Raw genomic sequence first — 55,527 nt, 5'->3', positions numbered from 1 at the left:
TTACACGGAAAACTTTAAGCTTTTCCAAGAAGAAAGAAAATCATGAAGCTGTCTTGCATCTATTTTTATTAAAATACAATCAAGACATGAAAGATAGGTGGTTAACACGTCACATTTAGACACTACCCATTCTTTTTAGTATTTGACCAAGAATACTGGCTTAGTGTTGAGGTTGACCTGATTTAAGCTTTAAAAGGTATTAAGTGCCACTTTAGTCAACATCTTAAAACCATACTTAAAATCCTTAAAAGGTTTAAGGGGAATTAGATTAAAACCAATATTAACTATATAATACTCAACAATACACATATTAATAGGGTATAAAATGGCAGATCCAAAAGATAAGCTTGTACATGAGAATCATATTTATATATTTACTGTTGTTATGGTTTTAGTGGCTTTTTTGGCTGTATGGTTTGCTTATAAACCTCAAATTGTAGGGTTTTTAGTATACACAAAAGGCATTTTAATTATTCCTCTATGGTGGATACATAGCCTATTCAAAGCTATCGGGCTTAATTACGTACCTTTACTAAGTGAGTTGGTGTATTCAACAGAACACCTATGTAAACCAACAAACAATTGGCTTCCATTATTTTGTCAAAATAAGTTTAGCGAAGTCACTATTTTTCAAATTTCAAAAGCCAGTCAAGCATGGAATTTATTAATATTTTTGCTGGCAACACCTTGGATAAAGAAAGCTTATGACCGCTTCAACAGCGAGCATCCAGCACGGGGCTTTATCAAAAGCATGAACCTAGAAGAGTTCATAGAGGAACAAATTCCAAACCAAAGACACTTACAGGTTTTTGGTCCATTAGACTTGTCAAAATATGATACGAACAATGGTCATTTTAAAGCGCTTGATTCAACTTATGAGTTTGCAAATAGGCATGAGTTAATTACAGGAACAAAAGAGCGCCTTGTGAACATTACAATCAACGGAGTAACGAAAGAATATAATGATAAAAGCGAAACAGTACCTATCATAGATGAAGAGAAGTTTTTAAATGTCTTACGTGCACAACTAGGGGATCTTTGGATAACCCTTGATAGTTCAAAAGAAACAACACCCGATGAATTATCGTATTTATCCGATGTTGATACAATTTTGCTAGCTTTGTATTTACCAGTAGCATGTGCGACTGATGAATCTATGGATGATAAAGAGTTCCGTAAAATCAAAAAAGATTCAACAACATTAATTAATTACTATTGGGATATTTGCACAAAAAATATACCTAGCAACCCATTGTTTACAATTGAAAATCAGTATGTTGAGGGCGATCGTAAGCTTGTAGGGTTTAATTTTGACTTCCTTAGAAAAAGAATTCACAAATACATTAAACATCCCGTTGCTACTAAGATTTTTAATAACCATGCATATGTAAGAACTATTTTGTGTGAGGTTGTATTAACAGCAAGACAGCTAGGTGTAATGCCACCAACAGATATACGCTGGTTAAAACTATACAATCGAACTGCATACGCATTCATACAGAATATTGGTAGACCGTCTTTGTTTAGTGAGGGTTTAGGTCCAATCTCGCATTATCTAATTGAGGTGAAATTAGGGAAGCCATTAGAAGAGCCAGACTTTAACATTGGTCTTGTTGGTTTTGAATACGAATTATTGAGTTTTGCCATGACTGAAGCTAGACAAAAAGCTGCTGAAGATGTAAACAGTATTATTCGAGTAGTAGAGTTTACGGACAAGGAATTAAACAACGGATCTTATAACTCTAAAAACAATTATAAAGATGATTTTAAGTATAGTGATGATCATGTTTTTGATATGGTGAGTGTAGAAATACCACAGGATGAAATACAAAAAAACAAGCAAAAAGGGTTTTAGTCTTATACTTATAAGTTATAATTGACCGGTATTAAAACACCGGTCTTTTTTATTTAACTATTTTTTTAAAACCATATTTTAACTATACTATTAAAACATGGCTTAAAAGGTAATACTCTAAAATGCTTTTAAATAATTTCACTAAAATAGTAGCAAGTTGCGCTATTAGTATTATTACAATCTCTACTTACGCTGCACCATCTCAGGACCTTACTTCTAAGATGCAAAAAATGGGCAAAGTAAAAGAAGTTAAACCCTTTAGTGGAGGTTTAACTTCTTGGATTCTTGAGGCACCTAATGGGAAAAATGCGGTGTTTTTTACAACATCCGATGAAAAAGTCATCTTACATGGTACAGCTTGGGATTCTGCTACTAAAAAAAATATATCTGAGCCTCTTAAATTAACTGCAAAAAAAATGAATGCACCAGCACAACAACCAACAGCTTCCGTTGGGAATTTGGCCAGTGCATACAATCATCCAGTCTTTAAAGCTGTAAAAACGCTTTCAGGGTTTAAAGAGGGAAAAGCGAATGATAACAACACTGTTTACATCATTTACGATCCACGCTGTAAATATTGCCACGAAACATTCAACCTTTCTCGCTCATACGTTAAAAGCGGTGCAACTATTAAATGGATTCCAGCTTTAGTTCTAAACCAAAGTGAAAACGGAAAACAATTAGCTGCTGGAATTCTTCGTAAACCATCTGAAGATACTATTAATAAAACCTTTAATGGAACAGATGAAGAAATTAACTCAATTAAAGTGATTCCTACACCACAGGAACTTGCTGAGTTGGATAAACACTTAGGCGCTCTTCAATCTATCTTCTTCTATCACGAAGATATTGTTGCAATGCCAAAAGAAGATCGTGAACAGCGAGAAGCAATTCGTAGCGCTGGACAAAAGCCACAGCCACTAACTGCTGGTGTACCAGTTGCTATCTTTGTAAATAAAAAGACTGGAAAAGTTGAAGCTCGTAGAGGAACTTCAGAAACAGCCACTCTTGACTATATTTTCAAATAAGAGGGAATTGAGATGAACAAAACTCAATTGAAAGCTTTCCAATCGATTGTCGGTAACTTTTCACCTTATTTCTCTAAGATAAACAATGAGTCTATGTTTTTAGATTCTGACCTTTCTGGAGATACGGATAGAAATCGCCAGGTGAGCATCTTCAATATAGATGCAAAGGCCACAGATCTACTATTAACGATCAAAGGATTTGATCAGGTCGAGAATAATTTGTTTAGAGGACAAGTTTTCTTAAATTCTGACGAAAACACAGAAATTCTTATTAGTGAGCCATGCTATTACTTAAACAAAAGCAAGGTTCGTTTCAGTACAAATGAACTTCAAAGCTACATAAAGGAAGTTTGGCATCAAGCTCTAAATGAATATAAGGCTGATGTTACAGACAGCACTATACGTTCTAATGAAGAAAAATACAGCTTATCTTTAGCAGATAGATTCTCTAGTTTTAAAAAGTCTTGGCCAGCTATGGGCATTGTAGCTGCAGTAGTTGTTTTTGCTGGAGGCGGTTACTTTTTAGGTTCAGGTACTAATGCGAAAAATGCATCTTCAGAAACAAGTTCGCAACAACTAAGCACATCTGATAACCCTGAACTTGACGGTAAAGCCTTGGCTCTTAAAAACATGGGGTTAGATCCTAACTCAATGGCTTTTGATAACTCATGCTTTAAAGAAAAATAAGGTGAATTATCTATGAGAGCTAGACGAATAGAAAACCTTGAAGCATTACAGCTAAAGGCCTCAGAAATAGCACAAATAACCGTTAAAGAGTTGGAAGCACGACACTATTTAGTTTGGTGGTTGAGCTCATATGACCGAAACATGAAACGTGGCTATAACAATGAAACCATTTGTTTAAGCACCTATCAGGTGAATGAGTTTTGTTTTTCATATGCAATCACAAGCGAAGTTGAAAAGTTTTATTTACTAATACAACCCGAAAATTGGTTTTTAAATGATTTAGCTTTCGAGTCTGCTTCTATAGATGAAAAAGGCTTAGTTTTAAATTTAGCTGAAGTAAATGATCAGTTATTCAAGCTGTATATATCGCGAATGCAAATCAGATTTAATCTTGATGAAATTCATGCTGAACGTTTAACACACGCAAAGAAATATGCAAAAGAACTGGTCTTTATTCAATACAACCCACAGAAAAATCAGGTCATGAATGTAGGTGTTTCTATCAATTTAGAAAACAACACAATCAATCGAAAATCATCAAATCAAACGGCAAAAAATAAGCGTTTGAAAGGGGCATTCTAATGAAGAAATCAAACTATTTTAAGGTAATTGGTGCAGTAGCAGTTTCAACAGTTGTTTCACTTGCTTATGCTGGCTTTACTGAAATTAATAGTTCTGGAGACATTGTTTCTAAAGACAGTGCAAATGCTTTACGCACCAGTTTTTCAACACCAAATCAAAATATACCAGCGCCATTACGCACATATTCACTATGGGATAAGATCTCAGAGACAACCAAATATAATGGCACAGTAGAACCGAAGCCAACACCTGTTGCAATTGCGAGTACATCTTCACAAGCACAAAATATTCAAAGCAAAAGCAATATTAATGTGGCTAACATAGAGAGCCAACAGGAAATCAAAAGATTACAGGCAGCACTAAAAGAGAAAGAAACTGAGAATAACAAGCTCAAATATTCAAACCTTGACATGCAAGTGCAAGTAGTTGAACTAAAAAGCGATATAAACGAACTGAAGCAACAAGTTAACTTTTTAGCAAGCCAGATGCAAATTGTTGAAAGCGATGTGCTTGTAATGAAAAACAAAAAACCAAGTTCTTTTCTAGCACGAAATTAAGCAATGGTTGTGAAGAAAATTACTCAAAAACCTACCAGTGAACAGCAACGAGCAATTGATAAAGCAACACGACTAAAAACCAGTTTTAAATTGATTGCTTTTGCTGGTACTGGTAAGACTACGACATTGATCCACTGTAGTAGTGCTTTGCAACAACTAGGTAAGCTTGGACTATATCTATCATTTAATAAAAAGATGGCAGATGAAGCTAATCAAAAATTCGCTGAATATGGATTGAATTCAGTCACATGTTCTACATTCCATTCCCTAGCTTACAGAAATATACCCGGTTGGCTGAAAAATAAGATTAACAAGCCTACGTTACTTCCTAAAGATATTGTTCAAAAGTTTAAACTTGAAAACATTCGATTTCAGTACAACGGGAAAAACCGACAACTCACCGATCTAACATTAGCGCTGATTATCCTGAATACATTACGTTATTTTTGTATGACAGTGGATCAGACTGTTACCAATGATCATGCTTACATAGCATTAAAAGAACAAACATCAATTAAGCGCAATGACGTTCTTGAAGATAAAATCACTTCAATTGCGAAAATGATCTGGAATGATGTAGTTGATCCAAACGGTGATTATGGTATTACACACGATTACTATCTCAAGTGGTGGGTACTGCAAAAACCACAACTTGATTTTGATTACGTGATGGTAGATGAAAGCCAAGATAGTGACCAATTAATACTAGATGTACTCAAACGTCAAAAAGCAAAAGTTATTTTTGTTGGAGATCCATACCAAAGCATTTATGGCTTTAGGGGTGCGAAAGATATTTTACAGAACCTAGATCTTGAAGCATTGTACTTAGAGCAGTCGTTTCGGTTTGGTAATGCAGTTGCAGATATAGCTAATCTACTTCTCAATAAACTTTTTGGTGAAACCCGACAGTTAAAAGGTTTACCAAGTAAAACGTCAAAAGTTACCACTTTCAGTACATCAAGTTATGCACCATCTTCATTGAACGCGATTATTTGTAGAACAAATGCTACGGCTTTTGAATACTTTTTTAAGTTTCATAGCTACCTTAATGGCGAAAAGAAAATACGTCTTGAGGTTGATGGAAAGCGCAGTAAAGATATTTTCAGTGGTATTTTTCAACTGAGAGCAAATAAACGGCCAACGTGTAAAGAGCTTCAAAACTTTTCTTCCTACCAAGAGCTTGTGGACCATATACAAGTGTTTGGAGAAGTGGAGGGGGCAACTACAGAATTAAAAACCTTTCTGGATCTAACAAACCAATACTCATGGCAAGTGATTGAGTGGGCGTTAGAAAATAGTATGGCTGATGATGAAACTGACCCAAAAAATACTTTGGTCATTAGCACATCACACAAGAGTAAAGGTTTAGAGTGGGATAATGTCCTAATCGCAAAAGGGTTTAACTATAAAATTCTCGATAAAAAGCTAATGATTTCTGCAGATGAAAAACGGCTGTTGTATGTGACCGTAACACGAGCCAAAAACATATTATTTACAGATGGCATTAATGATTTATTGGAACACTTAAATTCAAAAAATATGGAGATTTCAAATGCCTAATCAAGTTGAAGTTCTGCAAAATAGAGTGTTTCAGGCATGTCACAATGCTAGTTATATTCGCGGAGAGTTTCATCACGAACCGTATATCATGGAGCTAGTTAAGAAAAAGGGCTCACAGGTCGCAGATATAATCACACCACTTCTTGAAATGTTTCATCTAATTGAAAAGGAAACAAAGTCAAACTTTAGTTTCACGGAAGATTTTAATTTCAAGCAACGCCATTTTGAACCAGGTGTTTATCTCAAAACTAAAGAGATATTAAATGGTGTAGAAACGTTCGATGGCCTGGCTATCGTTGATATTCCTTCAGGATCTTTTAGAAGCATTGTCATAGATTCAGGCGGTGGAATTGCTTCAAGTAAACATACAATTGAGCAGTTTAAGGAATTAAAGGGGAGATATTTAATTCCATTTTATTTTGATGGAATATATGTGCACCCTCACTGTTATACATATTTTTTCATCGAAAATGATATTAAGAGGGTGATGCCCCTTGAGGCTTATGATTCAAGCAAAGTAGGAAATGAGCAAAACATGGGCTTGCATTGGGTAGAAGAAGCAATTGAATACGGTAATCTTCACTTTGGGTTTGAAGTTGAAACACCAGATACCGAAACAATTATAGAAAAAGTCTAAAACCAAACGACAAAAAAGGGCATCTTATAGATGTCCTTTTTATGTTTTGAAATTAATAAGAAAGGTCGATTGCCACTTGTGCTAAAGATGTAAAAGCAGAGGATTCACACATATAAGATTGACGAATAAAAAACGATGGATTGTATGAACTCACCATAGTTTGACTATCACAGTTTTGGCTAAATTTAATATGTTGTATATTGATTGCTTGCCAAGCTGCAGCATTCTTTTGACTTTCCGCACGAACGTCTTTGATGAAACGTGTTAATGATTGGTTGTACGGTGTATTGCACTTAAGTTCTGGTGAACCGTACTCAGAATCACGCGCTTCATTATAATTAAATACGCATTTTTGATACTCGGCTTGTACCTTGTTATAAGCTTGAATAGCTTCAGCTTTGGTCTTATAACCAGCGTTGGCAGATGACGTAATAATGGTAGCAGCACATATCAAAGCTAAACTTAAAAACTTTTTCATAATCTGATCCTTTATTACTTCATTAATGCCGGAATAAACATTGCCCAACCTAATTTGTTGGTCGCTTTACATTGCATGCTTAGTGTTTTGTACTTTGCAGTCTGGCCAGCGTATAACTGATCGCAGTTAGCAATTAACTGAGTAAAGTTTCGATTGTGATCAGCTAGAACACGCGGAGCTTCTTCATTATTAATATATTTAGAAGCAAGGCTACCAAGCTGACTTGCGCGGTTATAAACATTTGTATAGCAATTTAGGTGTTTTGCATCAAATGGATCGTTAGAAACCGCAGCACATTTAACGTTTACTAAGCGCAGTTTTTCAAGTTCAGCACGAATAGAGTCTGAGCTAGTATTAGCACTAGCATTAAAAGATGCACATGCTAAAAGGCTAAAACCCAATAAAGACAAAAATCTGTTTTTCATAATATTTCCTTTAATTGCTCTATTAAGGGTATTCAGAATAGTAAGGACATAAACGCATAACAATACCTTCAAATGTAACGGCTTCAGCTAAAGTCACAACACCATCTCGAGGGTTTCTATCGAGGTTTCTGTTCGCATTATATTCACGACTAGGGCTTTTATATGGTCCACCTAAAACTAGAGCATAAAACCCAGCTATTGTTTTATTATTATAGTCGCTTTTACGTTGTCGTGCTTTTACTGCAAGATATAAATCTAATAATTCGACTTGTTGTTGAGCACTCAGTGTAGTGATTTGCTTAGGGTTTGATTTAATTGAAGCTGGTATTCCTCTCGCTGTTAAATCTGAAGCATTAATATCTGTTATACCAATTTTAGTCCATTGACTTAAACCATATGCACCAGCGTTGTTGTCAATTTTAAGATTAAAACCGGCAGATTCAAAACCAAGAATAGCTGCAACGTCATTAGGGTTATAACCATGTTTTAAAGAAACACGTTTAATACCATCTTTAACCGCACCAAAAGCACCTGGTATACCCCAACCACATTTACGATCTGGAGTACCTTGTCCACCTTTTAAGATTTGTGCATCTGAATAAACTTGCCCGTTTCCACCTTCCTCAAAAAGCTGTTTCATTTCAACTACTGCTACTTCAGGAATAACAGTTGGTTGTTCAGCTTTCGTATAAAGTTCATCTACACGGCCAGAATAGCGTTGAGTTTCTGACGCTGTATAAGCTGCCAAAAGAGCCTCTAAGCGTTCATTTTGTTTATGGATCTCTTTAGTCAAATAGTTTTGTGCATTGATAATGTTTAGCTTTTCAATCAAAAGCCCCATCATCGACATAGTTGCTAATTCATTAAACCATTTAGAGTTGCCATAACGTCCAGTACCAATGTTTTCAATTAATTCTGCTGGCGTAGAATTAAGTGCACCAATATCAAAACCCACATCATCAGCCGTACCACCAAAAATAGTTCTAGGCGGTGCATATTGAGCAACATCATTTGCATAAATGGTACCGCTTGCAGCTGCTTCAGGTGAGATAGTACCGTCAGCAATCATTTGAGCGACTTGCACTTGTGCAGATCCATAAGCATCCATCGAAACATCGCCACTAAATGCAAGTGCTGGAAGCTTTTTGCCTTGTTTTACTGCAATGCCATCTACCGATGAAGAAACGGGGAGGGTGATTCCTGTTGATGATGAATATAAGGCATTCCATTGAGTCCTAATGGTGTTACCCAAGTACGGTGTGTATTTGTTTTCTAATGCTTGTCCTTGTGGCGAGACACTAATCACAACGTCCTGAGGTAAATATGGCGTAGGATCTGTTAACTTATATTCAGAACTACCCACATATGGCGCAGATCCTTTAACGCGTTGCTGAAGTGCAATGGATGGATTTTTAAAAACTTGATCTAAGTTTTTATTCAGCCAAACATCTAGCCCACGTTTTGCCTTTACACCATATTCAATGTGCAAATGCACGGCACATGAACCACAGCCTTTATTTGACATGTGTGCGATGTTTTGACCAGCTTGAATACGTTGACCAGGGTAAGCGTTAAATTTTTTTTGATACGATGGATCAGTATGGCGATACATGATTCGATCGCCAGTATCCATCTGCATAATTAGTGGGTTAGTGGTTGATTGGTTGCTTGAACCAGATGAACGTGTGTCATAAGAGACAATAGAACCTGAACCAATTGCTTTAAGTGTAAGGTCATTAGGATTCGCACGACTAATATCAATACCGTTATGACTACCAGCAGCGCCCCCTCGCAAACGAAATTCACCAAAACGACCAGCACTACGGCGCCCATCATTCGGCATGATCGAATATTTATGGAAAATCATTTTTTGAGCGTTGTTAGGAACTTTTGCCGTATTAGCGTTTGTAGCGGTTACGTTTTCAGAAATAGGATCGGCGTTAGCGGTATAAATAAAAGCCGAGCAAGTCACTAAAATTGCGACTTTAATGCCACAGCTCAAGGGCTTTAATTGAAATGAGGGTCTAAATTTCATAAGTGAATCGCCAGGCTTAAAGGAAGTTCTTAAAATAAATTAACTTCTTATTAAATGTCCCTAATATCTAAGTGGACGGATTAAGTATATACGATTAAATACGTATTTTATACTTTAAAAAAAGTTTTTAGGTTTTGTTTTAAGATAGTATATACATATAGCGTTAATCTTATTGATAGGTTTAAGAATAAGGTTACATGGTTTTAATATTTTAATTTAATAAAAGTAGTGAGGTATCTAAATATGTTAAATCACGCACACGTTTTAAGCGCTACTTTCGACCAAGCGATTGACCGCGCTTCAATGGGATTAGACTTTTTAATCCAAAACAAAGTACACCAGAAGAATGAAAATGCCTTGTTAGCTCACATTGAAATGCTAGAAAACAAAATCAAAGGTATTACAAATCAGTATAACGAATTGGTTGCTGAAGCGAACGCACACATTGATGACGTTACAAGCAAGCACAATGAGCTGGCGAACAAGTACAACAATGTTTGCGCCCAAATGAAAGCAAAAGACATCGAGCTTAATAACAAGCAAATTGAGTTAGAAAAAGAGCGTATAAACAACTTTGACTTACTTGTGCAAAACCGTTCATATAACAATTTGAACCGTGCTTACAGTCATGCAGTTGGTCAGCTAGAGAAAGATCAACAGCAACTTGTTAATATCGGCGTTCGTAGATTTATTTTTAACTCTACAAGCAAAAACAACATTCAGAAAATTAACTTTTAATTATGAATATTTTGATAAAAAAAATGGTGCTTTTTGAGCACCATTTTTTATTGTCTAGATTTTAAGGTTTACCTTTAAACTTAGACAGAGTTGAGCTTAAACCTGAACGCACACGATTAGTCATAGAGCTACGGCCAGAAATATTAGATTTCTTGGTTGCACTAGAACTAGCACCAAAACGTGCATTAGGAGTCGAACCAGTACCATACGTATACCCAGTACTACTTGCAACATTCACACTACCGAAAGTAGAACCAGTCTTAAATGCTGATGCTTTAGCTACACCACGATTAAACGTAGAAGCTGTTTTTCCGTAAGCATTTGCACCATATAGACCACCACCAGTAGTAGGCGTATTATTTGTACCACTTACACTTGTAGCACCCATACCGAATGTAGATTGACCTTGGCTTGGGCTAGGTGATGTTGGTTTAGCACCAAGACCAGTTGTACCACCCGTACCACCACTGACACCACTTGGAGTAATACCACCTGTACCACCAGTTGCAGCGCCAAAAGAAGCGGATCTAGCTGGCATATTTACAGGGCTATATGCAGTCGTACTACCAGTACCGCCTAATGTATTACCACCTGTACCACCATTGCCACCACCACCACCTTTCGGATTGTTTGGACCACCCTTACCACCATCAGGACGTCTACCAGGCGGTAAAGGACGGCGAGATGCTGGAGATGGACCAGACAACGTACTTGCAGCGCCACCAAACTTTTGTATAGCTTCTTTTGAGTTTGTTTCACCCCACTGACCGCCATTCAATCCAGAACCAATCCATTGTTGTACTTGGTCAGCAACACTAAATACCAACCCGTAAATCAGGTAGATCGCTGAAGTCATCAAGAATAGATATAAGAAGAACTTCCAGATAAACGTAATCAGCTCAGTAAAGATAACTGTAAACGTATTAGATGAATAAGCGATGCTCATTGCACCTTGGTAGCTAAAGAACATATCAGTAAGCGTAACGAGAGCTGGCCCGATAATAATTTCAGCCATCCAGAAACCAACAATGATAAATATTGGTCGCATGAACAACGTTAATACCGTGACATAACCTTGTGTTTGGCTACCGACAAAAGTACGCTCAGGGATCATGTGCATTAGCGCCCATAAAGGCAAACCACACACAGCGTATAGGATATGGATGATCCAACCCACACAAGCTAGACCAAAGAAGATCATTGGCATATATGGAATAACAACCGCCATCCACACACCAAGAATCGTCAAATATGTTACTAGCTGACCAAGGATAGGAGCAAAGATATTTTCAACGGCATATTCTAAAGCGTTGGTGCCTTCTTCAGTTACGCCCTTAAGCCCTGGTACCCATTGAACAAGTGCAGAACCAGAACGAGCAGTAAGCACGACTAATTTCATGCCGACAACAGTACCTTGAGCCACAGCTTTATAGACTAAGATTGCTTCACCAGTATCTTGAATATTACGGATAACATTCGTATTGCGGTGCAATGTAGTAGGGCTGATATTTGAGCTAGACGAATTATTATTTAATAATTCCGCATCGCCTTTTTCACCGACCAATATACCCATTACCAATGATTTAGTAATGTTTGTTGCCCAAGCAGAACCATACGCCGAAAACTTTTGATCGATGTTGGATACTTTGTTTGAGTCACCACCATCGGTAGACATTGATATTAAGTTGGTAGAGTCGGCAATATCGCCGTTTGCCACCCAATTATTGTTGGATGTAAGGCTACCAACAGCATTATCCATTGCAACATAAACGGTGTTATAAATTGCTTCACCTTTTGAGTTGCTCATGATTGCTGAATTCAGTGTAGGAGGGGTGAACGTCCACAAAGGTTCAGTAATATACTTCTCAACAATAGCGCGATATTGACCTACTTTAATACGAGCTTCAGGCGTCATCATCCAACCGCGCTGATTTAGCGTATTAACAACAGTTTGAACCGCAGTATAGCCATTTTCAGAAGTCAGAACATTATTCGTTACGGTATGACTCTTATTCACATAATTATCAACTAGCGCATTAAAGGCATCCATTCCAGCTTTACTAATAGGGAATGTGCCTTCTTGCTCAGTAGCATTAGCATTTACTTGATACGCGATATACCATTTTTCCATATCGATAAAAAATTCACGATATAGATTGTACTTTTGTTGCTGTAACTTTGCTTGTACATTTGCCAAAGCAACGTTGATCTTGTTTTGATCTTGCTGGCGTAATTTATAAACAGGGATATCCATCAATTCACTATTAACCGCAGCTGGATTAACAACGTTCATTGATGCACCGCCACAAATTGGCTCTTTTCTACCTCCAACTTCTAAACGGCTGTCTGAATATGCATAGTTATAAGTAATAGATGTCCAGTTTGTAGGTGTTTTAGCTGTTTTATCTATGTAGTTCTGCTTTACCTCCACTGCAGTCCTACTAACACCGGGATCAGCATGACCCACGTATGAACCATCATTGTAGAAGCGTCCGAACGCTGGAGGGAGAGCATAGAACTCTTGGTTTAAAACGTTAATGCAATGCAGCTGTCGAAGCATGACTGGCGCATTTTTTCTGAAGCCAAAAATATCACGTTGATGATCGTGCGTATCTGACAAACTAGCCGAAGCCATTAAGGATTCGCCTAATGTTCTATTATTAATTGTATTAGAAACATTATTTGACCAAAGCACCATACCGAGGACAACCACTTGAATGAAACAGTAGCCAGACGCGGTAGGTAAAAGCAAAATAATCGAATATAATATACGGGAAAACATCGTAGTGACTTTAGAATCTTTCCCGAAAGCTTCACCGTCCTGGGCGCTTTTCAAAAGTGCAGTTAAACCAATACCGATCGCAAAAACCAGAACCAAAGACATTGCCACACTAGCTACACCACCTAATAATATATTAGTGAGTAATCCTGATGATGGTACTGTCGAAGCCGGGCCAGACGCATTGATAAACGCATTGATGAAATCGTGTCCAAAGATAGATGAGAGAAGAGTAACGGCTTGGTCGCCATCACAATTCGGATTTGTCGATTGACAAAATAAACTCATAGCTAACTCACCGTTTTTCTTAATGCTTCTTATACATCGCTTACTTAAGACGACTAAAAGCAAAGTGTTATAAATTACAAGTTAGACGTTTAACTAAAAGGCTTAATACCTTTTAACCAAAGAATCATTAAAACCATTTTATTACAAATAACAATGGTTTTTAAATTAGCAATAATGTACCACAAAACTATTATTGGTATATACAGAAAGTTTAAACATGACTTGCTAATTGTTTTAATGATTTAGTTTAAATACAAGAGACTATTATGGATAAAGCAAAGTTTACATCTCACTTAATTTTACTGTCGGAAATTAAGAAATCTGTATCTAAAGATATGGGGAAAGATATAACTGTTTTAGAGTTATCCTACATACTCAACCAAAGCATAAATCCTTTAATGGCAATAACTTATAAAGAAAAACTAGATAAAATAAATACTTTTGAATTAGATCCTATTGAAGTTCTCAAAAAACGGAAGAACCTAAAAATATTAAAAGTATTAAACCTCATGCTTACGTTAAATCTAGACAAAACCATTAAAAAAGACGATATAGAAAGTTACAACGAGTATAAAGACAAGTTTTTAGAGAACATCGCAACAATAGGTTTAGACAGATTAGAGCAAGAAGCGTTAAAGGTACAAATTGAAAATTTATTGAAGTATAATTGGGTATCTTAATACATCTCTTAATTTTAAGATTCTGACTTTAATAAAGGGTTTAAGCCAAATGGAAAACATACAGAACGAAGAAGATATACTTCAAGACGCGACCAGAGCCGTTTTTAATTGTGGCACTAGTTTTAGTGAAGCTAAAGTAGTTTCCCTTACTGACGAGTTTAACCCACAACCTACACTACAAACACAACGAACCAACCTAAAATATATCTACGACAATAAACTACCGAATGAAATTGGTCGTCAATTAGCGCAAGAACCAGAATACCAAGAAGAAACACGTTCATTACTTGTTGGCCACTTTAAAGAAATGGCTCTAGAAGATTTAATTGAGCAGCAAGATTACCAAAACCGCTACAAACAAACAGATCCAGAATTGGACCAAGACAATGAATATGAAAACAATTCGGATAACGAATACACATCACGCCCACCAGAGCCTAGACCTTGGTAAGCCTAACCATTAAAAAGAAAATGCCCGAATGATGGGCATTTTTTATATCTACGTAATATCTAGCTTCAAAAGTTCAGATGGATCTATGCGCTGACGGAATGAACATGCGAGTTCTTTTACAATTTGATTTTGATATTGTTTGCGGTCGAATGTGTCAAAAGCTGAAACCTCAATTTCAGGATCAGTGATTGCATTTAGAAGATCCTTGGTTGCATTGAGTGATGCGGTAGGACAAACATAGATAAGGTTAAGCACTGAAGTACGAAGCAAAATATCTAATAAGTGATATTTGGGCGGTTCCAGTTCCTTATCTACATTAGAAAAGTAGTTCACAAGATAAATGTCATTTGATAAATGCAGATTGATATTGTCAATGAGATCTTTGGTAACACCGTCAAGAATGCCATTCACCTTCAACAAAAGTTCAGTGTTTTCGATGTCTTTAATTTTTTGCGTATCGACACGTTCATTAAATAAGTTGTTTAGATTTCTCAAAAACTTTGGTTGTGGCGCCGTAGTTTCAAAATACATCTGATTTTTGATACGGTCCTTCATGTAAGTTTGGATCATCTTAGCTTCAGAAGAAAGAAACTCAATCTTAAACGTGTCGTATGACACTAGATCAATAAATACTTGCTGGCCAGCACCCGACTTAATATCAAACCAGTTCATAAAAATACTGGCTTTGAGTGATTTCAATTGTTTAAGAATAGCCGTCTTCTCAAAATCATTCATATTGAAGTAGCTACTTGAAAAAGTATCGAGATAAAACTTCCATTTATCTTGCACTATATTCCACGCTTGATTAATAGAAATGATTGGAGCATCTATAATTTCATCTTTGATGGATTTTGACAGCTCATATAATTCATTTAAACGTGCTTGGTAGTTGAAGTCTTGAGTAATCACATTCTTTTCTTGTGTTGTGGACTCAGAATCCTCAAGATCCGCACCAACCAATAAATAAGCATCGGTTACTTTTGGTGTTTCCTTATTTGACGGTGCTGGTACTGGAGCACTAGAATGTTCAGTGGAAAAAGTTTCATCATCTTCCGCTGGCGTATACGGCGGTGTAGTCTCTTCATTAGGAGAACGTGCGTCTGTACGTTCAGCAAAAAAGTAAAACAATTCTTCTTGCGGTGCAACTTTAAACGGCGTCACATTATTATTGATGATTGCTTTTACAATATGGTTTGCCAGTTTTAGCGTGTAGGATAGGGCATGTATATAAAGCTCTAATGTTGCAAAGTCACTGGTATCAACTTCATTAGCACCAAACCAAGATAGGTTACGCAGTTCAAGCCAGCTCGTGAAAGAATCGTGAGAGCTATTAAAACTTAGATCTACGGTCTTGGACAAATAGATAAAAACGCAAAACAAAAACCTATTTTTGTACTCATACTTAAATACATCAGAATCGGTCCAGATCTTATTCTCAATGAGAGCAAGAATGTAATTTAAAAGCTCATGGTGTTTAGTCGAATCGATTAAGTTGTCTGGTAATACTTTTAGTTGATTAAGGTGTGGTTTTACAGGTGCATCATTGGATGGTTTAAGGAAGTGGTAGAACAAGTTAAATGTTTGCGTATCATCTATATCAATTACAGGTTCATAATCATCTTCATCTACGTTATTTAGATCCTGTTGAATATCGACTATTTGCCCGGTGTGACCTTCTGAACGGTCAATCTGGCAGATACTAAAAAGAACAGGCAAAACCCCGACAATATTACGGTTGTCAATTGTTTGATAGTGGGTATCAAAAAATATCGTATCAGCTAAAAACGTACCTTTATGATAGTTGAGAAAGAAGAATAGTACGTTATTTAAAGAACGGTGATTTTCACCATAAGAGGTGTTAGAAGTAGCGTTAAAGTCATCGAAAAAAACTAAATTTGTATCCATCTAAAAATACTTTAAACCACACCCTTAAACTATTACTAACAAGCATATAAGTTTTAAGAGAGGGTTTAAAGTTAATTTTAAATATATTTAATGGAGTTTAAGACATCGGGCTTTGTAAGCGCTCTACATTTGATGAAAGGTCAGAAACATCTTGCTCTAAAGTCATTGCCTGGTCTATCGCACGTTTCATTAAATATTCTTGATTAATTTCTTTAGGCTCTTTACGAGTAGCATTCTTTTGTTCTTCTTCTAATTTGAAACGTTCAAAAGCGAAAATAGAACGAATAATACATAAGCTATCTTCAAGTAGGTCTGAATGCACTTTAGGAAAAATTAGATCAGGATCTAAATCAGATGCGACTTGGTTAAACAGCATAAATTGATCGCGATGTTCGATAAGAAATTCATCATATGTACCGAACTCAGATTCGATCATATCTGGAAAATTTGCGAGAGTTGAGACTTTCGTATCTTGTGATAACAGAATTGAATCACCTGATGGCGCAACTAAAGCATGAATAGGTTGTTCTGCAATAGGAGCCAACAACACTACAGTAAATGGGCGTGTTTGGTTTTTCATGGTTAGTCCTAATTAGTATAAAAAAAGCTTTGGCCAAAAAGTCTATTTTGAAATTTTGGTAGGTTAATGGAATCGAATGGAAGGTCCGTCTCTTTAGTACACTTCTGATTAATTAGATAAATGATATTTTGAAGAAGTGCAATCAATTTAAATGGACTGTTGTATTCATTGAATATGGGTGCAGCGATGCAAAGAGTCTTTTTTCTATCGGTTGATAATGCCCATGGGTTCACCAGGGTAAAGCTCACCTTGGCATTATTATGTTCAATTGGTCGTGCATAAATATCAAGAACATCGGATAAAGTAGATACCTTTAATTCTTTTGAAATGTCAGTAAGAATCTCACTGACTTGAAGCGCTGTTTTATCATGAATATCGCTTATAGTGATGCAAACACCACTATTACTATTCATTAAATTTGCATAAAGAACTTCAATAACCATGGACTCGTCTTTGGATAAATCCTTTAAATTGGCATTGACTAAATCTATGGTCCGATCTGATTTTTGTTCAAGTTTAATTTGAAGCAAAAGCGGTTCATTCTTTTTTGAAACAGGGAGTACTTTATAATCGCTAAGATTGTACTTTAACCGCTTCATTTCAGTAATCAGCGTTTCTTTGGCATTATCAAAAAGCTTCTGATCTCTCTTGGTTAAACCAATAACAAAATTTGTGGACATGAGTATATTCATGATCCACAAAGCAGTAGATAAGGATAAAACACTATCCTTAACAACTTCTGAATCTGAATCAGAAAACCCAGATATTTGCTTGATTTTGTCGGTTATCGAAATCATGTGAACCCTTGTTTAATTCGGCATTTTCATCTGAAACTTTGTCAAAAAGATTAGTTTGATTAAGTACGTCTTGGATATTTTTTTGTGGATCATCACTGAGTAAACATTGGAATAGGGCACTAATTAAAGTAGCAAGTGATGTGCCATAGTCATTGGTACACTTGATTAACTGGCCAGCATCTAAGCAAATTGGTGTTTCATCATCATAAAGCAAGTGTAATTCTGGTGATTCAGCATAAACCAACTTTACATGAGTATCCGTGATGATTAACTCAACTTCTAAGTACTCATTATTTTCAACAAAATATTTAAAGCGCAACATCAATGCATCATCGCCACGTTCTATATATACAATTTGTCGATCGGTCGTATTGGTATGGGTGACGAATCTATTCTCTTTTGTGATCTGATCAATGTAGTTCAAAAAGATGGTTTTGAGTGACGCACTTAAAATACCTTTGGCAGCGAGTTCACTTTTCAAGTAAGGCAGAAAGTTTTCAAGATTTTCATGCAATGGTTTTTGCATTCGATCATCTCCAATGGGATTAATAAAAGGGCATACACATCAAATGTACAGCGACTCAATTATGACTATTTCATTACAACAGTTACTTAAAGGACTGCAGACTGTTTGACTTATAAAACTGATACTTTCGCCACACTTTTAATTCAGAAATATCTAACTTGTTTCTAAATCAATATGGCTTTATCTGATTATAAAGCCATATTGAAAGTTTAAATATTTAAAAATTATTTTTAGTATATACCTAAATCTAAGATTTAAAATGGATCTAACTTTTAACTGGCAAACTTTGTTGCTTTGGTTAAAAGGGTTAAGTCTTCATGGAATTGATTTTTTAAAAACCCATAGTTAAAAACGTAACTAATAAAGGTGAAAAACTCTAATTGGTTCGGTATTTTGTCTTCAAGAATACTGACCTCTAATTGTAATGTTCCTGTTGCACGTTTCTTAGAATGAAACTTAAGACCATCAAATGTTTGACCGTAATAAGTTGATATTTCCAAGAAAACTAAACGGAAAAAATAAGGGAAGATTTGAGAAACAACACGCTCAGGATCATCAATTTGAGTTAAACGTCTACCGTTGTGATATTTAAACTTAATACCATCAGCCATACTTTTTTCTACCAACAGGCGAATATAGGCATGACTACGAGTAATCATGCTTTTAAGTGGCGTTTTTGCTTCATGAATATTTTCGTATTGCATTTAGTTATCTCACATCTCAAGTCTTAATTGGTCAGCTTCATTTTCTTTTTCAATCGAAACTTCAGCAATAATTTTTTGGGTATTTTCGTTTTGCAGATCTTGATCAAATATTTCATTCACACAAGTTTCGACTAATTGTTCAGTCAAGTTTCTGCAGATCTCAAACTCTAAACCTTTAGGTTGTACGGTAGGGTAGCCGTCAATTAAAAATGAGTTTTTCATTTCATTTTCATTTGAAACTTTAGAGTACAAATAAGTCTCAAAATAACGGGCAAACATTTCGGTACTGGTCGCGTAATACGGCGTTGCACGATTTTCAGCACTGTCGATATTTAAACAATCCTTTTTATAACGCGATAGATTGTCACTAAAACGAATATCACCTACGTTTACTTCAACGTCTTGCGACTTATCAAAGAAGTTTTGCATTTGAGTATGAGGATTTTTAACACCCTCAGGCATGTACTTCTCTACCAGGTTATAGAACTTGTATTTAGATGACTCTATCAAGTATTCAGATAGGTTTTGCGATAGTGTTTTTAAATCCACATTCGCTGCAGTCGCAACACCTGTAATTTTTTCTTCCAAACCGGTTGTAGGTAAATGATGTTCTGGCTGGCGCATATCATTAAGTTTTTGCTGATAGCGCTCAAACGACTTAAAGCTTATAGCATTAATGTCAGTGTTAATTTTAGAGACAATGACATCCACCTTGTCTTGAACCGTACTGAAGAAAGATAGGTTTGTATCAGCTTTATATTCACGCTCATACTTCTTCAAGTACTCTTCAATTTTCTCAAACTGACGGCGAATGAGATCTTCATAGTGCTTTTGGTGCCAGTCAAAGAAGCTGCTTAAAGTTTTGCGCGTAGAATTAGGATAATTCTCTTTATTCTTAATCACTTCATCATGCATTGAATCAGCAACAGTGTGGTACGCCTTGATTGCAGTCTCAGCATTCTCATAAAGTACTTGACCGTAATTTTTCATTGGCTGAACTGGCTCATTCATCATCGCACGATGTAACTTTTCAAAAGCACGACCGGACTCAGTAACAGGGGAGTATCCAGCATCCAACATATTTGATAAGAAGTGTCGTGCACCTGGTATCTCAAAATTAGGGATGTCTTCATAATAGTCCTGAAGTACAGAACGATTCATTTGAGCGTGATTTTTATATACTTCCGCTTTTTCCAACATCCCCAAGTGTGCATCTAGCGCATGGCCATACTCATGAGCCAAACTTCCAGATCCGCTATCACGAGTTAAGTTAACCACGTTCTTAGACAGCTCAAAATGCGCTGCAGATCCTTTAATTCCGCGTGAAGCCAAAGCAACACCCAAGTTCAATAAACCATTGTTTGATTTAAAGCCCATGAGTTGTTTTAAGTCAGCCAATGAGTCATACACGGCATTAACCAACTGTTGAGCCACAGGACTAACTTTATTGCCTACTTCAACACCACGGATAGAAAAGTCATCTTTAAGCTTGAATGAATCCACATCGGCACCTTGGCGATGATCAGGACCAGTACGAGAGTAATTTAACAATCCGTAAATGCTTGATTGGACTTTTTCAGTCACAAAGCCATTTTCAAGTTTTTTCACTTCACTGGTAAATGACGGCAAACGTGGTGCTTTAGGTGTATTCACAGCTTCAGTCGTTGCTTCTATAACTGGTGCAACAGGATCTTTAACATAAATAGGTGCAGATTCAGCTTTAACTAAACCACTTTCAATCGCACTTTTCAGAACGTATGGTTCAAGCACAGTTGAATATAAGCCAGTACGTTGCATGTTGCTGATCGCATCGCTCACATCTTTAGTGACTTTCGACTTACCGTAAAAATCAAAGATCTTACCTGTTGATAGAATCTCACTAAGTTCTTTATCAATCGTTTTTTCGATGATTTTCTCAAGCTGAACACTGATACCGCCTGTATGTTCTGGCATAATGTAGTACTCATTCAAATTGCTAAGCAATTCGAAGTAGTTTTTGTAGTTGTTCTTGGTACCTTTACTATAAAGCCCGATATAGTCTTTACGTTGGCGATCAGTCATACCAAGACTTTCAGCAGATAAGCTTTTATTGTTTCTTACCGCATGAATCAACTCTTCTTGAGTATCTACCATCAAATTTCTGATGTTAGAAACAACAGCCACATACGCACGTAATTCTGTCGCACGTTGGCTATCAAGCATCAACGCATTTTTAGAGAATAACGGTTTAGTTGGGCAGTAGTCATACATTGCCTTTACGAATATTTTGTCATCAATACCGAGTGGCGTATTGGTGTACCAAGCTTGGAATTCTTTATTTGCAACGATTTTTGCTTTTCGATAGTCCGTAGCTGTTTGATCGGCTGATGTCGCTGAAATATATTCCAATGAAATATATTCACCGTAGCGATCTTTATGTGCACCGCCAAACTTGGCACCTACATCACCTAAGTACGTAGCAGGGGAGTCACTTGGCTCTACCTTTACATCAACAGGCACATATTTGTCTTTTGGTACCAATTGATCGATAAACGTGAAGTCAGTAAACACACGGTTTTGAAGTTGTAAGACATCTTCAACTGAGCGCATACTTTTAACAGGAAAAACGCACAGAGACTTGTAATCACCGTGAATATCGGCTTTATCACCAAAAAGTTTAACCGATGCATATTCATTGTCGGTCGATGGCTTGATGGCCAAGAACAATTTGTGATTTTCAGTTTTGATATACGGCTTTATGTGTGCAGTTTGATCGTATAGAGCACCAAGCGTATTCGTAATCAAAGTTTGGAAATGCAAACTTGCTAACTGTTTATTCTCAAAGTCAGTTTTGTGTTTAATCTGAATTTCAGGCAAGTCAGATAGTGCTAATTGCTCTAAAGTGGTACCGAAATTAACCTTAGATTCGATAGCATTTAAGATTTCGTGACTAAACTGGTCTACATCATCAAAACCAGTAATCAATTGATACTGATAGTCATGAGACGGTATACGAAGAAGCACGGCAGTCAATTGAGGCTCATAGTCCGTATCAACCATAAACAATTGAGGTGTTTCATCTTGTTGAGATGATTTGTTTAGCAACTTGTATTGGTGAACTTTAGGGTTGGAACCTACAAAATGCTCAGCATAAGCCTGTTTAACCGTATCTTGTAATGCTTTGACATGCTCAAGCATGACGGCATTGACTTCATTTAAAGCGGTTAAGGTTTTATATTTTTCTGCAAACGCCTCATTCACGGCGATCTGCTCTAACATAAATCTAGGCTGAATATCCTCAAGTTCTGGATTACCTACACGGTTTAATACAACACTAAATTTGAGCTTATTAATAAATGGATCAGGTTCACCATTGATACCATTGCTAAAAAGTTCTTTAAGATCGCTTTTCTGAAGTTTAGAGTTCACCAAATCAAACGGGTGAACTTCTTCAAATGCCTGAACATCAAAAACTTTGGTTAAGTTTTTAGGCATGATTGCTGTCTGGCCATCTACATGAGCGATAACATAGGTGTACGCTGGAGAGATGTTGCTCAGAAGCTCAGTGACTTCACTCGGTTTTTTATCGTAGCTAAGATCCTCAAACTTTTCGTATGTTGCAGAATTAAGATTGCTGATGAAATCTAATTTAGAGTTGAAATTAGATGGATGATCAGAAATGTACTGGAACATCTTGTTTGGTAAAGACGTAAACACTTTATTGATTAAAGTTTGCTGACTGTCTTTAGCTTTGAAGAAGTTGAGATCTGACTCGTAATATTTTTCAAAAGTGAACTTAGCTGGAGGCATAAACGTCATGCTGTTGCGTGAAGTCGATAACTTAAACAAAGCATTCGCAGACGTTTTAACCGCATCTCTATCATTAAAGCCAGTAGCCTTATGCATATTGGCATCTAGGGAAACTGAATGCCCAATAAACGGCGCATTTTTGTCTTTATGATTGTAGAGGCGTATATACTGAAGATCATTCTTTTGAAACACGGTGATAAACAAATCATGATCAGGGATCTTGATTGCGCCGTGGTGATCTTCATAGTGCTTTACAGCATTTTCTAGCTGAGTGTTAAAGTATTCAGATTCACTATTGAACTGTACGTTCTCTTCTTCAGCTGATAGCGAAAAATATTTAACGTTATTCTGAAAAGCTACATTAGGTTTGAGAAGATCCTTAATCACCTCAAATTCTTTTTGTACTTCAACATCAAATTTGCCAAAAACTGTACGCTGATTAATATCAATCAGGTTCAGATAGTTGAATAGCTGAATGTTGTTGTAGTTGTGGTTCGGTAGGGCAGTTTTGTTTAACTGGAGCTTACCATCTTCTAACTGCATGCTTTGGACTTGCTTTAAGTCATCTGCAGTCAGCTCTACACCAAAGACTTTCTTAGTTTCTTGTTTGAGCTCTTTATCTTCACCAGCAATCACTAAGGCAGCTATTTTTTGTGCCTTGTCATAATCGCCATCTTCTAGATATAGGGTTTTCTCAACAAAATACTTGGCAATGTTCGCATACGCTTGATTTGTTGCTTTGTAGCCATCGGTAGACAATGAAAAATGTTTGTTTTCATCAAATTCATTTGATTTAACGGTTTTAACTTTTAAATCGTCAATGTCACCCGTTGGTTTAATCTGAACATAGATTTCATCTGCAGCGAGATCCATATTCGAGACAAATAAGGTCGAATTTTTAGAATAAAACTGACGTTCGATACTCGACAACAGATCCTTTGCATCTTTGCGGTCTTCTTCCATGTCAGACTGCATATCTTCAGCAATCGACTTGATGTTTTCGCCACGTTCATCCTTTGTGATAAATGACCAGTCTTGTTGCGGATATTTGGCTGTTAATGCCTTTTGGAAGCTTTGAACCTCAACAAAGCGATTGAACTGACGGTCCAGACTAAACCCATCTGTATGTGATGAAGTTTTAGCAAAAATATCCTCAGGAACAGAATCAGATTTAGTCTTACGATTGAAGTTTTCACTTGCATTTGGCACCAATAAATTACGGAATAAAATCTCATTTACACCGTTCTTTAAGAATGACGCACTTTTAGTTTGTGATAGAGATTGTTTTAAAAATGCTTCATCAAAGTTTGATTCATCAAGAAGCCGAGTAAACTCTTCAAAATACGCTGAAGCTAATTTATCGTTATTAGCAAGATCAGCCGTGCACAGATCGCTTAACTCTAAACGCTGTGCATCTTGCTCTAGCGATAACGGCGCAGAAAAATCACCAGCAACAAAATCATTGATATTTTGCTCAACATAACTGTTCGTGCGTGACATCAACATATCAACTGCAGTTTCATTATTCACAAATTCCTGAAGCTCAGGCGTGTTAATTGAAACCAATTGATTGTCGAATTGCTTAGACAGTAATTTGAACAGATCCGCTTTGTGTTGATTGCTTTCTACTTCAGATTCAAAACCTACAAATTTGCCGTTTTCATCTTTAGCGTAGTAGAAGCTGTTTTTATTAAACAAAAAGGTATTTGTTGCAGACGTAATGCCAGATACCAAAGTTTCACTTTGCCATAAGACTTTTTTAACTTCATTGTACTGTTTTGAGATCTCAACATTGTGTGTGTCGATTTCGTCAGAGATCGCTTGAATATCATCTACGCTGAATCTTTTTGTTTGTGTAGCTGAGCGCACGACATCTTGAATTTCAGCATATTTCTGATTTAGATAATCACTATATTGCTTCTCAATTTGTTGAGCTTGTTCAGTAGCCTTAGGAATGACATAGACATCCAAAATCTGTCTAATTTCAAGCATAGACGGCGCGAAATCACGCACCTTGTCATTGCCTCTTGCATCCAATAATTCTTCAGGAAACTTTAAGAGCTCTTTAAGTACGGCAACATCATCAATTTCTGGAGTAGGGAGGTCATTTGCAATGTTGAGTAGATCAGACTCAGTAATAGATGCCTTCTCAGTTGCCTCAAAATTAACATCAAGATTATTCAAGATCTCGTTAACATTTGATTCATTGAGTTGTTCTTCTAGTTTACGCTGTTTGATTTCAGCAGATTGGTGATCATAGAACGCATTAAACTTAGGAACGATGTTTACAGAGAATTCAGAGAACTCTTGGCTCAGATCGGCAAAGAAAACTTTACCTGTTGGCATCTGGCGTACCATTTGTTGTAAGACATCATGGCGAAGCATGGCAGCGTCATACACCATCTTATCTACAAGGCGTGTTTCAATACCTTGTTTAGACGCCATCCATGTGCCGTGTTCATCTTTATAAAAAGCTGGAATACCTTGTTTAGCTGATTCTAATAGCTTTGGATACGGCAATTGCTGTTGATTAAACACACGGTCTATCACAACAAGATCAGAAGCTAATTTTTGTACATAAGCATCAACATCTTTAAAGCTCATGTTAAACATTCTGTTGCCACGGCCATGCTCAATCAGCTGATTAAAAGTGGACTCGTATTCATGAGCAAAATGCACCAGGTTAATATTGTCATTTAACCCCAATGCTTCATACGGATCATGAGCAAAGATTTCAGGAATATGGCGCAAGTCATCAATAATCAGTAACGAACCATCTTTTTCGTAATTGACGGGTACTGCAAATGGAGACAACTTAATTTTGGCTAGATTATCTAGACTTTCGCCACTGGCCATCGCCGATTCTTCATCTAGATAGACTTTAGAGAAGATATTTTCATAGCCATAATCTTGAAGACGATTAAAAGGAATTTTTGAAGACTGAAATTGAGCCAAGTAGGATTTGTTCGATTCCTGAAGACTGGTTTTCAGCGTATCAAGGATATTAGATCCATTGTTTAGCTTACTGACATACACTTCAGGGAAAGCAGAAAGGCGTTCGGTCGCTGATGCGAAGTAACTTTTCCAGTTCGGAATGTTCTTCTTAAACGGTAGATTGGTGAGATAAATATCTTCTTGCTTAGTCGGTACTTTCATATCGTTGGTAAACGCTGGAAAGACCTTCTGAAGATCGTTTAGATCGATACCAGACTTTGCCGGGTTCTTATAGTAGTACGCATGAATACCATCATCATTTTGCACTTCATAAAAATGGGCATCCATTAACACTTGTTCAAATTGCTTAGAACTGTTTTGTTCAATAGATTTTTTGAATTGCTCAAATTCATTAACAACAAGCATCGCCGTTTTTGGGCGAAAATTGTTGGCTGGCGATACTACAAGACGCGCACCAAGACCAGTTAAATTAGGCCATTTAACTTCATTCACTTTATAGTCTCCTACTTGGTCACATAGCATGATCCAAGACTTTAAAACGACTCTTACGAGTACTTATATGTGCTTATATTAAACTAAAAAATTAACTTTGAGGGAGGGTTTAGGCGTTATTCTTTAAAATAGTATATACCGAGTAAATAGCACTGTTTAAATACCTATCATTTTTAATAAAACCATCTAAAACCGTGCACTATTCTTTCTTTTTTTATAAATAAAAATGCCACCGTATAGGTGACATCTTGCTTAAAGCTGATGGTTACATTTTAACAAATTCGTTTTTAGCGAGTTCGTCTGGTTGGGTGCCATCTTCTACACCTACAATAATTCCAGTACCACGAATAAAGTAGCCACTATTATTCGGATATTGGACCAAGGTAACATTATGCTCAAGGTTACTTTCTAAAAAGGTAGTGCCGTATCCCCAAAACTTATTTAATCCTTGCCATGGAGCATCCTTAATATAATTGTTTTGGGCATATTGAATGGTGTATTGACCAATTGGAAGAGATATATTGACAGTTTGCTTTTTGGGTACCTGAACAACGGCTCGTAACCTTTTAGTGGCCTTATCTCGAATGATAAACACAGTATCAACATTTTGAGATTCCATTGAAACAGGACCAAAATGTTGTGTGTTTTCCATACTGGAAACATTAATCACTTCTTTTTTAAATGGCATGGCTGCACTATTGGCTACCATTTTTTGATGTTCAGCATAGTCTTTTGCCATTTGTAGACCGTTTTCAGGTTCATTCGGTTGGCCTGGATTGGCTGACTCTACTGATTGAGCTTGTTTCGATATTGCCCGTGTAGCACTTTGAGCAAAGAGATCGACCAATCCGAAATGATTAGCCACAGATATAATTGCAACTGCTAGACCAAAACCAGCAAATTGCTTTGGAATTGCTATTGCCATAGTGCCCCCTGATTCCATTTATAAGATTTAAATAAAAAAAAGATGCCACCCACAGGGGATAGCATCCAAGATCTCAAAATTGCTTATAGTGCCAATTCAGGATCGCTATTCTTTTGTTTGCTTAATTCTGGATCTGCTTGTACTTCAATGTTGGTCATGAGCTTAGTCCAATATTCATCGTATTCAGCTTGTGACATCTCATTAATGACTTCATTCCATTTAACTAGGTTCTCATGTTGATCTGTACCCGGTTGGAAGAAGTGCATTGCATTTCTGACATACTGCTGATGATCAGCAAAACGCAGTTCAGCAATATTTTCCTGAATATAGTCCAGGCCTTTCACCGTAAATTCGCGAATCTCCTTCATGATTGCATCTTTTTCTATACCATGCGGTTGAGTTACAGAAGATGAACCACCTTCAGGACATGGGTAAACAAGCCAATCATTACGCAAGTTCATTTCTGCTAAGGTCACTTGTAAGTACTGCTCACCACTACGGGCAAACATTTCATGTGCGGTCGTCCAATACGGCTTCTTAGCACTTGTTAAGCCCTCTAATACCATCGCATTTTTGTAGAAATCAGTTTTTAGCTGAGATTGATTAGTTGATGTTAAGCGATCGTTCGTCTGTAAGCTTAAAGAAATTAACTTTAAGTGTTCATCTGACAATGGTTTAGGGCTGTTTTCTTTGATGAAGTCGAGTGCACATATCGCAAACTGACTACGCAACATTTGTCGATAATCACGGAATACAACTGATCTAAAGACTGTACTGTTCGCTGCACCAAGTACTTGCGCTGCAAAGACACGATCATGATCAATTTCAGAACGAGATTGCGAGATATATTTGTTGAGCTCAGTCCGTGGGATTGGATACTCATTTTCAGACAAGAACTTATGCAAGCCTTGGGCAACGTGCATATAACGTCTATGTTGTATGGCGTCCTTTTGGAAAAGTTCAGGATCTTCATGACGATTAGCGAAGTTAATCAATGAAGATAGTTCAGTATGCAACTTGCCACGTTCCGCAATAAACGTATTAATTTTCTCTTTTATGCTGTCTCTATCTGGCGTAAACAAATCAACAATGTCAGGTTGATCTACCAATGTTTTATCCAAAATCGTTTTGATGCTGGTTTCATAAAACTTGACTTGATTCTCAAGATTCGTGCGAAGTACTTCTATCGAGTCATCCTTTTTCATTGGCAAGTAATACATCGCTTGATTTACTTTGGCTGCAGCTTGCAACAAATCTTGGTTAATGTTGGCATACTTCTCAGACTTAATGTTATTCAATTCTGCAAAACGAGTTAGATAAGGCTGTACGTTTTCCATCATCATTTTTGGTTGATTGCGTGTCATCGCACTAAAAATGAGATGGTCATAGGCATGGAAAAATTCATGACCAAACGAGCCAAAACCTGAATTCTTGGTTAAGTTAATCACACGGTTAGATGGCTCATAATGTGCCATCGCAGCGGAACGTCCACGCGAACCAAAAGCAACACCCAACATACCGTTAAAGCCAACAAATTTCGGATCTATATCAAGTGCCTTAGCAAGAGCGAAACAACCGTCATATGCGTTATTTAACGCGATTTGACGATCGCTCTGGTTCAAGTACTCGCCAAACTCTACGGCTTTAAATCCAAAGGTCGCTTGCAAGGTATGTGCTGTAACATCTTGGCCATTACGTGAAGCAATGTTTTCCGTCACAACCACATCACTGAGCTTGAATGCCTTACGCATAGTACGAGGCTTAGCATACTCTTTGAATAGGGCATCTAAGGTACTCGCCGTGTCATCTACAATGTGCGATACATTCTTTTCAGATAACGAGACTTCTTGAGTATCATCATTCTCTGCAGTTGCGTCTTTGGTTTTTTTAGCAGTTAACAGATCCATGACCTGTTCAGATAGACCAGCATCAGATCTGCTAAATAGCGTACTCGAATCTATAATGTTGCCACTTCTAAAAGTAACAGTCGCTTTTACTTTGTCTTGGAACGGTTTGGCATCAATCGCACTACGTATTTTTTTATAGATAGAGTAGGTGCCTTTAACTGGCGGTAACTCTTTCCTTAAATGATGAAGTGCTTCAGTGAGCGTTTTACGTGCTTCACTACTATCGGTTTTCGCCAATTCAGAACTAATAATCATGTCAGTGGCAGCATATTCAGCATAGCTTTCTACCAATGAAAATAATGACCGATCTAATGATTTAAACGCCGTGAACAGATCTTTGTCTTCATTCAAACGAACGTATAAATCACATGCATTAGGAATAAATTCACGAACTGTTTTTGCTTCCATTAATGCATCACGCATACTTAAAACAGCGTCATAGTATCCAGCACCTACTTTTTTAAACTGTTCTTCAGTGGCATTTTCAAGCGGATAACGTGGCTGATCATTCGTCATCTTACGTACAGCGTCAGTCAGCAAGTGAATGTAAATATCTCGACCAGCTTCTTTTGCTTGTAAAACCGATTCCTTTTTCCAAATTTTGTCACGCGTAATTAGGTTTTTGACTTGCAAAAGCGACATATCTTGAATCTGACTGAGCGATAAACGTGGACCATACAGATCCTTTTTCGCACCAGGCATTTTCATACCCGTATCTTCAATAAGTCCAACTTCAGAACGTGGCTCAGTGGCTTTCGGTTTGGTTGTTTTTGGCTCTTTTGGTGCTTCAGCTTCAGGCTTACCCTCAGACTCAAACAGTGATGTTTGTTCTGGAGCAACTGGCTCAGTCGGCTCTACAACTTCTACCGTTGTTTCCTGTACTTCTGGTTCAGTAGGCTTTTGAACTTCAGGCTCAGTTACGGTCGGTTCTTCAACCAATGGTTCTTGGGCAACTTCTACAATAGGTGCGCTTTGAACCATATGTTCAGGTTTATATACTTGATCGCGAGACTTAAATAATTCTGCTTTTTTGAATGATTTTGCAAAATCAGTAATTAAGAAGTTCTTAGAGTTCGGGTGCTTTGGCGTAGGAAGAATTTTATAGCCTTGATCAACAAATTGCTGATGTTCGGCATTATTCACAATGGCCAGTTTTAACGGAGCTTGATCATCGGCAACTTTAATCGCGAGATCGAACCGGTCTTTAGATTCAAGTAGCTTTTCACCAAAGGCAAAATCAATTTTATTGACCAATGTTGAAATATTAACAGCCACAATCTCATTAAGGCCTTTAACATCAATATTTTCAAAACTTGGTGATAATGGCACCTTGATTGTCTGCAGTATGTTTTCACGTAACCCAAGATCATTTAATACTTGGTCCACAAGATGCGCTTTTATCCCGTTTAACTGGAAGTCTTTAAACAATCCACCACGCTCGTTGAATTTAGCAAACTGCTCAACATTATCAAAAACCCGTAATTGATCATGCTGTAAAACTGGTGTGTCTTTATCAATGACAGAAATCACTAAATCAGCACCGTCATTGGCCACAATAATTTTGGAGCCGTTTTCAAACGCTTGATCCATTTCTTTTTGATTGATGTAGTCGGTAAAGACGTTCATCAAATCAACATTGGTCATCACATCATTGCTTTTCACAAAATCGATTAGATCTTGTTTCGCCGTTGGATCGATATATTGATTATCGGCATCACGTAAAGTTAATGCCTTGTAATCGTCCAACTCAGGGTTAAACAATACCTTTTCTTTAAGGTGTAGGTTTTCGATCGACTGGAAGATCTGATAGCGTTTTTCTAATGAGTCGATCAAGTACTGCATTTGCTCTTGCGTACTTAAAACTGAATCATTGCTAAGCGTCAAAGCTTTAAACAGCGCCTTATCGTCTGCAGCTAAGTCATTCAGACTTGATTTAACGATTAAGCGATCGGTAGACGGAATCTGTTCACCGCTGAAATATAAGTTAATCGCACCGTGCTTTTGTTCATCAGCTGGTGAAACCGTGAGATAAATATTTATCTCAGGAAACTCAAACTCTTTAATGCGTTCAGGATTGTTGATAATGCTTAAAAGAGATCCCGTTTTTGTCTCGAGGGATTTATTTTTTAGTGCCGTCCATTCTTCAATAGAACGATTTTCAAATGACTGCAGTAGGGCAGAATTGATTAAATCACGGTTGAGGTTAAATCCATTCTTGAGTGAGTCTGGAGTCGATTGTAATGCTTCAAGCACAAGCCCATGTTTAAAGAGATTGCCAAAGTCATTTTCACTGTTAACATCGGTCTTTTCAAGTGGCAAGAAACTTGATGCATGCTCATAGACATTCTTAACTTCAATATCAAGCTTTAAGCCTTTTTCATATTTAGGTACCGCTTCCTTGGTCAAAATACGATTAAGAATTACATTCTTAAGGTCATCATAGGTCAGCTTGTTTTCGCTGATCGGATTAGAGCTCAGGATATGTTCAAACGAAGAAGCACCATTAATCATAATGGTTTTTTGCTTTTGTAATGAACTAACCTTTTGACCTAGATCCATCGGTAGTAAGCGAATGAAGTTCTGATCAGATGCTATCGTACTGCTATACACCGCCAAAGAACGTGCGCTAACTTCAGGCTCAACCATCAAAGCGTTACCTTCAGCTAGGTAGGTTTTTACCGCTTCTTCAGTCAACGTGACGACATTTTCAATTTTCGAGTCTTTTGGTGCCGTGACTTCATTGTAGGTCGGTGTTAGATAACCTAGTGCCGTCAAAATATGCTTGTGCTCATTATTAATAATGGCAATAACCGCCTCAGATTTAGACTCTTCACCCACGGCATTTTGATAAAAGTCTTGTAGATAGCGCTTATACGCCATACTTACCGCGACCTTTTTATTTAAGGCAAAAAGCTGTTCTTGTGTATTTGAGTTGAAGTGGTCTTTATGTATCACCTTAGGCAGATAGTTTTGAAAGCTGTCTACCACATAGATTTCATCTTTTTCGAGTGTTTCTTTTAAAGACAAAACTTCATTGGTCGCAGCAAAAACAATCGCGTTGGCCAGTGCATTACCAGGATTCGTGCGTACACGTAATTCCTCATTTATCGCATGATTGAGTTGCGACCTAATATCAGGTAATCGGTTAAGGATAGGGGAGTCAGGATTGTTGCCAATATTGCTACTCAGCTCAGAAAGCACATGAGCCACATCGATGCGCTTATTAAAACCCTTGTAGTTACCGTCCTGTTCTAACAGGTTATAGAATCGCTCTAAGCTTTCATCTGATAAATATTGTGATGCAATGCTATGGGCATCACCATCACCAAGCGCCGTAAATTGGCTATTAATACTATGCAGTTGTTGAAGAATACGAGGCATTTGCTGATGAAATGAAAAGTAGTTTTTACCTACATTTTCAGCACTGGTCGCAATCATGTCCTCAATACTGTTATCCAGCACTGATACAGCATTCGAGAACACCATATCGTTAAAATCTGGCATTGCAGATTCTTGAGATGGTGAATATCCCAAAATAGAATATTCAAACTTTTCGACTGCAGATAACTCTTGATCTTGTTCATCATAATAATGAACCACATCAAACTGGTTAACAGCTTCATTCCAAAGCCCGTTCGGTTCTTCACCTAGATCAACGTTGAAATGATAAATGTCAATGTCATTTGAGGTGTGAGTAGCTTCAAACTCGTTCGCTTCATCCAATAGACGTTGCATTTCATCTTGCAATTCATCATCGGTGACAACGCTTTGTAGGAAGTTATCAAGATCCGTGCCGTATTCTTCACGGTCTATCACTGAATCAAAAAAACTATCATAAAGATTGTTCAGACGCGTAGAAGCAATGTTTAACTGACTTAATGCCAATTCCATTTCATAAGCTTGATCGTCATAGGCTTGCTGATCCAAAACATACGCATTTTCAGTAGCAACAGCGACTTGAATCGCAACCGCTTTTTCAATACGCTCACTGATGGTATGTGTTGCTTTCGCTTCAACAATGGCTTGACGTTCTTCTTTGAGCTTTGCAATTTTTTGTAGGTATTCTTGCTTAATTTTTCGCATTAAAGCGAGTTTAGTCAAAGAGTCCTTAATGACTGGTTCTGGAATGTTCGGCTTAAACTTGGTGTGTCTAAAAAAGTGATCAATTCGATTGAACAAACGTTTTACTGGAACCTTAGGTTCAGGCGGTATGGTTTGCTTAATTTGATTGAGATCCAAGCTTTCTAAACTTGTACCGATGTCATCCAAACTTTCAGAAATTAATTCACGATCAAAACTGCTATCACCAATAGAGTAGGGATTAAATGTTCTTAAATTATTAATATTATTTTGAACGCTTTGAATCAGGTCCTTAATCTTATCGGCAAGGTCGAATTCTTCTACATCTAAAGTTTGGTTGTTGTATTCCCAAACTTTCCAATCATTGTCCACCAGCTGTAACGCAGTTGTTTCTATACCAAATGGTGCCAATGCTGACGGAATGCTGTTTTCTTCGTATGAATACAAACAGTCATTGATTTTCGTGACTAAGGTTTGAAGCTTGATCAATCCTTGGTGATTAACGGCATGATCATCCGATCTGAGCGCATTCACAATTGGATCAATGCTCGTATTCAGCCCCTTATTCAGCTCTCGAATATCAATAAATTGCTTCGGTAAGCTGTTATACGCTGGCCATGCTGGATGTGAAGATATTTTATAATTGGTCAGCTCAGGGATTTGCGTAATATCTTTTAGGGCAAGTACTTCACCGCCTGAATTAACCGAAATCACTAGCTGTTTGCTTAGTTCAATAGGCTCTATCGTATCTTCTATGAGTCCAGCATTTAGCGCTGCTTCTTTATCAACATAATAACGAGTCAGTGTTTTATCTGCTTGGTACCCGTAATTGTCTAAATCAGCCAACGGCAATGGATCTACTGACTGCAGTAATGTCGGTAGCTTATTCCAGCCTAAATCTGCTTTATTGAATTGTTTAACCGCACCCATAATGGTTGTATTTGGGGCAAACGGTTTTTGCTGTTTTGCTTGGTAAAGCACAACGGACTTTTGATTATTGAGTTCAAATAGGGATTGCCACTGGTTTTTTTCAGCACTACTCATTGGGTTTTGCAGATATATATCTGACATATCCATTTCAATGAGGTCATTTTTAGAGTCGTAAGGAAAAACAGATTTTATGTCAGCAAGAGAGAGACTATCTTGCGAACTCTTATACATAAAACTAAGGTCGTTATTTTGCTCATTGGTGATATAAACAAACTTTCCAGTCTGTTTTAAACCTGTTAAGAAGCTGTTTAAGGATGTGTTCAACTTTTTCTCTAAAAGCTCAACATCTTTAATCTTAATAATGGCTGCTTGGTTTCTTAAATCAGTTTTAGGGGTTACTACAAGTTGAGCGCCAAAGCTACTCAGATCCAACCATTTCTTTTTAGTTGACATATAAACTCCATGGCAATATGTATAAGCATCTTTTAATTAAAATATCAAAGCACCATCGGTTACTTTTGAACGGTATATACTAAAGATTATAAGAGAATTTATATAAAGAAACTATCTAAAAGGGTTTTAAACAAAAAAAAGGGATGGCTTAAAACCATCCCTTTTTTTAAGTTTTTTTCATTATCAGTCTGATAATGAAAAAATCAGGCTATTTACTTGCCATTGCTTGTGAAAGTGCAATCCTACGAATGTTACCCGTAGACTTAGAACGATCTGTCACTTCAATTGAGCCGTCAGATAATTTGCTTTCAGCAGAAACTAGCGCAGCCAATACCGCTTCTTTACGTTCATTTGACTTGTATTGTTGATATTGCAAGTTCAAGCGTTCAGTACCTTGAATTAAACCATCGACCATCAAACCACGTTCATCTTTAATCGCTTGTGATTTAGCAAAGTCTTTGTAATCTTGCCCTGAACCTAAATAACGAGCGACACTTTTTTCCAAGTGTTGCATCGGTGCAAGTTTGGTACTTGAATCATGACTATTGGTACCACCACCAGCAACAGGGGAGTATTGCGCTTGAATTGCTTTCAAAGAGGTAATTGCTGGAGAAGTTAAAGCATCTTTCGCCAGTTTAGCCATCACATAATCTTGACCAGCAGATGTTTTCGCAATTTTTCCGTCAATTGGGGCATCAGGTAGACCAACCATGTTGTTGATCAATGCATTTTGAGCACGAGCCATCGCCGTGTCTGGCGCTGCAGTCGTGAATAAAGTTGAAGCTTGTAAACTTAGACTAGCATTTTCACCAGCAGCACCACATAGTCCAGACGCAGCCTGAGAAGTGGTACAAAACTCATTATGAGCTTGTAACATAGCTTCTTGTGCTTTGTGAGGGTTCATGTAGACACCAGGCGCAGCAATCACTTCAGAGCCAACTTTATTTAAAATTGAACTATCAGCAGATTTATTGTCTTGTTGAGCTTGTTCACGATCGCTTAAAACTTCACACGCTTTAAATGCTTGGCCATGTGCACCAAACTCAAATTGAGCTTTTTTCATTTGCTCACTTTGTTTAACAGCTTGGTACGCCGTTACAAGACTTTGTGCGTTTTTATGTGCGTTATCTGAAATACCTTGAGCAGATACAGCCTCTTGTTTCGTCAGGATCCTAATCGCTCTCGTCACATCATCTTGTTGCTTTTTAATGCCCAAAGATAAGTTTGAGTCCAACGCACGTAACGCAGCGCTTTCCACCACATCAGCCTGTTGAAGAAGCATATTCAAGGTATTTACTGCCATCGGGTTGCCCACGGAAGCACAGTAATAAGCAGATGCAGAACCACTAATGAGGGCGAGGGTTAAACCGAGTGCACTAATTTTTGAACGAGAGCCGTGCGCTTGTGGCGCTTTCATAACTTTACGTGATGTTCTTTTCGGAGTACGCATTATTTAGTCTCCTTAAAATTGAGGCATAGTTTGTGAAAGCTTAACTTTCACTGACTGGCCGTATTTCGTTTTCACATCATCTTTTATCGGCTGAGATTTCGCTAAAAGTAATGCAGACAATAAACCTTCTTCACGCAAACTTTGCTTGTAAGTTTGAAGATCTAAATAAACAGAAACGCCGTTAATGATATTGGCTTCTTTAAGTAGACCGCGTGGATCTTGCATCGCCATCGCCATTTGCCATTTTTTAGCTTCAGGACCGCCGTAGTAACGTGCGATTGTTTGGTCGATCAAATCGTTGGCAGACACCATTTTGCCGTCAATATCTTTGAATGATTTTGTATTTTGCGCGTCAATAACCGCCAAGCTATACGCTGGCATAGCAAGTAAAGCTGTTTTTTGGTTGGTCGCTTGCAAATAATCTCGACCAGCTGGAGTACGTGCCGTTGCAGTAGACAATGATTTATCTGGTGTACCTAAAATGTTTTCACGCACGTAATGTCTTGCAAGAGCTTCTTTTGAGCCAGGTGCAACAGACTTAAACAGTAGGGAAGCATTGGTATCGCCACCCGGTAATTTAGACAACGTACATTGACCAGCTTGTGCTTCAGCAACCGTACAGAATTCAGCTTTATGCACGTTTAGGCGTTGATTAATCACTTCCTGTTGAGAGCCAACTAATTTACCGCCGACTTGAGAAGTTTGAGTCGCCATATCAGCTGCTTGATCAATCACTTGACCAGATGCACTCGACATATTTGTATTTTCAGCCAAAACCTCACAAGACTTAAAGCCTTGACCAGTATTGGCACCATAAGCAAATTGTGCTTTTTTCATGGTATCTGACTGTAAAAGCGCTTGAATACCAGAGGCAATAGTTTGGGTGTTTTTAGTTGTCGCATCGGTAATTTGGTTAGCAGCTTGCGCCTTTTGCTTCACCGCAACTTTAAGCGCTGCAACGATGTTTTCAGTCGAATCATCTAACTTTCTACGGGTACTTTGAGATACTTTTTGAATATCATTTGCTTGGTTGCTTGCATGCTTAGGAATCTGAGAAGACATCTCGCTCATAATCGTACCCAAACCAACCGTAGCCCATTCAGCAAAAACAGGACTACTAATCACCAAAGTTGCACCTAAAATGACAGGTACAAACTTTGATTTTCCTTTAGGCTGTCTTAAAGTATTTTTACGCTTTCTCATAGTCATTACTCAAAGAATTTGGCTGAAGCATTGGAGTTTGGTGTAGTGCGTTGCATCACATTATTAGCCACCGAATAGTTAGCCAGTGATGAAAGAGTACTTCCAGCCATGTATTTATTTTGAAAATCAACGCAAGTTGATGAAGAGCATTCCATCAATCCGACTGGAACAACGTTGTTAGATGCAATTGACGAGTAGTTCAATGCAACAGTCGCTTGCTGTTCAGAAAGTCGAGAACGAGAAAAAACAAAAGCAGTATCAATGTCGCCATACTGCAGACCATTTGGAATCAAATTACAGACACCCATTTTTGCTTCTTCTACGCCACACGAGGTCGCCAAGTGAAACGCATATGGTGAGGTTGCTTCATCTGTTGAATTTGAGAAAAGTTTCCCTGAAACGTCTTGCATGTATTTAAAAACGTTAAAGTCTTTTAAGTTTCTATTGAGATCGGTTTGTTCACGTTCTTCAAGAGCCGTACAAAAAGCTGAATCAGGGAGGGCAGCATTCGTACCAGAATTTAAAATCGCTTTTTTGATCTCAATATTTTTATCGACACTTTGAATACCAGCAACGATCATTTCTGAATCACGCGTTTGGTTATCAACAATTTGATTTGCACTGACCGCTGTTTGTTGAGTAGATAAACGCACTTCAGAAAGTACCATCAATTGCTGAGCTTGTATTGCAAGCTCAGAAAGGATAGTGCCAAGACTAAAAGCATTGGTAAAAAGTGGTACGGATAATAGACCAACCGTTAAAGTACCCACCGCAATTGCTTTAACAGGTGAAAACTGATTAACAGTAATTCTTCTTTTACGCAGATTATTTCTATTTTTCATACCACCCCCAACTTAAGAGAAAAAGTCTTTAATTGATTGGGTGACAGAAGTAGATTCTGAACTTGAAGTTTTTGCGTTAGACGGTGTGCTAGTACTGGCTTTTTGATCAGTTGAATAAGAAACTGTACCAGTCGATCTACTACCATTGATTGTATAAGTATCTCCACCCTCAAAAGCACCGCTAGGCATAACTAGACCAGGATCAAGTTTACCAAGTTGACCATTCACAGCAGTACCAAGCGCACCCGATACATCAGTGTATTGACCCGCTTTGTTGATTTCACCTATAACATCATTCAATGGGCCAACAAGTTCAGTACTTGCAGTTTTCATTGCGTCACACGCTTTTTTAGTCGCGTAATCGACAACCATTTGTTGCGCTGCATTGATGATTGTATCAAGTGATGGAATAGTCACAGAAAGGTCAATGATTTTACCGATGTCAGCAAAACAGCCACCTTGACTAGCTGGACTGAACATTTTGTTAATATCGATTGGACGACCCCAAACCGTCATTTGTAGATCTAAGTTGTCTTTAACGACTTTACCGATCCCATCAGTTGCACATGATTCAATATTGGTTTGAATGTTTTGAGCAGCTGCTTGTTCACCTTTTTTAACCGCCATGAAGTTGTTTTCAGCAGCAGTAGAGTTGAATGACGAATTAGAACTGGTAGACGAATAATATCCGCTATTTGGATTCGACAAAGGCGTATCACCACCAGAGCTACTTGCAATGGTCGATGATGTTGCGATGTTTAAGTTACCCATGTTTTGAGTATTACTGGTAACAGAAGCAACGGAACTTTGTTGAACTGCAATAGCACTTGAACACCCAATAACGGTAGCAACAAAAATGCTTAAAGCACTTTTAGTTTTAAAAGCTGGCTTAACATTTTGTAGATTAGGGTTAGTCCTTAAAACATTGCCCCGAACTTGTTGTAGCCTTTTAGCTTTCTTGTGATTGTTACGCATATCTAGCCCTTTAAAAGAGTTATGATTAATGTTTTTTAGAAGCAAGTTCGCAAAGCACTACAACATCTTTTACTACAGCTTCACTACTTAAATATAAGGTAGCTATAAGGTGTTTTAACTCATATATCCTTTTAGCGAACTTATATATAGAATCATAATACCATTCTTCACCATATTGTAGTATATACTTCTCATTGGTTAAACATAGTTTTATGAATTCTTTTAAAATAGGACGCTTAAAAATAATAGCTGTCGTAATATATATAAACTGAGTGCTAACCAAACACATTAAAGTATTAATTAGCTCTACTTCCTCTTTTAAGCATTCCTGTAAAACCAATGGCTTTAGGGTTTTAGAAAAACCTTCCTCAGTCACAATATCTTTTAAAAAACCTGAATCCGAGTACTTATTTTTCAGAAAATTACTTAATTCATGCACGTTCTTTAAGTAAATATTGATCTGATCTTTAGACGCAGTTTTGAAATGTTCCTCTACACGTTTTGGATCGTTTAACGTGATGTCGAGCATTTCAGATTCATTATTTTTTTGATTTAAAAGCACAAAAGCGGTGAAGCTGGTAACTTTGCGTGTTTCGCCAAGATAGCCACTACTGCAAGCATTCAAAAAAACAAGGCAATGCTGTTCAGTAAGATACAAGCCGTATTCTTTTGGTGTACCTGATTCAAAGAAATTGAGTGAACGCTTATCAAAATGAAAAGTGTTCTCTAAGGTCTGACAAAAGTAGTTAATAGAGTGTACAAAAGCTTCTGGTACAAAGGTTGTAGGCTCTTGAGACAATGCTATGTTTTGGCTTTCTATGCTCATTCCCACGATTTAGTCCTCTTTGAGAGGTAGGGTGTAATAGCCCATTTGACTTAAAACACGTAAAGGAATATCAAAGTTAAGACTTTGCGTTAGACCAGATTTAGGGTTAAAGGTTTTAGCTGAAGCTATAAACAAAGTTTGCTCATTAATAAACACTTGAATGCTATTCGTGACCTTTTGTTCATCAAGTATGACGCCACATACAATATCTAATTTCACATCAAACGTATAAGCATCCATTTGAACGTCTATTGATTCCCAATCGATCGTCATGAACAAATTTTGGTTTTCAAATTCCAAATTACCTTCTTCAAGAACTTTATTGATTAATCCCTTTTCTAATAATTCCAAGTAAAACGCATGTAAAGGCGTTGCATCTGCAAAACCATGAGGATTAAACGGCGTTCTTGTCGGTTCAGTGATTTTAGTTTGAATCATGTTTAACTCCATTAAAGGGTATTTAGATTCTATCTTAAAACACCCTAAATGTTTTTATTTAAAATTAATTAAAACCCATTGCTATAAGTTGAAGCGCTTTCTTTAGTTTTAACGTTTTCAAGATTGCTTTGCGTAATAGTATCTTTGTAATGCTGACTAAACGTATTTTTACCCGTTTCGTTTATGTTCTTAAGCTCATTTTTAATGACCTTAAGATAGTCTTGATATTTCGGTGACTGTTCTACATAAACTTCGGTCGCTGCAATTGAGAACATGTTCTTATCATTGGTTGCGATCGGAAATAGGGCAGTATAGGAAGCATCTTGCTTGAGCTGGTCCACAGTTGTTTGTTGCTCAATGATCTTCGCCTGATAGTCCAACAATGTTTTATTGATGTTTTCATGACTATGGATAACGAAATTCAACTGTCTGTCATTCGGACGTTCAAGGGTAAACGGCTGATCGATACCAGAAAGCTTATTACAGATCTCCATATTGTATCGGTAGGCTTCAAACGAGTCTGAAAAGTGATTAAAGTCTTTTCGGAGAGCATTATTGTTTTCTAAGTCTTGCTGAAAGTCTTGAAAGCATTGCAATACATATTCATCTTCATTTTTTTCAACGAATAATTGAGCGATGTTGGAGCACTGGTGCCGTTCGCAGAGATCCGCAAGCTTTTGAATGCTTTTAACCTCATTTTTCTTTTCTAAGATATTGCGTAAATGTAGCTGAGTTGCCCGATACTCTTGCATCAACATATTGTGATGCTCGACAAATAGCTCATAATCGCTTTTAAGGTACGGACTGGCACCTTCAATCTCACGCTCTACCTTTTCATGCTTAGAGTTGATTTGAACACGCTCACGCGTGGTATTCACTGTATTTTGACCAAAACCACCTAAGATTTTATCAAAAGTAATCATCGCATCGATGTCGCCAGATACGTTTTTATAGAGATCCATGATTAACGCCCCAATGTTTGATCATTGTCATGATCGTTTCTACGTGCGACTTCTAAATCTATATGCTTATCAAGGTCACTCAAAAATTGAGATGTCGTGTTTTTCTCAAGCTTTACTTGGTCTAAGTAGTTTTTAGTATTGAGATTCAAACCATCTTGGAGCGCTTCTAAGCGTAGGCCAGTTTTATCAAAATCAGCCTCAAGGATCTGATTCACTTCTTTGATTTTGTCCATGTCTTGCTGTTCTAGACGGTGTAACTTCACATCTTCATGAATCGCAGCGATATAGTGATCGGTTAAGATCTCTTGCTTTAAGTGCTGAAGCGCAATTTCCACGTTTCCTGTTTCAGCAATCACGGCGTTGAAGCTGTCAAAGATTTGACCTGTTTCAGCCGAGTTTCTAAATTCAACAATACGAGGCTCAACACTATTAAGGTTTACAAACTTGGCATCACCATACGCAGTAGGTAGTACTAGATGATCATCCATACATTCAAAAAGTTGCTTATATTCAGCATTCATAAGATTTGATGCTGCTTGAAGCTTTAAATCTTGTTGTAACGTGTCTAGGCGTTGGTTGAGATGTAGAAAGCTTTGAACATACATCTCGTTTTGAGAGTTTTCAGGCGCAACAACGGTTGAGGCCATACCTTTAACAACATTTTTCAGTTGCGTATTTTGAATCTGATCAGCAATTTGATTAAGCGCGTTAATGTGATCGGCTTTCACAAGGTTATTGTTTTTCAGTTGTTCAATAAATTGATTTTGTTCAATCACTTTTTCACTTTCCTTTTCGCTGAATAACGAATCTTTAATTTGTTGTTTCACCTGGTCCAAGTTAGAGAAGAGGTGAAGTACTTCTTGTTCATTGCTGTTATTGACTGCATTTAGCAATGTAACAAACACATCATGGCTGATTAGTTGTTGCTGATTATTTTCCGCATTCTGAAATTCAGCAATTTGGCTACGGCTAATGACTTCAACACCAACATCATTGATATAGCTTGCACCAATCGGGGAGAGTTGATTATCTGGAGCTTTTACGGCGTAGTACTCGCCTGATTTGCCATCATCTTTGGCGCATAGACCAATATATGTATTGCCATCTTGCGTAATGATTTTTGAACCGATGCTATTGAGTGCTGCAGAGGGTTGTAACGTACTCAAGGTTTGAATCAATTCTTTTTCGCGATTTTGATGAATTGCATTACTTACTGCTTGGTAAACTTCAGGATCTAAATAAGTCACCTGATTGGCAGATTCTTCATTGAGCGCCGTGACAGTATTCCACTCTAAAATATCTTTACGCGGTATCGTTGTAATACCGGCATTAATAATATCTTCCGTGGTAATTTGACGATCAAGGTTGGTAATGGCCACGGCGTTGTATTCGGGTGCAATTGATTTATGACCTTCCGAATCTGAAGTCAGTACCACGAATTGACCGTAATCCGTTTTCACCATAGCACCTACAACACTGAGCTTGCCTTCCAAAATCATTTTTGAAAGTTCAAGTTCACGTTCGGCAGATCTGGCGTAAGTATTAGTCTGTTCTGCAGTATTGTTGATGGTATCGGCTTTGAGCTTGTCTAAGTATTCGCTTGAAAATTTACCAAGCGCATTTAACTCGTCTATCGGCTCGACAGACTCCAGCTCATACAGTGGAACGGTAGAGGATTCATTCACGATGTCTTTAAGATAAAGCACATCTTTTTCAGTGATATTTTCGAGATCTTCAATCACCGAAAGAGGCACAACGATCGCACGTTTATCCAGATTATCGGAAGCTATATCCAAAACAACCATATTGGTTTGGGTTGTTTCATCTTCATAAACCATACCGACAAACTGTTCAATTTCAGCATTAGAAACATTGTTGTGACGGTCTTTAAAGAATGCTTCTAAGTCAGAATCATGATCAACATAAATACTGTCATAAGGGTTCATTGGTTTACCGTCATTGTTTTGGTCTTGGCTTTGCGGTGCTGATTGAGTTGCCGACTGTTCTGCAGTATTGCCTTTAAACTTACCCAAAAGGTTTGAAAGTTTAGATTTGGCTTTCTTTACTTGATCCGAAATCATTTGACCTGATTGATAGGCACGTTGAATAAACTGATCTTTGTATGAAGCTTTGGCTTCTTCAGTCATTTGTTCTGGATCTTGCCCTAATGGATATTCGGCACCAAGGAACATACGTGCTTGTTCTAAATACTGAGAACAAATGGGTTCAAAAAAGCGACCTTCAAACTCATGGATCTTTTCAGACTTAATGCCTTCGTGCAGTTCTTCAATTGAGAGAAACGTTACTTTGTCTTCAATCGTTTCTAAATAGAACGGCGTAATCGGGGTAGGTGCATCGCTACCTTCCACTTGAGGCGGTAAATCTGCTTCCTTAACCAGTTTGATAAATGGGGTAGAGGATTCAACACCTTCGACAGAATCCTTACCGACTACATCAATCACGATGTATTGTTCACCGTCAATGGCATAGACTTTAGCGACATTTAGATCGAATTCTTCTAAGGTAACGCCGTCACGGTCTTTATTCAGTTGAGTGGTATATGGATCGTTTAAAAGAGGCAACATTTGCTCTTTTGAGATCGGTTTTAAAATATCGGCATTCTTACCAGGTTCAGTCAATTTTGATTTATCGGCTGTATTGGCAAGCTGTTCGGGTTGTTGTGCGTCTGGATGGTTACTTTTAACGGTAACATCAGGATTGATTGGTTTATCCCAAATATTTTTCAGGTTATCAAGGCTTTTGTTCTTGTTGAACATGGCCATAATCGCTGCAATGATCAACTTGATTGTTTTCTTAACCAGTTCAATCATGACTGCAATCATTTTTGCACTGAGCGCAGCGAGTTCATCAGCGACCGTGCGTGGATGGCCGTGGCTATTTTCACGCGCTAAAGGAGGACGTTCGTTACCTTCCTCATTTCGCATATCCTTAAAGCTTTTAGAGGCAACGCTACTTGCAGCCAAACTTGCTTTGTCTTGTGGACCACCAGCAATGTTTAATGTGCTCTTTGGTGTACCTTTTGGTGCATTCGGATCAGCTGATTCAACATCTTCCTTTACTGTCTCTTTAGTCTTCTGATTTTCTTTATGTTCTTTCAAAAGTAGAGCAGCTTGCAACTGGTCGCTATGTTCACGGGTTTCTAATAACTGAATTACTTCCTTGGTTAACGTGTCCGTATTGAATTCAAGATAGTGAATCTCAAGTTGTTCAAGTCGAGCAGCTGTATGGTCGCTATTCACACGCCATTGATCCATGACGATAGTTTTTGGCACTAAGCCAAGTTCTTCAGCTTCAATCCCACGAATTAAGCAAAAGTCACGCACTTGGCGCATCAATGCGTTAATTTGGTTTTTATCGGTTAATTCACCTGAAAAATAGGTATTCGGTGCACCCGTAACTTCGTTGTAGATCTGCTGCTTTGCTTCACGCACGACTTGGTTTTGGTTAATCAAGCCTTCAATCGCGAATTGACGATTACTCAGGAAGTTGAGGGCATTTTCTTTAGTTGCACCCTTCAGGCTTAAACCATAGTAGGGCTGAGTGACAAAAGATTTTGTCTCAAAGTTAAAGAGGGTTTTTTCAGCCACTTGAACGGCTTCAAATGGATTCTCTTCTTTGGAAAGGAGGAAATCAGGATCATTGTCTGATAGGAATAATTTAGAGTCTGCAGTTGTATATACACGGTCTTCAACTGGCAATGAACTGTTATTTTCAGCAATATTGCCTAATCCTTGGTCCAGTGCGTTTTTAGTCTGGATTTTATTCAGATCCGCAATAAACTTAAGATCATCATCATTCTGCAGATCAAGCCCGATGTCTGCAAAGAATTCTAATTGACTGGCTGGATCTCTTTGCTCAAGTGCATCAAATACTTTACCAATCAGAACAGGATCAAGTTCAGCTAAATCATTGACAGTGACAGCGGAAAGATCAAACGTGTTTTCAGGAATGATGGACTGTTCATTCTCGTAGATCGGGTAGCTACTACGCTCATAATCACCTTCGTCAAAAAACATCGGTTCATCATCGTTCAACCGAGTATCTTCAAGAGGGGGAGCGTAATCATAATCTGGGTGCCCAGGAGGTACAGAGTTACCGCCCATAGGCTGATCATATTGATACCCATCATCTTGCATGACTGGCGGTTCTTCCATTAATGGAGGTTCAGATAGGGGATCTTTGGGATGTGGTTCAGACTGGTATTGTTGCGATTGATCTTGTGCAACATTGTTTTGTTGTGGCGTAGGCTGGATGGATTGAAATTCCACGCCGTCCAAACTTAAATCATCCCACTGTTCCAGGCCCTCATTGAAAGTTAATGATTGGCCGTCTTGCAGTTGATCAAGTGTTTGCTCGTCAAAATTATCTTGTTTAGGGCTTTGGTCCATATTTGATCCTTATGACAGGTGGCCTTTCTGATTTTAAGAGTCCTTTTTAGAATCTGTATCAACATTCCAAATAAAGTCTTCTTTAAAGTCAGAATTAAAACCAGTTGTGATGTCTAATTCACTGTCAAAATCCACTAAATCTGAGTTATTAGAAGATTCCTCTAAGGGATTAGAGTTGCACATAAAATACCTGTATTTGTTTTTTAAAACGTCAATGTGATCGTCACAGATATGATACATGGTATATACGAACTAGACCACACGTAATTGTTATTCACGTATGGTCTGGTATATACCTTTTAAGGGAGGGTTTTAGAAAGATAATTGCTGGATTTCTTGATCGTTATCTAGGGTTTTACCCTCATGTAACTCAGCCTTATAAGCTGGCTCTTCTGGAGGATTAAGCATACGGTTAATTTCATTTAAAAAGTAACCATTACCATCAGGAAGTTTAGATTTTAAATCCAAAAAGGCAGCTTCAATTTTGGTTGTACTGTCCAGCTCGTCAACAAAGCGTTCAACATCCTTGAGATCAAGCGCAAATCTAAACTCATTACGGCCTGGCTCAGTAAAGTGGATGTTCAACGATTCATCTGTTTTACCGCCTTTAGGATCATGGAATACGTTGGTATTCGACATAAAACGATTGAACTGTTTTGCAACAGATTTCACCGTCACATTAAAGCAGTCTGAACCGTTGTAGTAGAACTCAATACTTGCTTTCTTGTACGGGAAATTAACCTTAGTACCCACATAGTTATTGCGGTTGAAATCAATGTTTACAGGCAATTGATTAAAGAAGTTCGCAATCTCTTTAACTTGCTTAAACGTCACTTGGTTTTCAAGAGAGCTTTCAAACAAGTCAGTTGGTGTATTTGATGGCAATAATAACGCACGGTTACGCATACCATCAGCATCGGTAAATATAACGGTTGAATGTCGTAGATCTAGTGAGCTGACAATCTTATGTGCCTTGAACATATTGCCCGTTAAGGTAATCGCTTGTCGTGTGACATCACCAGACGGCGCTTTTTCAAAATAGGTACGCGTATAACGGGAATAATTGTTTTGTTCAGTAAATAAGTTCACCAAGGGTTGACGATCCTCAACATGACGTCTATTCACATCAGCATAAGAATAAAATTCAGGATTGAAGCGTTTTAGGATAATACGTCCTTTTTCACTCACTGGAGCTACCCAATCCAAGTCTTGCTTGGCATTTTGCATGGTGTAATTGATCAGTGGAACTTTAAACGACTTCTTATCACCAGGGTAAACCAAATCAAGCTTAACCGCATTCGGTGTGATTGCACCTCCACGTAACGGCGGTAGGTCTAGACGTAGCAAAGCACCTGTTTTGTGATCTGGCGTCACTTCATCATCAAAAAGACTAGGTTTTGAGATAAGGAACAATAACCCATGCGCTGAATGACCTTCTTTTTCGTTCCTTTCCATAGAACGAGCCAAGAATTTTAGATCCTGAACAATTCGATACATGCGATCAAAGTTAGAGGTCAAAATAGGATCATTGGCTAGATAAACCGCTTCAGCTACTTTTTCAAAGGCATCTGCAGAGTGATCATCAGGTTTACGAAATTGAATATCATCAATGTGTTTTACATTGGCTTCAACAACACCGAAATGATCAAATACTTCGTGTCGATAATCACGAATTACTTCACCACGCATTTGCCCACTTTTGAAAAATAACTTTTGCTTAGCAAAGCCTTCATATTTTTGGTACATCAATGCCTCAAAGTTATAGGCATAGTGTAGTAGTCCGTTTACCGTTTCATTGATGTTTTCATTGATACGTTTAAATTGACGCACCAGATAATCATCACTTTCTTTGAACATGAGTTTTAGATTGTCAGCACGTAATGGCTCAACATGTTCAATGTATTGCAGACCTTCAAAACGCACAGGTAGATCAAAGGTATTGATCTTGGCTGCTTCTGTTTCTGAAGTCACGGTAAAGAAGTTGTCCTTCACTTCAAACTCACGGACTTTTTTAGCTTTCCAGTCTAAAAAGTTGGTCTTGAGTGGGTTACGACCCAACAAGTCTAATTCACGGATCTTATCGTTATAGTCAACAACCAAGTCTTGATAAACCTGTTCTTGCTGACTAATCGGCATCAAAATCAGTTTAGATAGCAACTGGTTCACATGATAGTTTTGCGCCGTGCGATACGATGGTCCTTTTTCATCATCCGAAATATCAATATCAAGTGTGTTCGCCAAGTTCACGTTATTTTTCAAATAGTCCAACGATACCCGGTTGCCAATGTAGTTGAGCATGTCAGGATAATCGTTTTCATTAAACTTGGTTTCTGAGTTGGCAGAGACGTTCGCTGATAGGGTAGACAGTTTACGCATCATCATTAAGTGCATACGTGTTTCTGCTGGAATACCCGAATCTACTGTCGTCATAATCGGATGTGATTCTTCACCACGGCGACCCACACGACCGATCATCTGAATCGTATCGGTAGAGTTCTCAGGTTTTTGCAAGAAAAACAACTCACGTTGGCGCAAGTGATCCGATGGAATTGTAGGATCAGGGTTTTTGGCTGCATGTAGAGAAATACCCGTACAACCAGAGCGAGTCACAATAACAACATCGATTTCACCAGATTGGAATTTTGATTGAACCAAAATCTTACCTTGTGTCGTATTGTTCTCTTGTTTATTAACCTTCCATTTGCCGTCTCTTGTTTCCGTTAAGTGGATCTGACGGCCAGAGATTTCATCAATCTTGAAGCCAGCTTTTGTCACCTTGTTACGTAGTACGTCCAAAGGCATCAAAGGTAGATCAGGGAACTTTTGAATCTTTTCTTTGATACGATCCAAAATGATTTTATACGGACTTACCACTGGATCGCCGTTTTCATTAAATGTCACTTCCGTACTGAGCTTCTTAACGAACGAGTTACCGTAGTTATCTTCAGCTTTCACCACATCGATGCGATCTAACATCACTTCAAGCAAGTCACGGAATTGTGGGAGTTCATCTAAAACAGAAATTTGACTTTGCAGATAGCTACCGCGCTTATCTTCAAGCTTAGTCAATTCCTTTTGAATATTTTTCGCTGCTTTTTCATCGCCAGCGTCACGGTTTTCTTTGATCATGAGTTTTTGAAGCTCATTTTCAAGAAATTCAATTTCTGACGATACCGACTTGAAGTTATTAAACGCTTTTTCTTTTTCAGGCGAATCAGCGGTAACGTCTTGCGCCGTATCTGCTTTTAAAATCGCTTCCATGCGACTTTGCATCAAAATGTTGAATAGACTCTCACCCGTATTTTCCAAACCAATCACGGGCTTTCTACCCTCATGTAATGCCTGAATCACAGCATCACTTGTAGAGTCAGTTTTCAATGCCAATAGGAATTGCTTTTGGATCTGGTACATTCGAGATCCAAAGTTCATCACACTCAAACTTAAACGGTTTTTCGGATCGTCTGAATCCTGATGAAAGTCTAAATTGGCAACAGCATCATCATCATTGGCAATGTTTTCTAGCGCATCGAGGCGAATATCTTTAGAAAATTTCACCATGTCCGTCAAGATGTCAGAAAGAACATCTGAGTAATTGTGAAATTTCTTAATTTCCTCTTCAGTTGGCACAAAGGTTTGAATGGTAATGTGCGAGAGATCTTGCTCTCTACGAATCATGGCAGAGCTGTCTACCAAACCTTCAGAAATAAACTCCAAAATTGGACCATCTGCATTTTCGATAACCTTTTGTAAGTCATTACGAGATACGGATCGAGGGAACAATTTATGGAAGAATTCAAGATTTTCAGGTTTCTTAATTGCCGATGCAGACTGGAAATTAATTAGATTGGTCTGATCAATAACATCTAAGAAAAATTGACTTGTAGCTGATTTCAAGGATGCTGCACGGTGCGTTTCATCCATCACCAAAACAGTGTCTTGATTAATAAAACGAGTCAATAACGCACGTTTCCGGTTTGGTCGGTTAAATTGGCTATACGTTGCCAATACCAAGTCATGTTGCGCTGGAATATCTTCAATTTCCTTAGGCAGATCTTGGCCAGTGAATAAAACCTCTTCAGTACCAAAGCGGTTAATCACAGCATCCGAGTTAAAGATAAACGGATCTTTAAAGAACTTGTCACTGTCTGTAGCAACAATATCACGCCAAATGTCGTTCAAGAGTTGCGTTGTATCTGTAAGGAAAACAGGGGGCTTTCCTCTTAACGCACTATATCGTAAACACGCAGCTGCAATACGACCTTTACCTAAACCCGTCTGGTCGCCAATAAGCACAGGTAAGTTTTGGTCAAAACGTAAAATGATATGGGCAACCGCATCGACCTGTTCACATGCAAAAGCGGACTTTAGTGCATCAAAATTGTCATATTGCAATTTCTTAGCGACATAGGCATCAACAAGAGTAGGGTAGTTACCATTATCGACTTCAGCTTGGAAATTGATACCCCCAAAACCTAATACATTTTGGATGTGTGTAGTCAATTGAGCATTTGCCTGATTAATCGCTTTAATCTGGTTTTTAGCCACTAAAGCAATTGGCTCAGATGCCATAGACATCGGTATATACTTAACTTGGTATATATTTTCCGGAGTTGGTTCTGTTGTGTTTTCAGCATTAGGAACAGGAACAATCGGCTGTAAATTTGATTGGTCAGATTCAACAGTCGGTTCTTCTTTTTGCTCAGTACCGATCGCTAATTCAGAATTTAACTTAGCAATCTCTTCAGCAGTTAAACCCGGTTCCTGTTTTACTTGCTCTACCGCTGGTTCTTCAGCTGGTGTTTGTTCAGGTGTTTCACCCTCATTGGTCGCCGTGGTATCACCTACTTGAAGATTAACGTCATCGTCAAGGTCTTCATCCTGATTTTGGTTCTCGTGCGGATTCTTTACCTCAGGCACGAAATCATTGTCATTTTCATTTTCAAACGTTGGTGTAGCTTCAGTTGGTGTAGGTACATCATCATCTGAACTGGTTGTTTGCGTACTAACTTCAACGGTTCCGAAGTCAAAAGAAACTTTATTCGGTTTTGATTTAGGTTTACGACCAAACATCGGTTTTGGTTTGACAGCTTCCTCTTGCTTAATCTCTTCTTCTTTAGCGACCACGACTTCATCAAACATAGTGACTGCAGACGTAGGCGTTACACTTGATGCAATATCTTCAAGTGGCGAAACAGGCTGTTCATCACCTAGACTGGCAAACAAATCGTCATTTTCTTTTTCAACAGGCTTAACCTCAACAACAGGTTCAACCACTGGTGCTTGTTGTGCTTGTTGCTCAACTGGAGTCGGAGTAGTTGGCTTGAAGTATAGATCCTTATTCGGATTCAAACGATTATAGATTACGTTATTAGCCCATCCCCAAAGTTCGTCATAGTCCGTAATGACTTTCAACTTATCTGGTACCACAGAAGATTGGTAAGTTTGTAGTAACGCTTGTTCGTTTTTACGATTGCCTACCACTAACATACGAACATTTTGATTAGCGCCGTTTCGTGCATATGCATTGCCGTGGATTTCTACAACCGCCTCAACTTCATAATGCTTATAGAGATAATTAAGTAAATTCTTTGATTTACGCTCAACCGTACCATCTGAAATCTGTTTATCTGAGCCAATAATGAAAACTGAACGCCCTTGATCGTTTCGTGCGTTTAGTGATTTAACCAGAATGGCATGGTCCAATTTATCCGTACTGAACCAGACGTTTTCTGATGGATCTACCAATAATGGGTTTGGATCTACGCCGTTACGCTGTTGAACCAAAATTGGTGCAACACGTTCTAGTTTATCCATAGCACCAAAAGGAGGGTTGGCAATCACATAGTCAACTTTTTGCTTAAACGTTTGCTCAAAATCAATTTGTGTAGCATCTGCAGTAACAACCGTGCATTCATAATTTTGAGTCAGTGCTTTTGTACGTTCAGCACGTTTGGGATCTAACTCAACCGCATAGACAGAAGCATTACGCTCTTGGGTTAATAAACCGATTAAAGATCCATTACCCACAGTTGGCTCGAGCACGGAAAAGTTTTGTTTTGTTCGGTTATCACCCTCAATCAATAAGCGCTGAGCCACAAGTGACATCGGGATTGGAGTCGAATATTGCTGTAACATACGAATCGTATTGTTTCGCATGGTCTTAGTCGGCATGCGATTGTATAACGCTAAACTCGTTTTAAATGAGCTCTCAGTAAAATCAAGCTCACCTAACTTTTCGACCATCACTGTTTCAAGCGCTTCTTCTGCAGTATGGATCTGTTTATCTGTTACCTTGGATACATCAACGTCAGCATTTTTGGCTTGCGTGATTAGAGCTAAAAACTTTAAAAAGTCCTGGTGATTATGGCTCTTTGTTTCATGTTCTAATTGATAGATATAGCCTCTTAAGCATTCTTTTAAATCTTTTTGCTTGGTCGCACGTAAGTACAGACTAGACGGCTGATCATTAGGACCTTCAGGTATTTGCGTACCTTGGGCATTCACGTAAAAACGGTTATGAGCTGAAGCATAGATTTTGTTGCCATCAGAGTTATAACCGAGTGGAGTTGCACTATTCAACGCAACGTTCAATCGTTGTGGCACCAATGTTTTTGCTTGGGCATTGAATAAATCATGCAATTCTTGGCGAGTCGCAAGCACACTACGGATAAATTCTTTTGGAATACCCAAAACTTCATGAAACAGTCTTGGTTTGATCGTTTCATTCAAATTGTATTGATACAAGTGACCGTCAAAGTGAGGATAAGCCTCAAACTTCATCGGTGTAAAACCAATGTTATTCAAATTTTCTTTAGATAGTTTTTTTTGAACGTCCAATAAAAGTAATTGGCTATCCGTCTGGCCAACACGCCGTACATCGAGATATACACCAGCTTGTGATAAGTCGATCCATTTAATTTTTTCGTTTAAATCATGAGTAGTCATAGCGAACCTGAAGAAGAATTATTTTATTTGATTAAAAAGTCATGTCGTTATAGACATCAGAAGTCGCAGCCTTTTCTTGGCTTTTCTTAACATCCATTTCTGGCTGTCTGACTTTCATCATTAACTCTTGCGGATCAGGTAAAAGATCGTGGTTGAAGTTCTTAGATAACGGACTATCGATTGAAGCTTTATGTTGCTGTACATGCTCTACCGTAATTTCTGAAAAGTTCAACGCATTCATACGGGTTTGAGTAAGTTCAACAGGCTCGATAAACGAGACAAAACAATTATTCGAGTTCCGTTGGTGTGGTTGAATAACAATAAACGCTTCAGCAAATTGCTGTTTTGCATGCGTCAATTTATTCATGGTCTGACGATCAACTTGACTTAAAAATTGAGGATTTAAGTCGTGCGGTTTTGGATTGCCGTAGTCATCGGTAAATTGATTCACTAGGGGAGGTGCACCAACACCACGAACACCCTCACCAGTACGTAAATCTATTTCTGGATCTACCTTGCGAAAACCAGCGTGAGGCGTTTTATTGTTGAAAAATTTCTTTAAGAACGTGTCTTTGTAAAGCGCACCTAGTTGTAGTTGTTGGCCATGATAAACCTCAGGCAGTAATTTTTGACTCACCAAGCCAGCGTAAAGACGTTTTAAATTTTGATTTTTTTCTTTGTCTACATCTTCATTGTAGAACACTTTAATTTGTCGATCGCCAAGTAATGCAAACAGGGCAATACGGGCCTGGTCCATAACATAAACGTTCTGAGCCTGTTTATCGAACTGGTCTTTTTCATACTGGTTGGATGGTACAAAATTTGGATCAAATGTTGCGGTGTGAAAGTCATTGCCGTTCAAAATATCTTTGATACTTTCAATCGGATCTTTAGCAACCCGATAAGACTTTTTAGTTTTATCAATACCGCCACGTTCCATCAACGGATCTGGCTTAGCGAATTGCTTAACACTTTCACGATCAGCACTGTCATAGGTTGGAATCAATGGGATTGTAGTTAATACAGAACCAGACTCATAGCGCACAACAATTTTTGAAAATGGAATGCGCTCAGGTTGGTTGTCAGTACTATTCGATAAAGATTTAACAAGAAGCTGTAAATTATTTTTAATAATAGCGTTATGAAGTGCTGGAGAATTAATTTTTACATTGGGCACTTGCATATGTGCTGCATCTTCAATGATTTGAGCTTTAACAAAGAAATCGCCGTTTTTTTGTTGATGCACATTGATAGAAGTGACTGCTTTAATTAATTGCGAATTCGGGTTGTTACTCATTACGTTGCACCACTGAGCAACATAAGTTTTATAACCGTCAAGAGATTCGTTGGGTGAGTCAACACATTTGTCAAAACAGATAATTCGACCACGGTTAGCACCGCGATTATGTGTGTCTAATGAAGTACGTTGGTTACGTCCAGAATCAAATTTTGCGTGGACTTCATCTACTGAAACATTCTCAGTATGATGCTTGTTGAGTTTATTAATGATCTTCGTGAATTCTTCAGATGAACTCATTCGTATGCGAACTGGTTCATTGGTAGACATATCAAAGCCGTATGCATACTGCTCGTCTTGTTCATCATGTTTGTAAAATTGATCTACAGTCATGACGATACGTTTAATCGTATTATCACTTTTACTCATTTCTTAAATTCCACGCTTTATATTTTTGATTGCTGGTCATTGACTCAAGCTATTTATAAAATACTACAAAACCTCATTGGTATATACTAAGGAGGCAAATAAAAAATTAAAAAATATATTAAAAAGTTTAAGAGTAAATTTTTAAAAAGAAATTTATGTTTATTATCTTTCTAATTAAGGGAAGTTAATTAGGGACTTTTTTTATGCTTATTTTTCATGACATTACAGGATTAGGACGGAAAAACACAAATGGTACGAGCGAAAATTAAATTCATTTGAGCGCAAATTGAATTTGATTTTTTAGAAAAAAAGGCGTTTTTAGCTGATTTTTGACGTTTTTATCCACTTTGCAGTTAAATTCTATCCACAAATTAAGTTCTTGTATATTAAAATGTATTTAAAAATATGAGTAAAATATTGTTCATTTTTTAGCTTTTTGCAATATTGGAAATTTGCAAACTAGCAAGTATTGTAAGTCACTGTTTATAATAAAATTAAATAGAATAAAAAAATACTTCCAGCGCAAATTAAATTCATTTGAGCGCAAATTAAATTCAAAATCCTGCGGATAACTTTTCCAATTTCATGAGAGCCTTGATAATAAAGACTTTCAGATTTTATGAGGAATAGCCCTTATATACGACCCAACGATCGCTATTTAGCTCGTTTTACGACAAATCAATAACTTACGCCATTAGGACGGAAGAATGTTTACAACTGGATGTAACAAAGTTTCGCTGAGTTCTTACTATAACAGAAAATCAATGAGTTACGCCATTAGGACGGAAGAAAGTTTACAACCCATTTATAAAAAACTTTCGCTCATATTTTGGCACCACTATAAATCAATAACTTACATCATTAGGACGGAAGAAAGTTTACAACCCATTTATAAAAAACTTTCGCTCATATTTTGGCACCACTATAAATCAATAACTTACATCATTAGGACGGAAGAAAGTTTACAACCCATTTATAAAAAACTTTC

At 37.7% G+C, this 55,527-nt stretch carries 33 protein-coding genes; 11 read left to right on the top strand and 22 right to left on the bottom strand.

All coding sequences use genetic code 11. The features are described from left to right. Positions 1-325: 325 nt before the first annotated feature. The 7 genes from FTT84_RS17990 to FTT84_RS02210 all read left to right on the top strand — a co-directional run bounded on the left by FTT84_RS17990 (position 326) and on the right by FTT84_RS02210 (position 6,906). Positions 326-1,855, top strand: coding sequence for a hypothetical protein (locus tag FTT84_RS17990; protein ID WP_227609687.1), 1,530 nt, complete (start codon positions 326-328; stop codon positions 1,853-1,855). A gap of 122 nt (positions 1,856-1,977) precedes the next feature. Beyond that, positions 1,978-2,883: a hypothetical protein gene (locus tag FTT84_RS02235; RefSeq protein WP_005005870.1), complete on the top strand. Its 906-nt coding sequence runs from the start codon at positions 1,978-1,980 to the stop codon at positions 2,881-2,883. 12 nt (positions 2,884-2,895) lie between these two features. Continuing rightward, entirely contained in the window at positions 2,896-3,570 is a 675-nt protein-coding gene (locus FTT84_RS02230; protein ID WP_032055049.1) for a hypothetical protein, read from the top strand. 12 nt (positions 3,571-3,582) lie between these two features. Next, positions 3,583-4,152, top strand: coding sequence for a hypothetical protein (locus FTT84_RS02225; RefSeq protein ID WP_005005866.1), 570 nt, complete (start codon positions 3,583-3,585; stop codon positions 4,150-4,152). Then, positions 4,152-4,709, top strand: a complete 558-nt coding sequence (locus FTT84_RS02220) for a hypothetical protein (RefSeq protein WP_032055050.1) — start codon at positions 4,152-4,154, stop codon at positions 4,707-4,709. The genes FTT84_RS02225 and FTT84_RS02220 overlap by 1 nt, the downstream gene beginning before the upstream one ends. A 3-nt stretch (positions 4,710-4,712) precedes the next feature. Next, on the top strand, positions 4,713-6,269 hold the full coding sequence (locus FTT84_RS02215) for a UvrD-helicase domain-containing protein (RefSeq protein WP_032055052.1): 1,557 nt from the start codon (positions 4,713-4,715) through the stop codon (positions 6,267-6,269). After that, positions 6,262-6,906, top strand: coding sequence for a hypothetical protein (locus tag FTT84_RS02210; RefSeq protein WP_180057536.1), 645 nt, complete (start codon positions 6,262-6,264; stop codon positions 6,904-6,906). The genes FTT84_RS02215 and FTT84_RS02210 overlap by 8 nt, the downstream gene beginning before the upstream one ends. A 52-nt stretch (positions 6,907-6,958) precedes the next feature. Here the strand turns inward: FTT84_RS02210 and FTT84_RS02205 are convergent, their stop codons facing one another. Genes FTT84_RS02205 through FTT84_RS02195 form a run of 3 tightly spaced genes read right to left on the bottom strand, consistent with a single transcriptional unit; the run spans position 6,959 to position 9,844 of the window. Further along, a complete protein-coding gene (locus FTT84_RS02205; RefSeq protein WP_005005821.1) occupies positions 6,959-7,384 on the bottom strand; it encodes a hypothetical protein in 426 nt (141 codons plus the stop codon). A gap of 14 nt (positions 7,385-7,398) precedes the next feature. Then, a complete protein-coding gene (locus tag FTT84_RS02200) occupies positions 7,399-7,809 on the bottom strand; it encodes a hypothetical protein (RefSeq protein WP_180057539.1) in 411 nt (136 codons plus the stop codon). A gap of 22 nt (positions 7,810-7,831) precedes the next feature. Further along, on the bottom strand, positions 7,832-9,844 hold the full coding sequence (locus FTT84_RS02195; protein ID WP_180057542.1) for a peptidoglycan DD-metalloendopeptidase family protein: 2,013 nt from the start codon (positions 9,842-9,844) through the stop codon (positions 7,832-7,834). A 243-nt stretch (positions 9,845-10,087) separates the two neighbouring features. Here FTT84_RS02195 and FTT84_RS02190 point away from each other — a divergent pair, with 243 nt between their 5' ends. Further along, complete coding sequence (locus FTT84_RS02190) at positions 10,088-10,582, top strand: hypothetical protein (RefSeq protein ID WP_005005817.1); 495 nt, start codon at positions 10,088-10,090, stop codon at positions 10,580-10,582. A gap of 61 nt (positions 10,583-10,643) precedes the next feature. Here FTT84_RS02190 and FTT84_RS02185 read toward each other — a convergent pair whose 3' ends face one another. Continuing rightward, a complete protein-coding gene (locus FTT84_RS02185; RefSeq protein WP_180057544.1) occupies positions 10,644-13,649 on the bottom strand; it encodes a DotA/TraY family protein in 3,006 nt (1,001 codons plus the stop codon). Between the two features lie 266 nt (positions 13,650-13,915). On the opposite strand from FTT84_RS02185, the gene FTT84_RS02180 reads away from it, so the two are divergent. Continuing rightward, positions 13,916-14,329: a hypothetical protein gene (locus tag FTT84_RS02180; RefSeq protein WP_005028668.1), complete on the top strand. Its 414-nt coding sequence runs from the start codon at positions 13,916-13,918 to the stop codon at positions 14,327-14,329. Positions 14,330-14,378: 49 nt separating this feature from the next. Then, on the top strand, positions 14,379-14,780 hold the full coding sequence (locus tag FTT84_RS02175) for a hypothetical protein (RefSeq protein WP_159123819.1): 402 nt from the start codon (positions 14,379-14,381) through the stop codon (positions 14,778-14,780). A 48-nt stretch (positions 14,781-14,828) separates the two neighbouring features. Here the strand turns inward: FTT84_RS02175 and FTT84_RS02170 are convergent, their stop codons facing one another. From FTT84_RS02170 to FTT84_RS02085, 18 genes are all read right to left on the bottom strand, one after another. Then, on the bottom strand, positions 14,829-16,685 hold the full coding sequence (locus tag FTT84_RS02170) for a hypothetical protein (RefSeq protein ID WP_159123820.1): 1,857 nt from the start codon (positions 16,683-16,685) through the stop codon (positions 14,829-14,831). A 97-nt stretch (positions 16,686-16,782) separates the two neighbouring features. Next, positions 16,783-17,265 (bottom strand): hypothetical protein, encoded by a 483-nt coding sequence (locus FTT84_RS02165; protein WP_159123899.1) that lies wholly within the window; start codon positions 17,263-17,265, stop codon positions 16,783-16,785. An 8-nt stretch (positions 17,266-17,273) separates the two neighbouring features. Then, positions 17,274-18,062, bottom strand: a complete 789-nt coding sequence (locus FTT84_RS02160) for a hypothetical protein (protein WP_159123900.1) — start codon at positions 18,060-18,062, stop codon at positions 17,274-17,276. Further along, on the bottom strand, positions 18,016-18,588 hold the full coding sequence (locus FTT84_RS02155; RefSeq protein ID WP_180079729.1) for a hypothetical protein: 573 nt from the start codon (positions 18,586-18,588) through the stop codon (positions 18,016-18,018). The genes FTT84_RS02160 and FTT84_RS02155 overlap by 47 nt, the downstream gene beginning before the upstream one ends. Positions 18,589-18,860: 272 nt before the next feature. Then, positions 18,861-19,292, bottom strand: a complete 432-nt coding sequence (locus FTT84_RS02150) for a hypothetical protein (RefSeq protein ID WP_005005806.1) — start codon at positions 19,290-19,292, stop codon at positions 18,861-18,863. 9 nt (positions 19,293-19,301) lie between these two features. Next, entirely contained in the window at positions 19,302-26,528 is a 7,227-nt protein-coding gene (locus FTT84_RS02145) for an LPD1 domain-containing protein (protein ID WP_373684982.1), read from the bottom strand. Between the two features lie 265 nt (positions 26,529-26,793). Continuing rightward, a complete protein-coding gene (locus FTT84_RS02140) occupies positions 26,794-27,453 on the bottom strand; it encodes a hypothetical protein (protein WP_005028677.1) in 660 nt (219 codons plus the stop codon). Between the two features lie 83 nt (positions 27,454-27,536). Continuing rightward, the gene (locus tag FTT84_RS02135; RefSeq protein WP_180079733.1) at positions 27,537-34,823 is read right to left on the bottom strand and encodes an LPD1 domain-containing protein; all 7,287 of its coding nucleotides are present in this window, start codon (positions 34,821-34,823) and stop codon (positions 27,537-27,539) included. A 208-nt stretch (positions 34,824-35,031) separates the two neighbouring features. Continuing rightward, positions 35,032-36,273: a hypothetical protein gene (locus tag FTT84_RS02130; RefSeq protein ID WP_180079735.1), complete on the bottom strand. Its 1,242-nt coding sequence runs from the start codon at positions 36,271-36,273 to the stop codon at positions 35,032-35,034. Between the two features lie 12 nt (positions 36,274-36,285). Then, positions 36,286-37,476, bottom strand: a complete 1,191-nt coding sequence (locus FTT84_RS02125; RefSeq protein WP_005005798.1) for a hypothetical protein — start codon at positions 37,474-37,476, stop codon at positions 36,286-36,288. 5 nt (positions 37,477-37,481) lie between these two features. After that, complete coding sequence (locus tag FTT84_RS02120) at positions 37,482-38,318, bottom strand: hypothetical protein (RefSeq protein ID WP_180079737.1); 837 nt, start codon at positions 38,316-38,318, stop codon at positions 37,482-37,484. A gap of 12 nt (positions 38,319-38,330) precedes the next feature. After that, complete coding sequence (locus tag FTT84_RS02115) at positions 38,331-39,293, bottom strand: hypothetical protein (protein WP_180079739.1); 963 nt, start codon at positions 39,291-39,293, stop codon at positions 38,331-38,333. Positions 39,294-39,318: 25 nt separating this feature from the next. Continuing rightward, positions 39,319-40,119 carry a hypothetical protein gene (locus FTT84_RS02110; protein ID WP_216078040.1) on the bottom strand — a complete coding sequence of 267 codons (801 nt, stop codon included), beginning with the start codon at positions 40,117-40,119 and terminating at the stop codon, positions 39,319-39,321. 9 nt (positions 40,120-40,128) lie between these two features. Beyond that, positions 40,129-40,557, bottom strand: a complete 429-nt coding sequence (locus FTT84_RS02105; protein ID WP_180079741.1) for a hypothetical protein — start codon at positions 40,555-40,557, stop codon at positions 40,129-40,131. 68 nt (positions 40,558-40,625) lie between these two features. Then, positions 40,626-41,519 carry a hypothetical protein gene (locus FTT84_RS02100; RefSeq protein WP_180079743.1) on the bottom strand — a complete coding sequence of 298 codons (894 nt, stop codon included), beginning with the start codon at positions 41,517-41,519 and terminating at the stop codon, positions 40,626-40,628. Positions 41,520-41,521: 2 nt separating this feature from the next. Beyond that, complete coding sequence (locus FTT84_RS02095; RefSeq protein WP_180079745.1) at positions 41,522-45,928, bottom strand: hypothetical protein; 4,407 nt, start codon at positions 45,926-45,928, stop codon at positions 41,522-41,524. A 312-nt stretch (positions 45,929-46,240) separates the two neighbouring features. Continuing rightward, positions 46,241-52,873, bottom strand: coding sequence for a strawberry notch C-terminal domain-containing protein (locus FTT84_RS02090; protein ID WP_180079747.1), 6,633 nt, complete (start codon positions 52,871-52,873; stop codon positions 46,241-46,243). A 31-nt stretch (positions 52,874-52,904) separates the two neighbouring features. Beyond that, entirely contained in the window at positions 52,905-54,539 is a 1,635-nt protein-coding gene (locus tag FTT84_RS02085; RefSeq protein ID WP_044431636.1) for a hypothetical protein, read from the bottom strand. Positions 54,540-55,246: 707 nt separating this feature from the next. On the opposite strand from FTT84_RS02085, the gene FTT84_RS17910 reads away from it, so the two are divergent. Further along, on the top strand, positions 55,247-55,527 hold a 281-nt coding region (locus FTT84_RS17910), incomplete at its 3' end, for a hypothetical protein (RefSeq protein ID WP_218955669.1).

The sequence above is a fragment of the Acinetobacter sp. YH01019 genome (assembly GCF_013420285.1).
GTDB classification, from domain to species: Bacteria; Pseudomonadota; Gammaproteobacteria; order Pseudomonadales; family Moraxellaceae; genus Acinetobacter; species Acinetobacter gandensis.
The sequence above is the reverse complement of the archived record's forward strand: the minus strand, read 5'-3'. Positions and strand labels throughout refer to the sequence as shown.

Coding starts and splice junctions, on each gene's coding strand:
- FTT84_RS02140 (WP_005028677.1), bottom strand. CDS start 27,453: ATGGCAATAGCAATTCCAAAGCAATTTGCTGGTTTTGGTCTAGCAGTT.
- FTT84_RS02195 (WP_180057542.1), bottom strand. CDS start 9,844: ATGAAATTTAGACCCTCATTTCAATTAAAGCCCTTGAGCTGTGGCATT.
- FTT84_RS02200 (WP_180057539.1), bottom strand. CDS start 7,809: ATGAAAAACAGATTTTTGTCTTTATTGGGTTTTAGCCTTTTAGCATGT.
- FTT84_RS02135 (WP_180079733.1), bottom strand. CDS start 34,823: ATGTCAACTAAAAAGAAATGGTTGGATCTGAGTAGCTTTGGCGCTCAA.
- FTT84_RS02215 (WP_032055052.1), top strand. CDS start 4,713: ATGGTTGTGAAGAAAATTACTCAAAAACCTACCAGTGAACAGCAACGA.
- FTT84_RS02120 (WP_180079737.1), bottom strand. CDS start 38,318: ATGAAAAATAGAAATAATCTGCGTAAAAGAAGAATTACTGTTAATCAG.
- FTT84_RS02220 (WP_032055050.1), top strand. CDS start 4,152: ATGAAGAAATCAAACTATTTTAAGGTAATTGGTGCAGTAGCAGTTTCA.
- FTT84_RS17990 (WP_227609687.1), top strand. CDS start 326: ATGGCAGATCCAAAAGATAAGCTTGTACATGAGAATCATATTTATATA.
- FTT84_RS02115 (WP_180079739.1), bottom strand. CDS start 39,293: ATGCGTAACAATCACAAGAAAGCTAAAAGGCTACAACAAGTTCGGGGC.
- FTT84_RS02155 (WP_180079729.1), bottom strand. CDS start 18,588: ATGCAAAAACCATTGCATGAAAATCTTGAAAACTTTCTGCCTTACTTG.
- FTT84_RS02085 (WP_044431636.1), bottom strand. CDS start 54,539: ATGAGTAAAAGTGATAATACGATTAAACGTATCGTCATGACTGTAGAT.
- FTT84_RS02100 (WP_180079743.1), bottom strand. CDS start 41,519: ATGGATCTCTATAAAAACGTATCTGGCGACATCGATGCGATGATTACT.
- FTT84_RS02190 (WP_005005817.1), top strand. CDS start 10,088: ATGTTAAATCACGCACACGTTTTAAGCGCTACTTTCGACCAAGCGATT.
- FTT84_RS02180 (WP_005028668.1), top strand. CDS start 13,916: ATGGATAAAGCAAAGTTTACATCTCACTTAATTTTACTGTCGGAAATT.
- FTT84_RS02110 (WP_216078040.1), bottom strand. CDS start 40,119: ATGAGCATAGAAAGCCAAAACATAGCATTGTCTCAAGAGCCTACAACC.
- FTT84_RS02175 (WP_159123819.1), top strand. CDS start 14,379: ATGGAAAACATACAGAACGAAGAAGATATACTTCAAGACGCGACCAGA.
- FTT84_RS02210 (WP_180057536.1), top strand. CDS start 6,262: ATGCCTAATCAAGTTGAAGTTCTGCAAAATAGAGTGTTTCAGGCATGT.
- FTT84_RS02230 (WP_032055049.1), top strand. CDS start 2,896: ATGAACAAAACTCAATTGAAAGCTTTCCAATCGATTGTCGGTAACTTT.
- FTT84_RS02170 (WP_159123820.1), bottom strand. CDS start 16,685: ATGGATACAAATTTAGTTTTTTTCGATGACTTTAACGCTACTTCTAAC.
- FTT84_RS02150 (WP_005005806.1), bottom strand. CDS start 19,292: ATGCAATACGAAAATATTCATGAAGCAAAAACGCCACTTAAAAGCATG.
- FTT84_RS02095 (WP_180079745.1), bottom strand. CDS start 45,928: ATGGACCAAAGCCCTAAACAAGATAATTTTGACGAGCAAACACTTGAT.
- FTT84_RS02160 (WP_159123900.1), bottom strand. CDS start 18,062: ATGATTTCGATAACCGACAAAATCAAGCAAATATCTGGGTTTTCTGAT.
- FTT84_RS02105 (WP_180079741.1), bottom strand. CDS start 40,557: ATGATTCAAACTAAAATCACTGAACCGACAAGAACGCCGTTTAATCCT.
- FTT84_RS02185 (WP_180057544.1), bottom strand. CDS start 13,649: ATGAGTTTATTTTGTCAATCGACAAATCCGAATTGTGATGGCGACCAA.
- FTT84_RS02235 (WP_005005870.1), top strand. CDS start 1,978: ATGCTTTTAAATAATTTCACTAAAATAGTAGCAAGTTGCGCTATTAGT.
- FTT84_RS02165 (WP_159123899.1), bottom strand. CDS start 17,265: ATGAAAAACCAAACACGCCCATTTACTGTAGTGTTGTTGGCTCCTATT.
- FTT84_RS02090 (WP_180079747.1), bottom strand. CDS start 52,873: ATGACTACTCATGATTTAAACGAAAAAATTAAATGGATCGACTTATCA.
- FTT84_RS02225 (WP_005005866.1), top strand. CDS start 3,583: ATGAGAGCTAGACGAATAGAAAACCTTGAAGCATTACAGCTAAAGGCC.
- FTT84_RS02130 (WP_180079735.1), bottom strand. CDS start 36,273: ATGCGTACTCCGAAAAGAACATCACGTAAAGTTATGAAAGCGCCACAA.
- FTT84_RS02205 (WP_005005821.1), bottom strand. CDS start 7,384: ATGAAAAAGTTTTTAAGTTTAGCTTTGATATGTGCTGCTACCATTATT.
- FTT84_RS02125 (WP_005005798.1), bottom strand. CDS start 37,476: ATGAGAAAGCGTAAAAATACTTTAAGACAGCCTAAAGGAAAATCAAAG.